Below are 56,784 nucleotides of genomic sequence, written 5' to 3' on the forward strand. Positions count from 1 at the left end.
ACGCTCTTCACGCTCTTCCCTTCAACTTCAGCGGCGGGACCTCCGGCGTCTCCATCCCGAAGATCAGCCCGTAGAAGGCCAGCTCGGCCTCCAGCACCGCGACGATAGTCTCCTCCCTGCGCCATCCGTGCTGCTCGCCGGGGAAGGTCAGCAGGGCCCACTCTTTGCCATGTTTGTCCAATTCCGCGGTGAACCGCTCGGCCTGCCCGACGTCCACGATCGCGTCCTCCAGGCCGTGCAGCATGAGGCACGGGCCCGACGCGCGGGCGGCGTTGAGCAGCGGCGAGCGCTCAGTGTAGCGCTGCCGCGTCTCGGGCAGCGGTCCCACCAGGCCGTCCAGGTAGCGGGACTCGAAGTCGTGCGTCTCGGCCGCCCAGCTCTCCGGATCGGTGATCGCGTAGTGCGCGACCCCGCCCGCGAACACGTCGCTGTGCACGAGCGCCGCCACCGTCGTCCAGCCGCCCGCGCTGCCGCCGCGGACGGCGAGCTTCGCGGCGTCGGCGCGGCCGAGCTCCACCAGGCCGCGGGCCACCTTGGCGCAGTCCTGCACGTCCACCACGCCCCACTGGTGGCGCAGCCGCTCCCGGTAGGCGCGGCCGTAGCCGGTGGAGCCGCCGTAGTTGACCACGGCCACGCCGATGCCGCGGCTGGTGAAGTAGGCGATCTCCAGGTCCAGCACGATCGGGAGGTGGCCGGTGGGGCCGCCGTGCACGAAGATCACGTACGGTCCGGGTCCCTGGACGCCGGACGGCGGGTAGAGGTGCGCGTGCACCCCCTCGATCGTCACGGGCTCGGGGGTGGGCAGCAGGGCGCGGTCCGGCAGCGGCTTACGTGCCGACACGACCTCCTGCGCGCCGTCGCCGAGGTCGACGAGCGTGACCTCCAGAGGTGTGTACGGCGTCGCGCGCACCGCCGCAGCCTTGCCGCCCGCCACGGACACGGTCGAGGACCAGTGGGTGGCCGTGCCACCGATCTCCCGCAACTCTCCGGTCTCCGGGGTGAGCACGCCGAGCCGGCGCCGGTCGGCGGTCCCGTAGACGGCGACCAGGCTCCCGTCCTCGGCGACGGCGAAGCAGGTCATGCCCGGCTTCCACGCGGCGGCGCCGAACTCCAGCTCCACGGGCGTGAGGTTGCGGCCAGGAGAGCCGTCCGCGGGGACGAGGTGGATGTTCCACCAGCCGGTGGGATCGGTCACCGCGTACAGGCTCGCGTCATCGCGCCATTCCGCCTGCGCCACCGACTCCTGGGGGCCGCCCGCGACCACCCGGTGACCGCCCGCCGTGCCGTCCTCCAGCAGGGGGGCCACGCAGAGCTCGGTGCCGTCCCAGGGCATGTTCGGGTGGTCCCAGCCGATCCAGGAGATATATCGGCCGCCGGGGGAGATGCGGGGATTCATCAGGAAATGCTGGGCTCTGACGATCGCCCTGAGCGGGCCGCCGCCGAGCGGCACCGCCACCAGGTCCCGCACGTCGCCGATCTCCCTGACCGCCCACACCTCGTCACGACCGGGCGGCAGGTAGAGGTCCGCGTAGCGGGCGGGACCCTCCGGGGTGATCGGCACAGGGTCCCCGTCCTGGACGCGGTAGAGGCGCTGGTCGGCCCAGTTCGTGAACACCAGCCCGCCGCCCGGCAGCGGCCGCCAGGAGCGGCCGCCGTACTCGACCACCCGGTTGCGCGCGTTCCACCCCGGAGGCGACACGTCGGTACGGGAGCCGTCCGGCAGCCTGCGCACCACGCACCTGCGGCCGCCCTCGTGCGGGCGCGGCTCGTCCCACCAGACCTCGACACCGGAGGGCGTGGTCACCGCCTCCACCCACTGGGGGCCGCCGTCGGTACGGGCCACGTCGATCGGTCGAATGCTCATCAACTCACCAATTGCCGTCGGTACAAGGAGGGAGGGGGTGCTCGGGCGGGTGCAGGACGTACACGATGCCGCCGCTGCCGGTGCTCCTGAGCCACACGTTCTCGAACGCTGCCCGCGGATAGACCCGGCGAACCTCGTCGTCGCACGGCGCGGCCGGATCGTTCACGACGACGTCGCCCCCGGCCGTGAAGCCCACCACGACGAGGATGTGCCCGGCGGTCGAATAGCAGGAACCGGGAAGCTCGTGCGTCTTGAACGACTGCGACGTGATCACCGGGATCCCGGCGCGGACGAACCGCTCCAGCTCCGCCGCCGACCGCAGCCGCGTCACGAACCCGGCCAGCCCGTACCGGCCCGCGTACGCCACGTTGAACGGCCAGTTTCCGGTGCCCTGGTAACTGGTGTCGTAGGTGCCCATCGCCGCGTGGTCCACGGCCGGCGCGGGATCGCCCGCGCCCACCCAGTCCAGCTCCGCCGGGCCCGGGCCGCGGCCCCAGAAGCCGAGGACCATGGCCACCGAGGCCGGGCCGCACCAGTTCGCGCCGCCGCCGTCGAAGCGCGGATGGTGCCCGGCGTGCGCGTGCTGCGAGTGCCGCGGCACCGCCAGCTCCACCGGCGCCGCCGCGACGGGCGCGCTGGGCACGACCGGGCGCCGCGGCACGGCCGAGGCCATCACGCCCAGGCCGCCGACGCGAGCGGGGCCGTGCCGGGCGACGCGCACCTGGTACGCCACCACCGGCCGCCGCGCCACGAACGTGTCCACCGCCACGTCCCCGTCCTCGTCGCCCTGCCCGGGAACGGACGTGCGCGGATCGCCGTGCTCGGACCAGCGCCCCATCACGTACCACTTGGTACGGGCCCCTGATGCGGCCCTGGCCCGAAGCTTGACCTCGATCCACGCGCCCGGCGGAGTGCGCGCCGTCCATGAGGGCACGAGCTGGGTGGCGGGAAAGCCGATCTCGTGTTCCTCGCTGGTCCACACCTCTTCGGCCGTCAGGGGCACGGCGAAGCGGGTGAAGGCGACACGGGCCAGATCGACGATGAGCACCAGACACATTGTCGTTTCGCACCGCATGTCGCACATCGGATGGTTTACGTACCGCCCCCGAATCTTCGCGGCCCCGCCGACGGCTCCTCCACGGCCGGCGCGTGGGAACTGGAGCTGCCCTGGCCGACCTGGCCGCCGCGCCCGCGCGTCAGAAAGCCGTCACAGAAGCTTGTCCAGGGTGATGGGGAGGTCGCGGATGCGCTTGCCCGTGGCATTGTGCACGGCGTTCGCCACGGCCGCCGCCGCTCCGACGATGCCGAGTTCGCCGATGCCGCGGGCGCCGAGGTCGCTCAGTAACGTGTCGGGATAATTGAGGAACTCCACATCTATGGGAGGAATGTCGGCGCTGACGGGGACCAGGTAGTCGGCCATCGTGGCGTTGCCGAACCGGCCCGTCTCCGGCTCGATCCGCAGGTCCTCCAGCAGCGCCTGGCCGATCCCCATGACGACGCCACCGACGATCTGGCTGCGGGCCGCCTTGGCGTTGACGATCGTGCCCGCGTCCACGACGCACAGCCACCGCGTGACGCGCGGCTCCCCGGTCCACCGGTTGACCCGCACCTCGCAGAAGTGCGCCCCGAAGGACCTGAACGCGTGATCCCGCACGGGGTTCCGCGGCGAGGTCGCCGTGGCCTCGACGGCGGGCACGTCCAGCAGCGTCAGCAGCTCGCCGAACGGCATCGCACGCCCGGCGGCCCGCAGTTCCCCGCCCTCGAACGCGACTTCCCGGCCGTGGAACGGCGATTTCTCGTGCTCGGCCGCCAGCTTCACGATCGCGTCCTTCGCGGCGCCGGCGGCCAGCCGGACCGCGGGGCCGTTGGTGGACGTCGACCCGGAGCCGCCCGCGTTGGCCGCCGGAGGCGTGGCCGAGTCGCCGAGCTCGGGCACCACCCGGCCGACCGGGATGCCGAGGCTGCCGGCGGCGAGGACGGCGAAGACGGTGGACTGCCCGGTGCCGAGGTCAGCCGCGGTGCCCGACACGACCGCCCGGCCGTCGTCGCACAACCGCACCTTGATCGAGGCCTGGCCTCGGCCCGCGCCGTAGGTCGCCGTGGCCATGCCCAGGCCGACCAGCCAGTCACCGTCGGTGACCGTGCCGGGCCGGGGGTTCCGCTCCGCCCAGCCGAACCGCTCGGCGCCCAGCGTGTAGCACTCCTCCAGATGTTTGCTCGACCAGGGCAGCCCGGTGACCGGGTGGATCGGCGTGTCGTTCTTCCTGCGCAGGTCGAGCGGGTCCATGCCGAGCTCGCCGGCCAGCTCGTCCAGGGCGCTCTCCAACGCGAAGGAGCCGTTGGACTCCCCGGGCGCGCGCATGATGGTCGTGACCGGGACGTCCAGCGTGACGACCTTCCTGCTCACGTGCAGGTTGGCCGAGCCGTACAGGGCCAGGGAGAGGTTGGCCACCTGCTCGTGGAAGTCGTTGGAGGCCGACTTGCCGGAGACGCCGTCGTTCTTGACGGCCAGGAGCGTGCCGTCCGCGGCGGCGCCGAGCGAGATGGTCTGGGCGGTGGGCGGCCGGTGCCCGGCCACGGTGAACACCTGCTCGCGGGGGAGGACGGTCTTGACCGGGCGATCGAGGGCGCGGGCCGCCGCCGCGGTCAGCGGGGTGTGTGCCCACATGCCCCACTTGTTGCCGAAGCCGCCCCCGACGTACGGGTTGATGACGCGGATGCGCGCCGGATCGATGGCGAGCGTCTCCGACAGCCGGTCCACGACCAGCCGTACACCCTGGGTCGCGGTGTAGACGGTGAGCCGGTCCGCGGCCCAGAACGCCACGGTGGCGTGCGGTTCCATCGCGACGTGGGTCTCGGCCGGGGTGGTGTACGTGGCGGTGACGGTGACGTCGCCGGCCGCCAGCGCCTCGTCGATGGAGGAGACGCCGGGGGCCAGCACGTCCACGACGGGAGTGCCGCTGGGCGGCGGGGCGGCGCTGGACAGGCCGTCGGCGAAGGAACCTCGTGGGCGCTCGGCGCTGTAGTGCGTGTCCACCAGCGCCGCCGCGTCCCTGGCCTGCTCGAACGTCTCAGCCACGACCAGCCCGATCGCCTGGCCGTAGTAGCGGACGCCGGTGCTCTGCAGCGGCGAGGTGAGCTCGGCGTTCTCCTCCTTGGCGTACGGGTGGAGCTCGAGCGGATTGAACGGCGTGTAGACCGCGATGACGCCAGGGGCCTTCTCCGCCAGGGCGGTGTCCATGCCGAGGATGGCCCCCCGCGCGATCGTGCTGGTCAGCAGATAGCCGTGGGCGAGTCCGTCCGGATGGTGGTCGGCCGCGTAGACCGCCGCGCCGGTGGCCTTGACAGGGCCGTCCTCCCTGTCCACCGACGTCATCGCGGGCCTGCCAGTTCCGTCAGAGCGCGCATGATCACGCGTTGCGCCAGTGTCACTTTGAAGGCGTTTCCGGCCAGCGGGCGCGCCCCCTCCACAGCGAGCGCAGCCGCCGCCTCAAAGCTCTGACCGGCGCGCAGCGCCGCCTCGACGGCGGACAGCCGCCAGGGCACGGTCCCCACGCCGCCGACCGCCACCCGGGCGTCATGAACGGCGCCGCCCCGGAGGTCGACCGCGACGGCGGCCGAGGCCAGCGCGAACTCGTACGACTGACGGTCACGGACCTTGACGTAGACGGAGTGCCTGGCCCATGGCAGCGCCGGCACGATCACCTCCGTGATGAGCTCGCCGGGCCGCAACACGTTCTCCACGTGTGGCGTGTCGCCGGGCCGCAGATAGAAGTCCGCCAGCGGCACGGTCCGCTCGCCGCCGGCGCCGCGCAGGCGCACCGACGCGTCCAGCGCGACCAGCGCCACGGCGACGTCGCTGGCATGGGTGGCGGCGCAGGAGGCGCTCGTGCCCAGGATGGCGCCGCCCCTGTTGTCGCCGCTCTGCGCCGGGCAGCCGCTGCCGGGCGCGCGCTTGTTGCACGGCGTCGCCACATCGCGGAAGTAGCCGCACCGGGTCCGCTGCAGGAGGTTGCCGCCGATGCTGGCCATGTTGCGCAGCTGCGGTGAGGCGCTGAGGAGCAGCGCCTGCGAGACGAGCGGGTAGTGGGCGGCGACGGCGTCGTGGCGGGCGATGTCCGCCATCCGCTCCAGGGCGCCGATACGCAGGCCGTCCGGCCCGAGCCGGATCCCGCGCAGCGGAAGGTGGTTGATGTCGATGACCTGCCCGGGGGCGAGCACGTCCAGCTTCATCAGGTCGATCAGCGTGGTACCGCCGGCGAGGAAGGCCACGCTGGTGGAGGAGGCGTCCCCGGCCAGATGGAGGGCGCCGGCGATGTCGCCGGGGGCGGCGAAGTCGAACGCGCGCATCAGGATCTCGCCTGCTTCACGGCTTCGACGATGTTCGGGTAGGCGCCGCAGCGGCACACATTGCCCGACATGGCCTCGCGGATCTCCGCGTCGGTGCCGGCGGACCCCTCGCGTAACACGGCCACCGCCGACATGATCTGCCCCGGCGTGCAGAATCCGCACTGGAGCCCGTCGCATTCGATGAACGCCCGCTGCACGGGGTGCAGCCGGCCGCCCGTGGCCAGACCCTCGACGGTGGTGACCTCCCGGCCGTCCACTGCGGCCAGGATGGTCAGGCAGGACAGCACCCGCCTGCCGTCCACGTGCACGGTGCAGGCCCCGCACTGTCCGCGGTCGCAGCCCTTCTTCGTGCCGGTCAGCTCCAGCCGCTCCCGTAAGGCGTCGAGGAGCGTCGTCCGCGGGTCCACACGGAGCCGCTCGGCCGTTCCGTTCACCGTGAAGGCCACCTCGACCCGGCCGTCCGCGGACTGTCGGGGCCCTCGCCGCCGGGAGGGATCAGCGTGCTCCATACGGCCGAACGTTAAGGTCTCTCGGCGTGCCGGTCAAGAGAGACATCGGATGACTCTCGGCGGAATTTCGCCCAAGTCAGGGGAGAACCCCTGACGAGTCTGGCGATTTCCTCCGATGACTACGGTCCCTACGCCGCCGATCCCCGTACCTGGCGGAGCGGGTGGGTCAGAGGTACAGGCCCGTGGAGTCGTCGCCTCCGGCGGGGGTGAACTCGCGGCCGGCGCGGATGGCGTACAGCTCCGCGAGGGTGGCCCCCGACGGGCCCACGCCCTCGGACCTGCCGAGCCACGCGACGGCCTCGTCCCTGCCGAGCGGGCCGACCTCGAGCTGCGCCAGGCAGCGGCCCGGGCGCACGACGGCGGGGTGGAGCCGGGTCAGGTCCTCGTTCGTGGTGATCGCCACCAGCACGTCGCGGCCCTGCCCGAGCAGGCCGTCGGTCAGGTTGAGCAGGCGGGACAGGCCCTGACCCGCCTGCGCCTTCGCGCCCGAGCTGATCAGCTCGTCGCAGTCCTCCAGGACGAGCAGCCGCCACCGTTGCGCGTCCTCGTCGCTGTCGTAGCCGACCGCCACCTCCATGAGGTAGCCGGGCTCGTTGAACAGGCGCTCCGGGTCGAGCACGCAGTCCACCTGGCACCACTCGTGCCACTGCTTGGCCAGCGTGCGCAGCAGCGTGGTCTTGCCGGTGCCGGGACGGCCGTGCATGAGGATGAGGCGGCCCGTCACGTCCGCGGGCGTGATCGACATCAGCCGGTCGAGCGCCGGGCGGATCTTGCCGGAGTAGTTCGGGCTGATCTCGGGCCACGGCTGGGCCGTGATCGGCTTCTCCGAGCGTTGCCCGCCGTGCGTGCCGCGCCACCAGAACCCCATCTCGACGTGGTCGGTCTCGGGCACGGCCTCCTCGGCGCCGTCGATGCTCTCCCGGAGAACGCTCTTGGCCAGCTCCTCGTTCACCGCCGTGACGCTGACGGTGGCGGTGCGGTTGCGGTGCCGTACGACCCGCAGGGTCCAGCCGTCGCCGCAGATGAGCCGCGACTCCGTGCCGTCCTCGACCCGCGCCGTACGCAGCAGGCGGCCACCGGACGGGCTGAGCGGGGCGTCCGGGCGTACGCGCTCCAGATTGGCCAGGCGGGACCACGGCTGCGCGCCCGTCGCGAAGGGCGACAGCGCCAGCGCGTCGATCACGTCGATGGCGGAGTCGGCGTCGTCGAGCCAGATGTTCATCGGCAGCTCGGCGGAGTCGGGGCTGGGGAAGGGGACCTCCTTCATCACAGACATAGCGTCAATGATCTAGTCCGTCGGGCCCGATGTCGAAGGGTTTAGGCAAGGAATCTGGGTTACTTCTTGCTGAGCTTACCGGTCTGCGTGACGATGCCCGGGCCGGGAACGTCCCGCCATGTGTAGGTGAGGGTGTCGCCCTCCAGCGCCAGCCAGATGGTGCCGGCGATGCAGTTGCCCTCGTTCTGGCCCAGGGAGAAGGTCAGCCGGGTCTTCTCCACCTGGGTGAGGGTGATGGTGCCCTTGCACCCGTCGTCGGCGTCCGTCTCGGTCCAGGACGCGGTGGATTCGCCCTTCCTCAGCTGCACCGTGTTCGTGGCGCCGTCGGGGTCCATGAAGTTGGTGCTGGTGGTGTGGCCCGACCAGTCGCCCTCGAAGGCGGCCGGGATCTTCAGATTCCCGGCCGGCTGGGTCTGCGGGGGGTCCGATGAGTACTCGCCGGACGGGGCTTCGTCCGGCGACGACGAGGTGGCGGACGGGGCGGCCGACGCTGATCGTTCGCCTTCCGTGGCTCCCGGGGTGCCGTTCAGCATGAGCACCGCGGCGGCGGCCGCGCCCAGGAGGGTCACCGCCGCGACCGCGCCCACGAGCACACCGCGCGACCGGGACCGCCGGCCGGGCGCCGTGGTGCTCACCGGGTGCTGCGGGCCGGTGGGCGGCCCGCCGTACGCCTGGGGACCGGGTCCGGCTCCTGGGGCGCCGTAGGGGCCGTCGCGCCGGTCGCCGGGTGCCGGCGCGGGCGGCGCGGTGGGGTTGACCAGGGTGACCATCAGGTGCCGGGCCGTCGGGCGCCGTGACGGATCCTTGGCCAGACAGGAGGCGATCACGCCGCGCAGGCGGCCGGGCAGCGGCGCCAGGTCCGGCTCGGCGTGCAGGACCCGGTGCAGCACGGCGGGCACGGTGTCCGCCCCGAACGGGCTCGCCCCCGTGGCCGCGTACACCATCGACGCCGCCCACGCGAACACGTCCGACGCCGGCGACGCGGGCGTGCCGCCGATCTGCTCGGGCGCCAGGTACGCGGGCGTCCCGATCAGCCCGGAGGTCATCGTCGCGGCCCCCTCCGCCCGCGCGATGCCGAAGTCCACCACCCGCGGCCCGTCGGGCCCGAGCAGCACGTTGGCCGGCTTGAAGTCGCGGTGCACGACCCCGGCCGCGTGGATGGCCGCCAGCGCGGTGGCGGTGCCGACGACCAGCCGTTCGAGCTCGCCTCCGCGCAGCGGCCCGCGTTCGCGCACCCGGTCGGCGAGGGAGGGCCCGTCGACGTACTCGCTCACCACGTACGGCCGCGGCCCGGCGGTGGAGGCGTCGAGGACGCGGGCCGTGCAGAAGGAGGCGATGCTCTCCAGCGCCTCCAGCTCGCGCGCCAGCCGCGCCCGCGTCACCTCATCGCCCGTGCTCAAAAGCTTGATCGCGACCGGTTCGCCGTCGGCCGCATGGGCGAGGTAGACCACGCCCTGTCCGCCTTCGCCGAGCCGGCCGGCCAGGCGGAAGCCGCCCAGCGTCGCCGGATCGTCCGGCGTGAGGGGGCTCACCATGGCGGCTACGTTACCGGTCGCGCTGCGGAAATGAAGATCGCCCGGTACCTTGGTGCGTTGGGTTAAATCACTCCTTACGCGGAGGTATCGGGGAAGTGTCGAAGATCTCGTTCCGCGAACGGGCGCGGTACTGGTTCGACAACACGATGTCCAGGGGGACCGCGTCGCTGATCGGCTGGCTGGCGCTCGTGTCGGTGGGGCTCATCGTGGTGGTGACCGGGCTCACGCTCTGGCTCGCGCCGGGCGAGCCCGAGGGCGTGGACCATCCCGGGGAACTGGTCTGGATCGCTCTCATGCACGCCCTGACGCCGGGCAAAGTGGCCAGCGACAAGGGCTCGATCGCCTATATAGCCGTGATGTTCATCTGCTCGCTCGGCGGCCTGTTCATCGTCAGCATGCTCGTCGGCCTGCTGTCGAACGGGCTCAAGCAGAAAGTGGACCGCCTGCGCAGGGGGCGCTCGCGGATCGTGGAGTCCGGTCACACGGTGGTGCTCGGCTGGTCGGACCAGATGTTCACGATCGTCGGGGAACTGGTCAAGGCCCACGCCAGCCAGAAACGATCGGTCATCGCGGTCCTGGCGGAACGTGACAAGCTCGAGATGGAGGAGGCCATCCGCGAGCACGTCGGCGACCTGGGCAGGACCCGCCTGGTGTGCCGCACGGGGCGGCCCACCGAGCCGCGCGACCTCGCGCTGATGAACCTGGCCACGGCCAACTCCGTCGTCGTGCTCTCGCCCGAGGGCGAGGACCCGGACGCGCACGTCATCAAGATCCTGCTCGCGCTGGCCAAGCGTGACGGCACCCACCCCCCGGTGGTCGCCGCCCTCACCTCCAGCCGCAACATCGCCGCCGCCCGCCTGGCCGGCGGCAAGGACGTGCACCTGGTCGACTCCGACGACACCGCCTCCCGGCTCATCGTGCAGTCCTCCCGCCAGTCCGGCATGTCCGTGGTCTGCATGGACCTGCTGAACTTCGACGGCGGCGAGATCTACATGCGCACCCCGAAGAAGCTCGTCGGCGTCACGTACGGGGAGGCGCTGCACGCGTACCAGACCGCCTCCGTCATCGGGTTACGCAGGCCGTCCGGCGTCGTGCTGAACCCGCCGTCCGACACCATGATCAACGCCGACGACCAGGTCATCGTCATCGCGCACGACGACTCCCACGTGCGCCTGGCCGCCGGCAAGCCGTCCCTGGACGAGGCCGCCATCGTCGCGGCCGAGCGCCAGGCCCCCGAGCCGGAGCGCACCCTCCTGCTCAACTGGAACGGCCGGGCCGAGCAGATCGTCCGCTACCTCGACGCCTACGTCGCGCCCGGCTCCGTCATGGAGATCGCCGCCGACCACCCCAAGGCCGGATCCAACCTGGCGGGCCTGCGCAACCTCACCGTGAACGTCAAAGACTGCGACACCACCGACAGGTTCGCGCTGGAGTCGCTCGGCGTCGGCCTCTTCCAGCACGTCATCGTGCTGTCCGACGACCGCTTCGACGCCCACCATTCCGACACGCGCACGCTCATGACGCTGCTGCAGCTGCGCGACATGCAGAGCACGCTCGGCGAGCACTACTCGATCGTCAGCGAGATGCACGACGAGAACAACCGCGCCCTGGCCGAGGTCACCGAGGCCGACGACATCGTGATCAGCGACACGGTCATCGGCCTGCTCCTGGCCCAGCTCGCCGAGAACAGGCACCTGGCGGACGTGTTCGGCTACCTGTTCGACTCGCGCGGCTCGGAGATCTACCCCCGCTCCGCCGCCTCGTACGTCAAGCCCGGGACGAAGGTGACGTTCTCCACAGTCGTCGAGGCCGCGCGGCGCAGGGGCGAGACCGCCATCGGCTACCGCAGCGCCGCGGCCCGCAACCACCCGCCGCACTACGGCATCGTGCTCAACCCCGGCAAGTCGGAGCCCATCGTCCTGGACGAGCGGGACTCGGTGATCGTCCTCGCCGAACGATGAGGCGTTCACGGACGTGAGCTAGCGTTTGCCTCGTGAGGACCATTGACTGGGTGGACGGCGCGGTCGAGCTCGTGGACCAGACGCTGCTGCCCGACAAGTGCGTGATGCTCCGCATCCACACCGTCGACGAGCTCGTCGACGCGATCCAGCGGCTGGCCGTGCGCGGCGCGCCCGCGCTCGGCGTGGCCGGCGCGCTCGGCGTCGTGCTGGCCGACGGCGACGCCGCCCAGATCGCCCGGCTCCGCGCCGCCCGCCCGACCGCCGTCAACCTCGCCTGGGGCGTCGACCGGGCGGTCGCGCACCTGCCCGAGGGCCGCGAGGGGGTGCTGGCCGCCGCGCTGCGGGTGCGCGACGACGACATCGCCGCCTGCAAGGCCATGGGGGAACGCGGCGCCGACCTGCTCGAAGGCGACCGGCTGCGGATCATGACCGTGTGCAACACCGGCGGGCTCGCCGCCGTCGAACGCGGCACCGCGCTCGGCGTCGTGCAGACGCTGCACGAGCGCGGGCGGCTGGCCGAGGTGCTCGCGCTGGAGACCCGGCCCCTGCTGCAGGGCGCCAGGCTCACCACCTGGGAGCTGGCCAGGATGGGCGCGCCGCACCGGCTCATCGCCGACTCGGCGGGGCCGTACCTGCTGGCCCAGGGGGAGGTGGACGCGGTGCTCATCGGCGCCGACCGCATCGCCGTCAACGGCGACACCGCCAACAAGATCGGCTCGTACGCGCTCGCGCTCGGCGCCGAACGCGCGGGCGTGCCGTTCTTCGTGGTCGCGCCCGAGTCCACGATCGACCCGAGCACCCCGTCGGGCGAGCACATCGCGATCGAGGATCGGGGCGCCGAGGAGATCGTGTCCTTCAGAGGCGTACGGGTGGCGCCGGAGGGAACCATGGCGCTGAACCCGGCGTTCGACGTGACCCCGCACGACCTGATCACCGCGATCGTCACGGACAAGCGCGTGATCAGGCCTTAGCCGGATCCGTCCAGCCGGGCGCGGTAGATCCCCCGGGCCTGCTCCAGCAGGGAGACGTGGTCGCCGAACTGGTACGGGCTCGCCAGGCGGCCGTGCTGCTTGATCAGGTCCTCGAGCAGGTCCAGCCACTCCAGGCACCACCGCACGTCCTCGGCCCTGGCCACCTGCCTGCCGTCGACGTCCACGTAGACGGGACTGGTCAGGGCGTACCCGGTGGTGGTCATGGTGCGCGGGTGCGGGTCGCACAGGACCTCCGCCACGATGTACGTCGGCTCGTCCACCCGGAACGCGGCCGTCACGGTGAGGGGCTCGACCTCGCCGGGGAGCCGCTCCGCGCCGGCTCGCACCCCGTCGGCCGTGCGGATGCGCACCGCCGCGACCTCGGGCCCGATGGCACTGGCGGTGACACTCACGCGGTGGCCCCCGCGCGCGTGGATGACGTGGCCGGGGCCGTGGCCGTCCACCGACAGCTCCAGCCACGGTCCGGTGGTGGCGAACGTCCGGCCCGCGCGCACGGCGGCCGCGAACGACCGGGCGGTCAGCTCACCGTCGACGCGGGCGTAGACACGGGCCCAGCCGGGCGGGTTCGACTGGTTGTCGGAGCGGGTGAAGGAGATCATCGCGTCCGTGCCCGCCGTCACCGCCAGCCGGTTGCCCGCGCCGATCAGCCGCCGGTACACCGCCGCCGTGGACGGGATCGAGGCGTGGGTGAGCACGTCGAGGCTGTCCACGAGCCCGAGCGCGGCGTCGGCGACCAGCTCGCGGGCGGCGCAGTTGCGCGGCACCGGAGAGACCACGCCCCGGGGCGGGCCGCCGTCGGAGATCGGCGTGCGGAAGGGGTGGCTGTAGCCGACCAGCGCCCCGAGCCCGCGCAGCTCCCGCAGCCCGTCGGCGTTGGGCGGCCAGTCGGCGTCGCCGTCGAACCCGGTGTGGAAGCGACGCGGCGCGGCGCGCGGCGCGAAGGCGTAGACGTGGCCGAGCAGATCGTTGCGGTACTCGACGCCCATCCTGGCCAGGTGCGTGGCGTCCGACCACGGCAGGTCCTCGCCGGTCCAGTGCTCCAGGGCCTCGCGGTCGTAGACGCGCCTGCCCGACACGTTGCCGGCCAGCAGGTTGAGCACATGCAGGTCCTCGCCGTGCTGGGCGGCGGCCGCGTCGGCGGGCACGCCCACGAGGTCGCCGGCCCAGTTGAGGTGGACGTGCATGTCGCCGCCGTACCAGCCGCGGGCCGGCGCGTCGTAGAGGCGCTCGGGGGTCAGCCTGACGAGGTTCTCGCCGCCCGGCCGCGGGGTGAGCTCCCGGCTCGCCTCGCCGTACTCCATGCCGCGGGCGACGGTGACCGTCAGCGGCTGCGCGGGGACCTCGACGATGATGTCGTCGCCGTGGAAGTACGGGCGGCCGTGGTAGTCGTAGCGGTTGGGCGTGCCGGGCGGGAACCAGCCGGTGCCGTCGGCGCCCATGACGCTCCACCGGCACGGCATCCCGGCCACGAGCCGGAGCCTGGCCGCGCGGATGGGCCTCAGGAGCGTGTCCAGGCGCACGCGGGCGCCGTCGACGATGATCGTGCTGTCGTGGTCCACCTCGACCAGCCAGGCGCCGCGCGGGCCGAGCAGGCGCGCGCTCTCGTCGATGCTGATGGGGCAGGGCTCGTCGCGGCTGGAGTCGATGAGCAACGAGATCCGCTCCTCGCCCCGGCCGGGCAGCGGCAGCCCTTCGCCGGCGGCCCGGAACCGAGCGGGGCGGACCAGGCGGACGCGTGGCGAGGGGAGCAGGACCGTCCGCGAAGCCCCTTCGAGCGTGTGCCCGTCCCGGCCGATCCGCAGCGCGACCAGGTGCCCCGGCAGTTCGCCGTCGAGCGTGTCGCGCAGCACCTCGTCGTAGTCGGCCTCGTCCAGCCGGGCCGCGATCTGGTCGGCCGCCTCGCCGGGGTGGCGCCCGGCGACCGCCTGATGGACCAGCCGCCAGAACCGGTCGAACAGCGCGGGCGGCAGCACCCTGCGCCTGGAGAAGAACTTCACGTAGTGGATCTCCGGTTCTCCCCAGGTGATGCCGTGATCATCCAGCAGCCGGCCGTACTCCGCCAGCGCCCCCGCCACCTTTTCGGGCAGCATCGGTTCCGCACACATCCGGGCCCCTCCCACGTCGGTTGCGCGACATCGTGACATGGATCACGAGGCCCGCCAGTCGGCGGCGAAGCGACGGTGACGGTTATCCCACACCCGGGAGAAGTATCTTCACCCGGGGAGTGACCCCGGTCCGCACGCAGGCCGAACGGGTCACGGGCGCTTGAATGCGGACAAGAGGCGATCGGCGGCCAGGGACGGGGTGAGCCCGCCCGCCAGGACCTCGCGCTCGACCTCGTCCTTGATGGCGGCCACCTCGGGGTCGTTGCGCAGCTCGGACAGCAGACGCTCGCGTACCAGGGTCCAGGTCCAGCCCACCTGCTGGGCGCGGCGTTTGGCGGCCAGGTCGAGCGACTCCTGGTGGGCGAGGACGTGCCGCCAGAGCTCCTCCAGGCCCTCGCCGGTGAGGCCGCTGCAGGTGAGCACGGGCGGCGGGGTGGAGTCGGAGCGGAGCATGCGCAGCGCGCCGGCCAGCTCGCGCGCGGCCTTCGTGGCCGGCAGCCGGTGGTCGCCGTCGGCCTTGTTGACCGCGATCACGTCGGCCAGCTCCAGCACGCCCTTCTTGATCCCCTGCAGCTGGTCGCCGGTACGGGCGAGCGTGAGCAGCAGGAACGTGTCCACCATGTCGGCCACGGCGGTCTCCGACTGCCCGACGCCGACGGTCTCGACCAGGACGACGCCGAAGCCCGCCGCCTCGACCACGACCATGGCCTCCCTGGTCGCCTTGGTGACGCCGCCCAGGGTGCCGGAGGTCGGCGACGGGCGGATGAAGGCGGCCGGATCGGTCGCCAGGCGGGCCATGCGGGTCTTGTCGCCGAGGATGCTGCCGCCCGTCCTGGTGGAGGAGGGGTCCACGGCCAGGACGGCGACCTTGTGCCCCTGCCCGGTCAGGAACGTGCCGAGGGAGTCGATGAACGTCGACTTGCCCACACCGGGCACTCCGGAGACGCCGACCCGGCGCGCGTGGCCGGTGAGCGGGGTGAGCTCGACGAGCAGGCGCTGGGCGAGGGCCATGTGGTCGGGCCTGGTCGACTCGACCAGGGTGATCGCGCGGGCGATCCAGGTACGCGAACCCGCGCGTACCCCCTCGGCGTAGTCCTCCAGCGAGCGCACCCGACCTGCCCCTTTCTTCTGTTTGATCAGCCTAACTTCTGACAAGTGTTGACTTTTGCCATAGGGTGCCTGAAGTTCTTTTCTCAGCCGTCACAGGAGTCACTCCCCTCATGCCCAACGTCGAATCCCTCCGCGAGGGCGACCCGGCAGCGGTGGGACCCTACCGGCTGGTCGGGCGCCTCGGCGCGGGCGGCCACGGTGTCGTCTACCTCGGGCAGGCTCGCAACGGGACGCCCGTCGCCGTCAAGGTGCTGCACGAGGGGCTGACCGGGGGCGAGCGCCTGGTCAAGGAGATCGCCGCCGCGCGCCGGGTCGAGCCGTTCTGCCTCGCGCGGGTGCTCGGGGCGTCGACCAGCGGCAGGCCGTACATCGTCGCCGAGTACGTGGACGGGCCCTCGCTGCGGGAGTCGGGCCGGCTCGGCACGGCGGAGCTGCAGCGGCTCGCCGTGGCGACCGCGACCGCGCTGGACGCCCTGCACCAGGCGAGTGTCCTGCACCTGAACTTCAAACCGGCGAACGTGCTGCTCGGACCCGACGGGGCGCGGGTCGTCGACTTCGGCATCTCCGGGGCGGTCGGGACCGGGGTGAGCGCGACCGGCACCATCGCCGGGACGCCTGCCTACATGGCGCCGGAGCAGCTCGCGGGGAAGGCTGCGGGGGCGCCGGCGGACGTGTTCGCGTGGGCTTCGACGATCGTGTTCGCGGCCACGGGGGTGCCGCCGTTCGGGGACGACTCGCTGCCGGCGGTCATCAACCGGATCCTGCGCGAGGAGCCGCGGATCGATGACCTGCCGCGGCCGCTGCGCGAGGTCGTGGCGGCCTGCCTGGCCAAGGACCCCGCCGCCCGCCCGGCGATGCGGGACGTGCTGCTGCGGCTGATCGGCGGCGGCTACCGGCCGCCGCAGGCCCAGCCTTCGCGCCTGGGGCCGGCCCGCCTTCCCGGCGACGACTACGCGACGCCGGCCGCCCCCTCCCGCGACCCCGCGCCGGCGTCGGGTCCGCACGAGCGCGGCGGCTCCCCGGCCCTGGGCCCGCACGACCACGGCACCGTGCCGATCTCGGCCGTGCCGGAGGGCGGCGGTACACCCGCCCCGGCGGCCCGCTCCGGCGGCACCACGTCCTCCCCGGCCACGCGCCACGACGCGGGGCACTCCGATCCCGCGTCGCAGTCCGGGACGGCGCCCGCATCCGACGCGCACTCGGCCTGGGCCGCACACCACGGTGCGGGGGCGCGCCGGCCGTCCGCTTCGCATCCGAACCCGGCCTCCTTCCGGCTGGCGGCTCCGGTGGATCTGTCCTCGGCCGCCGTCGAGTACCCGGCGGCCGAGCGCTCCGCCGCCACGGAGCGGCCGGGGCCCGGTGAGGCGGCGGCCCTCAGCACGTCGCCGATGCAACATTCGGCGCTCGTCGACATCCTGGTCGCGGGCCGGCCGGGCACCGGCGGCAAGGCGGTGGCGAAGCGCCCGGGCCGCGGGCGGGTGAAGACCCTGATGATCGTCGGCGTCTCCGGAGTGTCCGTCCTGGCGCTGGCCGCCGCCATCGTCTGGCTCACCCCCACGACCCCCACCTCCAAGGCCGAGAACGTGGGAGGCGGCACCGTCGCGCCCACCTCCGAGGCGGCCCGCACGCCGACCAGGACGCCGAGCCCCCGGCGGACCCGTACCGTCAGACCCACCCCGCAGGCCGAGGGCACGCCCAGCGCCGTGGCGACCGACGGCACCACGCCGTCCGCCGCGACGGCCCCGCTCAGGGTCTCCCTGCGGCCCAGGGGGACGCGGAACGGCGACTGCTGGACGGGCGGCGAGGTGACGCCGCGGGCGCTGGTGGCGCGCACGGGCGGCGCGCTGACGTTCAGGTACACCTGGCTCATCGACGGCGCGCCCGTGGGCCGCTCCTCGGCGCTCATCTCCGAGAACGGCCGGCTCTACCTCACCTCGCCGGCCACCCTCACCGGCGCGGCGGGCACCACCCACCGCGTCACGTTGCGGATCACCTCTCCCGTTCCCGTGCAGCGGTCCATGGACGTCACGCTGTGTGACGACCTCTGAGCTGGCCGAGAAGATCGAGGGCGGCGTCGGCGATCACGGTGCCCGGGGGGAAGATCGCGGCGGCGCCCGCGGCCCGCAGCTCGTCGTGGTCGCCGGGCGGGATGACCCCGCCGACGACGATCATGACGTCGGCGGCGTCGAGGTCGGCCAGCGCCTCGCGGAGCGCGGGCACCAGCGTGAGGTGACCGGCGGCCAGCGACGACACGCCGACGATGTGCACGTCGGCCTCGACCGCCTGCCTGGCGACCTCCTCGGGCGTCTGGAACAGCGGCCCGACGTCCACGTCGAAGCCGAGGTCGGCGAAGGCCGTGGCGATCACCTTCTGGCCGCGGTCGTGGCCGTCCTGGCCCATCTTGGCCACGAGGATGCGCGGGCGGCGGCCCTCGGCCTTCTCGAAGTCGGCGCAGGCCTGGCGGGCGCGTTCGATGCCGGCGGCGGGGCCGGACTCGTCGCGGTACACCCCTGAGATGGTACGGACCTGCTCGGCGTGCCGGCCGAACACCCGCTCCAGCGCATCGGAGATCTCGCCCACCGTGGCCTTGGCGCGGGCGGCGTCCACGGACAACTTGAGCAGGTTGCCGTCCAGACCGGGCGCGGGATCGGCGGCGGCCTTGGCGAGCGCGTCGAGGGTGTGGCGGACGGCCTCCTCGTCGCGTTCGGCCCGCAGGCGTGCCAGCTTGTCGAGCTGCTGGGCGCGTACGGCGCTGTTGTCGACCTTGAGCACCTCGATGGCCTCGTCGCTCTCGGCGCGGTACTTGTTCACGCCGATCACCGGCTGCCGCCCCGAGTCGATGCGGGCCTGGGTGCGGGCGGCCGCCTCCTCGATGCGGAGCTTGGGCAGCCCGGCCTCGATGGCCTTGGCCATGCCGCCGGCCGCCTCGACCTCCCGGATGTGGGCCCAGGCGCGCTCGGCGAGGTCATGGGTGAGGCGTTCGACGTAGTAGGAGCCACCCCAGGGATCGATGGGGCGGGTGGTGCCGGACTCCTGCTGGAGGAGGAGCTGGGTGTTGCGGGCGATCCGGGCGGAGAAGTCCGTGGGCAGGGCCAGCGCCTCGTCCAGGGCGTTGGTGTGCAGCGACTGGGTGTGGCCCTGGGTGGCGGCCATGGCCTCGACGCAGGTGCGCACGACGTTGTTGAACACGTCCTGCGCGGTCAGCGACCAGCCGGAGGTCTGGCTGTGCGTACGCAGGCTCAGCGACTTCGGGTTCTTCGCCCCGAACCCGGAAACCAGCTTGGCCCACAGCAGCCGGGCGGCGCGCAGCTTGGCGACCTCCATGAAGAAGTTCATGCCGATGCACCAGAAGAACGACAGCCGCGGCGCGAACCGGTCGACGTCCATCCCGGCGGCGACCCCGGCGCGCAGGTATTCGACGCCGTCGGCCAGCGTGTACGCCAGCTCCAGGTCGCACGTCGCCCCGGCCTCCTGGATGTGGTAGCCGGAGATGCTGATCGAGTTGAACTTCGGCATCTTCTCGCTGGCGTAGGCGAAGATGTCCGAGATGATCCGCATCGAGGGTGCCGGCGGGTAGATGTAGGTGTTGCGGACCATGAACTCCTTGAGGATGTCGTTCTGAATGGTCCCGGCGAGCTGCTCCGGCGCGACGCCCTGCTCCTCGGCGGCCACGATGTACAGCGCCAGCACCGGCAGCACGGCGCCGTTCATGGTCATCGACACCGACATCTTGTCCAGGGGGATCCCGTCGAACAGCTGCCGCATGTCGTAGATCGAGTCGATCGCCACCCCGGCCATGCCCACGTCGCCCGCCACGCGCGGGTGGTCGGAGTCGTAGCCGCGGTGCGTGGCCAGGTCGAACGCCACCGACAGGCCCTTCTGGCCGGCGGCCAGGTTGCGGCGGTAGAAGGCGTTGGAGTCCTCGGCCGTGGAGAAGCCGGCGTACTGGCGGATGGTCCAGGGCTGGTTGACGTACATGGTGGGGTACGGGCCGCGCAGGTACGGGGCCGCGCCCGGGTACGTCCGCAGGAAGTCGAGCCCTCCGAGGTCCTGGGCGGTGTAGAGCGGCTTGACGCCGATGCCCTCGGGCGTCTCCCAGATCCCGCCCTCGCCCTCGTACGCGTGCGCCTCCTCCGCCTCCTTCGGCAGGCCGTTGAGCGGGATGCCGGAGAAGTCCGGGATCATCGGGTCACCTCCAGGTCGTCGAAGGTCGTGCGGAGCACGTGGAGCGCGTCGCAGCCCGCGTACAGGGTGGCGTCCACGCCGTCGTAGTCTCCCTTCCCCGCCAGCCACACCCTTCTCGCCCCGGCTCTGCGGAGCGCGGCGGCCACGGCGGCGGCGTGCTGGGCGTACAGCTTGTCGCTGGAGCACAGGCAGGCGACCGTAGAGCCGCTGACGGCGAAGGCGGTGGCGATCTGCTCGGGGTCCGTGCCGGGGCCCGCGGTCTCGGTGGCCAGGCCGCCCGCCTGGAACAGGTTCGCGGCGAACGCCGTCCGGGCGGTGTGAGCGGCGAGGGGGCCGATGGTGGCCAGGAACACCTTGGGCCGCTCTGGCCGGGCGTCGGCGAGATCCCGCAAGGCCTCGAACTCCGCCGCATAGCGGATCTTCGGCAACCCGCCCGCGGCCGGCGACGCGTCCGCGGTGGCAGGTGGCTGGGCAGGGCGGCGGAGGGGTTTTTCGCCGGCGTCCGGGAACTCGCTGACGCCGGTGATCGGCAAGCGGCGGTGGGCGATGTCCGTGGCACGACGGTCGCGGGTGGCGGCGATGCGCTCGGCGATCAGCCCGGCGGCCGCGTCCACGCCGCCGGCGGCCTCGATCTCCTGGAACCACGCCCACGCCCGCTCGGCCAGGTCGGCGGTGCGGCGTTCGACGTACCAGGAGCCGCCCGCCGGATCGATCACCCGGCCCACCCCCGACTCCTCCAGCAGCAACGCCTGCGTGTTGCGGGCGATGCGGCGCGAGAACGCGTCCGGCAGCCCCAGGCAGGCGTCGAACGGCTGCACGGTGACCGCCTCCGCCCCGCCCACCCCGGCGGCGAAGCAGGCGAGGGTGGTGCGCAGCATGTTCACCCAGGGGTCGCGGGCGGTCATCATGGCCGAACTCGTCACGGCGTGCTGCCGCTGGCCGCCGTGCGCGGGCGCGCCGCAGACCTCGGCGACCCTCGCCCACAGCCGCCGGGCGGCCCGCAGCTTGGAGATGGTGGCGAACTGGTCGGCGGTGGCGGCGTACCGGAAATCGATCTGCCCTAGCGCTTGCTCGACTGAGAGCCCGGCGCCGGTGAGCGCCCGCAGCTCCGCGACGCCCCGCGCGAGAGAGCAGCCCAGCTCCTCTGCGTCTGCGCCGCCCGCGTCGTGAAAGAGCGTGGCGTCCACGGTGACGGCCCGCAGCCCGGGGAACTCGGCGGCGCACCGCACCGCCAGCTCGGCCCCGGCCGCACCGGAGGCCCCCAGATTGCCGCTCACCGCTGTCTCGCGCGCGGCGGCCAGCCCGAACAGCGCCTCGGCGGCCTCCCGCGCCAGCCCGCCGGCCTCGAGCACGACGGGCGCCAGGTCGAGGTAGACGTCCTTCAGCACCGCCTCCAGCGCTCCGACCGGGATCGCGCCGTCCCCGACGACCAGCCAGAGCGACGTGACGCCGTTCTCCAGGTCGGCCAGCACCGCTTCCGGGTCGGGCACGGCGTGCCGCTGCCGCACGTCCCAGCCGGAGACGGCTCGCGACCCGCGCACGTACGGCGGCGTCCCGGGCAGCCCCGGCGCACCGGGCACGTCATCCATGTCGTAGAGGGGCGCGACCGTCAGCCCGTCATAGGTGGCGCTCGCCAGCGCCTCCTCGGGCGAGCCCGCCTCGATGCCCGACTTGCGCAGAACCTCCGCCGCCAGCGCCCGCCAGTCGTCCCGGGTCGTGGGTGCGAACCCCGCTGCCAGTTCCATGGTTCGGATAGTAGGTGGAGCACCGGGAGCCCAGTAACCCCGGGGCCACCCCAGAACGGATCAACTTGGCGGGGCCTCCCAGGCCAGCCGCCACGTGACCGGCCCCACGATCCCGTCGTCCTCGACGCCCTGCCGGCGCTGGAACCCGCGGCACACCTCGCGCGACTCGCTGCCGTACGCGCCGTCCACGTCAAGCTCCCAGCCCCGCGCCCGCATCTGCCGCTGCCACGTGCGCACGTCCTCGCCGCGCGTCACCGGCGGGTACTTCAGCAGCCGCCCGGGGAAGGGCGGCGCCACCGGGTCCGGCGGTGCGCTCTCTCCCGGCCGGGGCGCGCCCCGCCGCATCCAGGCGTAGAGCGGGTCGCCGGGGCAGTCGGTCGCGTATCCGTCGCGGTGTCCCTTGATCTCCGGGCCGGCGCGGCCGCGGTCGCGTACGTACTGGACCGCGTCGAGGATCCCGTGCAGCACCCCGTCGGGCGGCTGGACGAGCCCCGAGTTGCCGACCAGTGCGAGCACGGCGTAGTGGCCGGCGTTGAGCCCCGGGCCGTTCGCGGCCGGCAGGTGGTGCAGCCCCCGCCCCTCGAACACCTTCCGGTGCGGGCAGGCCACGTAGGAGTTGCCGGTGAAATAGACGCTGCCCGCCCGCCGGGCCAGCCAACTCTGGTTCGCGGTCCGGGGGCACCAGATCTCCCCGTGATAGGTCTCCCGGCTGATCGTGGCGTCGCCGGGCGAGAAGTGCTGCTGCCGCGTCATGTCCACCTGCCATCTCAGCGCCGGAGGCTGGGGACGCAGCGTGGCCGGCGCCCCGGTCAGCAGGACCGCGAACATGAACGCCTCGGCGGCCGCCCGGTCCTTCCACGCCGGCGTGTCACCGCCGGCCGCGAGCGAGGTCTCGATGAACAGCGACAGCTGCGCCCGTGTGAGAGAAAGCAGGAAAACGAAGTCAGGCGCCTTCCGGGGAGCGACCTCGGCCAGCCGCCGGCCCGCTTCGGCGGACAGCTGGAATTCGACGAATCGCCCGCTGACGATCTCACGCCACCGGGCCGCCCCACCGGCCTCGGAAAGGGAAGGGCCGAAGACGGAGGTGAGCGCGGCGCGAATCCGGGCGGCATAGAGCGGATTGCTCGGCGCCTGGCGAAGGGTGGCGCACATCGTGCGCCCGACGGATCCGACGCGGCCCGCCGCCGAGAACCAGGCCACGAGTTCGACGAAGGCATCGGACCATTTCGCCTCGCCGGGCAGATCCGCGCACGGGGCCGCGAGCGGAATCCGATCCCGATGTCCCATCGTCTCCGTGGTCACCCATAAACGATCGAAACCCGTGACGACCCGCTGAGACGTTCCGCCGCCGGCTCTCTTCCGCCACCGCATTCTCGTGCGCCGGCGTTCGACCGGCCAGCGATGTTGCGGTGTGGTGAGCGAGGAGTGTCCGGCCCCCTCCATCCGCACCATTTCCCGGGGGCGGGCCGGAAAGACGCACACCTCCAGCACCGGCTGCCATTCCGACAGACCGGTTTCGTGATTGAGGGTCAGCGCCTGGTCTCCGGTACGCAGCGCGCGATACGACTTCCAGCCCTGCCGGGTCAGGATCTCCGTGTTCTCGTCCACGCAGTAGCCGATGTCGATCCAGCCGTTGCCGTCCATGTGATAGCCCTGGATGGACCGGACCAGCGCGACGCACTGATCGTGGTCGTCCACGATCCCCGGGGCGACCCTGCCGCCCGTGTAATGCACCTTCACTCCCCTGGTGGAGTCAAGCTGCGTGTACGTGCCGCGTGGCTCGCGCGCCAGCCACTCCCGCCGTAATACCAGATCAATGGCCACGGTGCTCTCCGGGGGTCGAGAACGGGACGACTGAGCGTAACGCCGCCCATGCGATCAGGTCGGAAGAATTCAAGATTTCCGGTCTCAGCGGCGTATTAGGCTGGCGGCGATGGACGTCAAGACGCTTCTGCGTGCCCATCCGGCCTGGCTCGCGCACCTCGAATCCCTCGGCGGCTTCGACCTCGCCTTCCCCGGCGACCTGCCGTCAGAGCTGCTGCGGCTGGCCGTGCCGCACGAGGACGTCAACGCGGTCATCGCCGGTCGTCCCGAGCCGGGCAGCCCGCAGTGGTGGCTCGCCGAGCGCTGCGTGCACTCGCTGGTGTCCACGATGGGCAGCCTGGACGACCCGCCGCCGTTCCGGTCGCTGCCCGAGCTGGGGCCGTACTTCTACGTACACGTCTTCCTCGCCGCGCTCCCGCACACCCGGCGTTACCACCGCGAGCTGGGCGTCCCGGAGGAGGTGTCGTGGGCGACGTTCACCGACCTGGGGCGGAACATGGCGGTGCACCGTAAGCGCCACGGCACCGGCGGCCTGCACTCGCCCCACTGGTTCATGCTGCACGCCAGGGGTGTCCTCTACGAGTTGGGGCGGCTCCAGTTCAACCGGTCCCGGCTGGGCCGCAGGACGGGGGAGGCGGTCCGCGCGGCGGGGTTGCCGTCCGGGCCCGGCGACCCGGCGCTCGGCGTGCACATCCCCGACTTCCACGGCCCGCTGACGCCCGAGGCGTGCGACGCGTCGTTCGAGCGGGCCAGGGCCTTCTTCCCGCGGCACTTCCCCGACGAGCGCCCGCACGTCATGACATGCGGGTCGTGGCTGCTCGACGATCAACTGGCCCGCTACCTGCCCGCCGACTCCAACATCATGGCCTTCCAGCGGCGCTTCCACCTCCTCCACCGGCTCGACGACTCCGGCATGGTGGAGTTCGTGTTCGGCCGGGACGCCGCCGGCCCGGACCCGCTGCCCCGCCGCACGCGGCTGGAACGGGCGATCGCCGACCACCTGGCGGCCGGCGGCACCTGGCACGGCCGGACCGGCTGGCTCCCCTTCTGACGCTCTCGCGCCGCACGCGGTCCAGACGCGCGTGCTGGAACGCCCGGCCGCCACGGTGGATCCGCGGTCAGCCCGTGTAGAAGGAGTCCAGCGTTTCGCCGTAGCGCCCCTCGATCGCCTTGCGCTTGATCTTGAGGCTGGCCGTCAGCTCGCCAGTCTCCACGGCGAAGTCGTCGGCCAGGATCGCGAACTTCTTGACCGTCGCGTAGCTGGCCTCGCCGACGTTGACCTGGTCGATCGCCTTCTGGACCTCCTCGCGCACGCGCGGGTGCTCGCACAGCTCCTGCGGGTCCTCCGGCAGCGACTCGGCCTGCGCCCACGGCTTGACGACGTCCATGTCGAGCGTGACCAGCGCCGTGACGAAGTTGCGCCGGTCTCCGTGCACGAACACGTGCGACACGTACGGGCAGGCCGCCTTGATGCGGCCCTCCAGGTACGTCGGCGCGACGTACTTGCCGCCCGAGGTCTTGATCAGCTCCTTCTTGCGGTCGGTGATGCGCAGCCGCCCCTCCTCGTCCAGCTCGCCGATGTCGCCCGTGTGCAGCCAGCCGTCCTCCAGCGCCGCGGCGGTCTCCTCCGGCAGGCCGTGGTAGCCGCGCATGATGCCGCGCCCGCCGATGAGGATCTCGCCGTCGTCGGCGATGCGGACCTCGGTGCCGGGCAGCGGCTGTCCGACGGTGCCGAACTTCGCCGAGTCCGGCCGGTTGAGGAAGCTGCCCGCGGACGACTCGGTCAGGCCGTACCCCTCGAGGATGGTCAGGCCGGCCGCGTCGAAGAACTCGGCGATCTCCTGGTTCAGCGGGGCGGCGCCGGAGATGAAGTAGCGGATCCGGCCGCCGAACCGGTCGCGGAGCTTGGCGAAGACCAGGCGGTCGGCCAGGGCGTACTCGACGCGGGTGGTGAGCGGGATGGCCGCGTCGCGCTGGCGGGCCCGGCTGACCCTCACGCCGGTCCCGCGCGCCCAGTTGAAGATCTTCAGCTTGACGCCGCCCTCGCGCTGCACGGTGGCGGCCACCGTGTTGTGGATCTTCTCGAAGATGCGCGGCGCGGCCGCCATGACCGTCGGCCTGACCACGCCGAGGTTTTCGGCGATCTTGTCGAGGCGGCCGTCGATCGCGGTCGGCACGCCGATGTCGATCATCACGACCTGGAGCAGCTTGCCGAACGAGTGCGACAGCGGCAGCCACAGGAAGTGCAGGTCGGCCGGGGAGATCAGGCCGATCTGGCGGACCGCGCCGGCGGCGTAGAGCCAGTTGTCGTGGGTGAGCTCCACGCCCTTGGGCCGGCCGGTGGTCCCCGAGGTGTAGATGAGCGTGGCCAGGTCGTCCTGGGCGATGGCGTCGACCATCGCGTCGTAGGCGCCGCTCTCGCCGGCAGGGTCCGAGCGTACGGAGTCGAGCGTCACCACCCAGCCGTCGTCGCTCGGCGAGCCGTCGATGACCACCACGTTGGTGACGTCGGGCAGTTCCTTCTGCACGGACCTGATCTTGGCGACCTGGTCGTCGTTCTCGGCGATGACGATCGTGCTGCCGGAGTCGGTGATGACGAACGCGGACTCGGCGGCCGTGTTGGACGGGTAGATCGTGGTCGTGGCGGCGCCGGTCGCCAGCACGGCCAGGTCGGTGAGGATCCACTCGAGCCGGGTCGAGCACAGGATGGACACCCGTCTGCCCGGCCCCGAGCCGAGTTCGGCCAGCCCCAGAGCCAGCCCGCGCACCCGCTCGCCCACCTCCCGCCACGAGATCGATTTCCAGTCGCCGTCCGAGGGAACTCGGTACGCCTCGGCGTCTGGGGTGGCCGCGATGCGGTCGCGTAGCAGGGCGGGAATGCTGGACATGCCTGGCCTCCTGGAGGTGTTGACCAGACTTTAGGACGTCGGGGCCGGGTCAGTCGATGGTCCTGATCGGCGGGGAGACGGCGGCGACCGCGCGGGCGGTGCGCACCTCCCACGCGCCGCAGGCGCAGTGCAGATAGGAGACCAGGCCCTCGGAGGTGCGGTGCGAGGAGACGACGGTCAGGGCGAACGGGTCGTGCGGCTGTCTGGTATGCATGCTCTCACCCTGATGTAATGAGCTTATGCACTTCAATGCTTACGGCGGTAACGGGGCGGCGCTCGCGGCCGAGCTGGTCAACGCGACCGACTTCAGCCCGGCGGCGGCCGAGGCGATGCTGACCGAGCACCGGCTCCTGCGCGCCGCCGTCACGGCCGAGCAGGCAGAGGAGCTGCGGGCGTGGGCGCGGCGGCTCGACCCGGTGTTCGGCGAGCCCGACCAGGACGCGCAGATCAAGCTGATCAACGATCTGCTGGACATCACCGCCTCGAAGCCGTACGTCAGCGCGCACGACGGCCGCGAGCCGCACCTGCACTTCTACTCCCCGGACGCCGACGTCGTCTCGAGGGCCAAGGACACCACCGCCGGCGGCCTGGCCATGTGCATGTCGTTCGCCGGCGGCGGCCGGTTGGGGCGGTGCGGCCGGGAGGGGTGCGAGATCGTCTACGTCGACACCTCGCGCAACGGCCGGCGCCGGTTCTGCTCGCTGGCCTGCGCGAACAGGGTCAACGTCGCGGCCCACCGGGCCCGCCGGGTTGCCAGGTGATCGAGACGTCGCATAGGCTGGCGGGCGTCTTATCCCCGACCCGTGAGGGCAGTTGATTTGAGGATCTGAGGTCGCGGGCACCGCGCCGTTCGCCCTGTCATGGGCCTTGCGCGCACACCTGGACCTCTGGCGACCATCCTCGCCCTCTGTCGCGGACTCCGCTGCCGAGTTCCTCGTGCGTCGCGCGCATTTGCGGTGATTTCCCGCCAAGTCACGAAATTTCGATTTTTGTGATGGGAGCCGCCTTATGTCTATTTCTATCGTCGTCGACCATGTCTCCTTCGGCTGGCCGGACGGCCGCAAGGTGCTCGACGGGCTCGATGCCGCCTTCCCCGCCGGCCGTACCGGGCTCATCGGGGTCAACGGGTCGGGCAAGTCCACCCTGTTGAAGATCATCGCCCGTGAGCTCGTCCCGCGGTCCGGGTCGGTCTCCGTCTCCGGGGAGGTCGGATACCTGCCGCAGAACGTACCGCTCGCCGCCGCCCGTACCGTTTCCGACCTGCTGGAGATCAGCGGGAAGCGGGCCGCGCTGCACGCCATCGAGAGCGGCGACGTGGCCGAGGAGCACTTCGCCGTGATCGGGGACGACTGGGACGTCGAGGAGCGGGCGCGGGCCGAGCTCGACCGGCTCGGCCTGACCCACATCGGCCTGGACCGCACGGTCGGCACGCTGTCCGGCGGCGAGACCATCATGGTCGCGCTCGTCGCCCAGCTGCTGAAGCGGCCCGACGTGCTGCTGCTCGACGAGCCCACCAACAACCTCGACCTCGACGCCCGCGAGCGGCTCTACGCCGCCGTGTCGGCCTGGCAGGGGGTGCTCGTGGTGGTCAGCCACGACCGCACGCTGCTGGAGCTCGTCGACCAGGTCGCCGAGCTGCGCGAGGGCGCGGTGCGCATGTACGGCGGCAACCTCTCCGCCTACGAGGAGCAGATCGCGGCCGAGCAGGAGGCCGCCGAGCGCATGGTGCGCACCGCCGAAGGCGATGTGAGACGGCAGCAGCGCGAGCTGATCGAGGCCAGGACCAGGATCGACCGGAACATCCGGGCCGGCAAGAAGGCGGCCGCGAACAACAAGGCGCCGAAGATCGTCGCGAACGGTCTCAAGCGGAAGGCTCAGGTGACCGCCGGCAAACAGCGCACCCTGCACCAGGAGAAGCTGGAGGAGGCCCGCGAGCGGCTCACCGAGGCCGAGCAGGCCGTACGCGACGACGCGGAGATCCGCATCCAGCTTCCGGGCACCGAGGTCCCGGCCGGCCGCACGGTCCTCGTCCTCCCGCTCGACCCGCCGCCGCCCACCGGCGCGGCCGAGTCCCAGCTGGAGGCGAGGGTGCTGGAGACGCTCGTCATCCGCGGGCCCGAGCGGATCGCGCTGCTCGGCCCGAACGGATCCGGCAAGACGACCCTCCTCAAGCGGATCCTCGAGCACGGTGCCCAGGTGCCGGTCCGCTACCTGCCGCAGCGGCTCGACCTGCTGGACGATGCGCTGAGCGTGGTGGACAACGTGCGGACCGTGGCGCCCTCCGCCTCGGTCAACGACGTGCGGGCCCGGCTGGCGCGCTTCCTGTTCCGGGGCGAGCGGGTCAACCAGGCCGTCGGCACGCTGTCGGGCGGCGAGCGCTTCCGCGCCACGCTGGCCGCGCTGCTGTCGGCGGAGCCGCCGCCGCAGCTGCTCCTGCTCGACGAGCCGACCAACAACCTGGACATGCCCAGCGTCCGCCAGCTCGCGCAGGCGCTGTCCGCGTACCGGGGCGCACTCGTCGTGGCCAGCCACGACCTGCCGTTCCTGGAGACCATCGGCATCACCCGCCGGCTGCGGCAGGACCGCGAGGAGGGGCTGACGGAACCTTGATCAACGAGTCTCCAGATTGACGTACGGGGAGCAACCGGGCGATAGTGTGGCAGGTGGCTGCACCCCGGTTGATCTCGTGTGTTCTCGCGTTAGCGACACTCACGCTCAGCGCATGTTCCTCCGCCGTGCCCACGCCGGAAGGCGGTGAGTCGCGGGTCACCGGCGTTGCCGGCGGCCAGGCCGCCGCCCCCACGGACAGCGGCGGGACGGTATCCGTCAGCCCGAGCCTGAGTGCGCTGACGCCCGAGGGCTACAAGACCGAGCTCGGCAGCAGGCACAAGGCCATGGCCGGCGCGATCAGCGCCATGGCGAGCGCGCGCGGGGTCAAGGCGCTGAATCAGCGGGTGACCAGGGCCGCGGAGGCGCTGAACGGGGCCGCCGACGGGCTGTCCGCGCTCACCCCGCCCGACGCCGTACGCACTCAGCACGAGGCGTACGTCACCAGCCTGCGGGACTTCTCCACGGCGCTGAGCACCGCGGAGGGCAAGGTCGGCGCGCGTGACCTGTGCACGTCGTCGGCCGTGCTCACCGACCTCGACGACAAGCTGGCCGCACTCGACCAGGCGGGCGAGACCCTGGAGAGCGCCGGCGACTACCCGGCCGACGTCGTGGACGTGAAGGCGGGGCGGAAGCAGACGAGGCGGCTGAGCAACGGCTCGTTCATCCGCAAGGGCACGCTCAACGGGCGCAGCTCGCTGGAGATCGACAACGGGGCCTCGCGTGACGCCGTCGTGACGGTGCTGCGGGGTGGCAGCAAGGCGTTCACCGTGTACGTGCGCAAGAAGGCGAAGTTCAAGATCCGGGGGGTGCGTGACGGCAATTACAAGATCTACTTCACGCACGGGGTGGACTGGGACGGCAGGAGCAAGGCGTTCACCCGGGAGTGCAGCTTCGAGCGGTTCCAGAAGACCGTGAAGTTCAAGACGACCTTCACGGCGACCCAGATCCGGTGGCACGACTGGCGGATCACGCTGCACGCCATCTCCGGCGGCAACGCCCCCACGGCCCAGGTGGACCCGGACGACTTCCCCGGCTGATCCGGCTCGCGGTCAGCGGGTGCGCCGGCGGACGCTGGTGCGGCAGGGCCGCGCACCCCTCCTCGGCGCGCGGCCCCGGCGCATCAGGTCGAGAACAGCATGCCCACCCAGCTGCGCTGCCGGTGGTGGCCGTAGTGGTGGCCGCCGCCGTGCGGCGCACCCCAGGCGGGGCCGGGGCCGGGGGCGGGGGGCGGGGGAGCCGCGTGGTACTGCGTCTCCATCCTGGTCAGCGTCTCGAGCTCGCCGTAGTCGAGGAAGATCCCACGGCAGTTGTCGCACTGCTCGATGTGGACGCCGTTGCGCTCATAGGTCCGCATGTTCCCGCGGCACTTAGGGCACTGCATCTAAGTCGCTCTCCTTGGCTTCAGGGTCTCCAGGATGAAACCTACCGCGCGCGACCCTGTCACGCTCGGACGATTCTGTTGCACGACTCGACCAACGAATGTTCGACCTCGTCCAGTTCCCGGCCGTCGCGCTCGGCGTTGAACACCGCCACCGCGGCCAGCTGAACGGTGAGCGCCCGGGCCGGCACGTCCAGTTGCCGCCACGGATCATCGCCCCGTCCGAGCGCGGGTCCGCCGGAGGCCAGATAAGCGCCCAGGAACCGCTCCCACACGGCCGGATCCAGCAGGCCGGCGGCATACCAGGCGGCCGGTCTGGCCAGGTCCCACGCCGGGTCGCCGACGCCCAGGTCGTCGACGTCGATGAGCAGCCACCGGTCGCGGTGGACGAGCTGGCCGAGGTGCCAGTCGCCGTGTGTGAGCAGCCCCGGCGCGGGGGCGGACTCGGGCAGCTCCTTGAACGCCCGCCTGATGAGCTGCTCGACGGGCCCGTCGCCGGACATGCGCCCCACCGCGCGGGCGGCCCGCGCCGGGCCCCCGGCGGGGGGCAGCGGCGGCAGCAGCGTGAGGGGGATGGCGTGCAGCGTGCCCAGCAGCCTCGCCCCTTCCTCCCAGGGCGCCGCGCCGGGGTCGTCCTGGGAGACGGGGCGGCCGGCGGGCCAGACCGTGACCGCGCGGCCGGAGGCCGTCAGCACCTCGGGATGGAGCGGGGCCAGCATGACGCCGCTGACGGCGGCCGAGGCGGCGGCCCGCAGCCGGACGCGCAGCGACTCGGCGTCGTCGCGGGCGGAATGGGCCTTGACCACGACCTCGCCCCTGCGTAACACGACGACGTCCGTGCGCGTCGGATGAAGCACGGGCGCACCCGATCCGCCGTACGCGGCGGCTATCCCCGCCAGCTCCTCCTTCAGACCCACTCGTACAGACTAGGGGGCATGAGAATCGGTTTCGCCGTACCGCAGTCAGGGCCCTGGGCCACGCCCGAGAACATGCGCCGCATCGCCACGCGGGCCGAGGAGCTCGGCTATCACGAGCTGTGGACGTTCCAGCGGGTGCTGTACCCGGTGGGGCATCCGATGGGGCCGACGTACCGCAGCGTGCACGACCCGGTCGTCACGCTGGCCCACCTGTCGGGCATGACCGGCCGGATCGGGCTCGCCGTGGCGGTGATCAACGCATACGTGCAGCCGGTGGTGCTGGCCAAGCAGCTGGCCACGCTGCAGACGCTCGCCGGCGGCCGGCTCACGGCGGGGATCGGGCTGGGCTGGCTGCCCGAGGAGTTCGAGGCGGCGGGCACGGACTTCGAGCGGCGTGGGCGCAGGGGCGAGGAGTTCGTCGAGGTGCTGCGCAAGGCGTGGACCGACGACGTGGTGGAGCACGCCGGCGCCTTCTACCGGGTGCCGCCGTCCCACATCGACCCCAAGCCGGCGCCGGGGCCGCCGCCGATCCTGCTGGGCGGCACCGCCGAGGTCGCGCTGCGCCGCGCGGCGCGGCTGGCCGACGGCTGGGTGAGTTCCAGCAGGGAGGACCTGTCGGCCGTCGCCGGGCGGGTGGAGCTGATCAAGGCGGTGCTGGCGGAGTCGGGGCGGGACGCGGGCGCCTTCCGGTTCGTGTGCCGCGGCGTCACCCAGGTCAGGGCCGCCGGCGAGCGCCCGCTCACGGGCCCGTACGACAAGATCAGGCGCGACGTGGACGACCTGGCCGTCCAGGGCGTGACGGACGTCTTCCACGACCTCAACTTCGACCACGAGATCGTCACCGCCGACCCCAAGGAGGCCATGCGCCGGGCCGAGGAGGCGCTGGAGGCCCTGGCGCCCTAGCCCCATCCGCCGTACGGCACCGTGATGATCTCCAGGCTGTGGCCGTTCGGGTCCGACCAGTAGAGGCCGCGGCCCCCGTCGTTGGTGTTGATCCGCCCCGGCTGCCGGTGGGACGGGTCCGCCCAGAAGGTGAGGCCGCGGTCCTTGATCCGCCCCCAGATCCGGTCGAACTCCTCCTCACCGACCAGGAACGCGTAGTGCTGCGCGGGCACCGGCCCGTCGACCTGCATCACGTCCAGCGACACGCCGTTGGCCAGCGAGACCACGCGGAACGGCCCGTAGATCGGCGCCGGCTCGAGGCCGAGCACGTCGGCGAGGAAGGCGGCGGTCTCGTCCCTGTCCGCGGCCGGCACGATGGTGTGGTTGAGATGGACAGCCATGCCCACCACGCTACCGACAATCTGCCGCCCCGCCATCGGGCCTGGTCAAGACCGCAGCGGCAGTCCGTTCAGCAGGTTTGTCACCGGGCCAGGCGCAGCGCCTCGGCGGCGACGGCGTGGCGCAGCCCGCGGATGCCGTCGCGGCCCCGTACGGGATGGACGGCGTTGGTCAGCAGCACGACGGTGAGCCGGCGCGCAGGGTCGATCAGCAGCGAGGTGCCGGTGAACCCCGAATGGCCGTACGCGCCCGCCAGCGGCCCGGCGATGGCCGGATCGCCGATGCGCACGCCCAGCCCGTGACGGAAGGGGGCACCCTCGGCGCCCTGGTCGCGCGTCATCTCGGCCACGCTCTCCGGCCGCAACATCGGCCCCCCGCCCAGGCGCAGCGCCTCCCCGAAGGCCAGCAGGTCGTCCGCCGTGGCGAACAGCCCGGCGTGCCCCGCCACGCCGCCCAGCGCGTAGGCGGTCTCGTCGTGCACCTCGCCGCGCACGCAGCCGGGTCCCGGGCGCTCCGGCTTCCACTCGGTGGCGGCGATCCGCGACAGCACCGCCGGCTGGGCCGCCGACTGGGCCGGCGGCCGGTAGCCGGTGCCGGTCAGGCCGAGCACGGCGGTGACGCGGGAGCGTACGAGGGCGTCGAGCGGCGCGCCGCCGGCCAGCTCGGCGAGCCGGCCCGCCAGCACCATGCCGACGTCGCTGTAGAGGTAGGGCCCGCCGACCGGATGGGTGATCGGCGTCGCCGGCATCGCGGCCATGCGCTCGGCCGCGTCCGCCTCGGGCAGCTCCAGGTCGATGCGGCGGGTCGGGGCCAGTCCCGCCGTGTGGGTGAGCAGGCGGCGGAGAGTGATCCGCCGGTCCAGCCCCGGGATCCAGGAGGCGGCCGGCTCGTCGAGGGCGACGCGGCCCTCCTCGGCCAGGGAGAGCAGTACGGCCGTGGTGAACAACTTGCTGATCGAGGCCAGGTCGAAGATCGAGTCGCGGTGCGCGGGCGGGCGTTCCGCGGCCAGGGTTCCCCCCGCGTCGGCGTAACGTACGAGCTCGCCGGTCGCGGCCGCGGCCACCACGGCGCCGTCCACGGCGATCAGCGCGACCGCCGCCGCGCAGACCCGCGGCACCGCTCCCGCGAGAATCGCCTCCAGCCGATCCGGCCTGCCCGCGTCCCCTTCCGGCCCCGCCGGGCGATCCAGCCGATCGGACATCCCCGTAACCTTCCCCCGGACACCCCGATACCGACACCCCGATACCGACACCCCGATACCGACACCCCGATACCCCGTGACGTGCCCCTCAGCCGCTCAGCGCGTCGCTGAGCCGCTCGCCGTGCGAGGCCAGCAGCGCGCGGGCCGCGTCCGCGTCGATGCCGTGCTGGATCATCAGCACCGCGATCTTCGTCTGCCCGTCCGCCGCGTCCAGCGCCGCCTCGGCCGTCTCCTCGTCGGCGCCGGTGATGTCCCTGACCATGCGCAGCGCCCGCCCGGCCAGCTTGTTGTTCATCGCCGACATCTCGACCATCTGGTTCCCGTACGTGCGGCCGAGCTTGACCATGCAGATGGTGGAGATCATGTTCAACACGAGCTTCTGGGCCGTGCCCGCCTTCAGCCGGGTCGAGCCGGTCACCACCTCAGGACCCACGACCACTTCGATCGCGTGCTCGGAGGCGGCCGACAGCGGCGCGCCCTCGTTGCACGACAGGCCCACCGTGAGCGCGCCGCGGCCGGCCGCCTCCGCCAGCGCGCCCAGCACGAAAGGGGCCCGCCCGCTGGCGGACACGCCCATCACGGAGTCCAGTGGCCCGGCCGCCAGGTCCTTCATCGCCGCCGCGCCCGCCTCGGCGTCGTCCTCCGCACCCTCGACGGAGCGGGTGAGCGCGTCGGGCCCGCCGGCGATGACGCCCTGCACCAGCGAGGGGTCGGTGCCGAAGGTGGGCGGGCACTCGCTGGCGTCGAGCACGGCCAGCCGCCCGGAGGTGCCGGCGCCGACGTACAGGAGCCGGCCGCCCTGGGCCATCCTGGCGGAGATCGCCTCGATGGCCCCCGTGATGGCCGGGATCGCCACCGCGACGGCCGCGGGCACGGCGGCGTCGGCCTGGTTCATCAGCCGGGCGATCTGCTCCGTCGGCAGCCGGTCGATCTGGCTGTAGCGGGGATCGCTCTGCTCGGTGGACAGCTCGGGTAGCGGATCAATCATGACGCTAATTTCCACCTTTTTCTTCCCTCTTGTAAATATCTTTCAGCATCATGGTCCTATGACGCTGCTGAGAACCGGTGCTGAGCGCCTGGGCCGCGGATCCCGCGCTCGCGGGAGGTACCCACGTCTGAGTGATGACGAACCCGACCGGCGTCCTGACCGATCTGACTCCCGCACAGGGCGCGCCATCACGCCAGGTCGCGCCGGTAGAGCCAGAAGACGCGCTCCGCCCGCGCGCCCACGGCCCGGGAGTAGAACCGCAACGGCCCCACCCACGCGATCTGGGCGCCGGTCTGCCCCGCGGCCCGCTGCTCGGCCAGGCACCTGCGCAGCAGCACCCGGCCGAGGCCGAGCCCGCGGGCGGCCGGCGCGGTGCCCATGGGCCCGAACCAGTACGGCCGCGTCCCCCAGGCGGCGAAGGCCAGGATGGCTCCGTCACGCTCGGCGTAGTGCAGCCCGGCCGCGTTGGCCGCCTCCCACGCCCACCGCTCGTTCCAGTGCTCGGCGACGAAGGCCGCCACCCGCTCCCGGTCCGCGCCCGCCGCGCGCACGGCGACCCCGGCCTGCTCCAGCCGCGGCAGGTCGTCCTCGACGGACAGGTCGCCGCTCAGGTCGGCCGTCATGTTCCAGGCCACGTGGTAGCGCTCGTAACCGAGGCTCTCGGCCAGGCAGGCGGCGGCGGTGTAGCGTACGTCGATCCCCGGCCAGGCGTAGCACGGCGGGTTCCCGGCCCAGCGGGCCTCCCGCGCGCCGTGGCCGCGCAGCCACTCCTCGGCCGCCAGCACCAGCTCCCGGCCGCGTCCCCGCCCCTGAGCGGAAGGACGCACGGCCAGCAGGTCGAGGTGCCCGGCGGCGGGGTCCTTCGACGACAACGACGCCATCACGATCCCGCCGTCCGCGACCAGCGCCGTCCACCGGCGATCGGCGGGCGGCCGCGACAGCCGCGCCACCAGGGCGGCGCCCTCTCCGGCGTCCAGCGTCAGCGCGGCCTCGGCGATCCGCGCGCCCTCGGTGAGCTCCGCGGGCGTCATCACACCTCGCTCATGGAGCTGGGCTCATGCGGGCGGGCGATCACGCCGCGGCGCTCGGGGTAGAAGCACGCGTGCTCCTGCGGTACGCCCTCCGTCAGCTGCAGCAGCGGCCGCTCGGTCGTGCACCGCTCACCGCGGAACGGGCAGCGGCGGGCGAACAGGCAGCCCTCGTCGGCCTGGCTCTCGTCCAGCGACTCCAGCGGCACCACCGGCTGCTCGCCCGGCTGCTCCAGGCCGTGCAGCACCGGGATGGCCGACAGCAGCGCCTGCGTGTACGGGTGCACGGGGTCGGCGATGACCGTGTCCACGGGCCCGCGCTCGACGACCTGGCCGCGGTAGATGACGTACAGCTCGCCGTCGTCGCCGATGTAGCGGGCGGTGGCCACGTCGTGCGTGATGAACAGCACGCTCACGCCGAGCCGCTCGCGCAGGTCCTTCAGCAGCGCCAGGATGCCCAGCCGGAGCGACACGTCGATCATCGACACGGCCTCGTCCGCGACCAGCATCTCCGGGTCCACGGTCAGCGCGCGGGCGATGACGACCCGCTGCCGCATGCCGCCCGACAACTGGTGCGGGTAGCGCGACAGCACCGTGCCCGGGTCCAGCCCCACCAGGGCCAGAACCTCGGCCGCCCGCTCCTCGATCCACGACCCGGGCCGCCCGGTCTGCCTGGCGCGCAGGGCGAGCGGCGCGTGCAGGGTCTGGTGGATGGTCCTGGTCGGGTTCAGCGCCGAGTACGGGTCCTGGTGGATCAGCTGGATCTTGCGGAAGTGCGGCTGCCGCTGCTTGGGCTTCAGCGCCGACATGGCGACGTCGTCGATGAGGAGCTCGCCCTCGTCGTACGTCTCCAGCCCGGCGATGATCCGCCCCAGCGTGGTCTTGCCGCACCCGGACTCGCCGATGAACGAGGCCGCCCCGCCCTTCGGGATCGCGAAGTCCACGCCCCGCAGCGCCCGCACCTCGCGCCCGGCGAGCACGCTCCCGCGCTGCTTGAACGTCTTGACGATGCCAGTCCCGGTGATCACACGTGCTCCTTCACGGTCACGGCATGGCAGGCCACCGTCCGCGGCCCGTCGGCGTGCGCCTCGGGGTCCACGGTGTCGCACACGTCCATGCGCAGCGGGCAGCGCTCCCTGAACACGCAGCCCTCCTTCGGCACGGTCGCCAGCGTCGGCGGCCGCCCCGGCAGCGCCTGCGCCTCGTCGATGTCGCCGGTCAGCCGCGGGATGGCCCTGATCAGACCGCGGGTGTACGGGTGCCGCGGCGCGCCCAGCACCTGCCGGGTGGGGCCCTGCTCGACCAGGCGGCCGCCGTACATGACGGCCAGCCGGTCGGCGACCTCCGCCACCACGCCGATGTCGTGCGTGATGACCAGCGTCGTCAGCCCGCGCTCGGCGTGCACCTCGCGCACGATCTTCAGGATGTTCGCCTGCGTGATCATGTCGAGCGCGGTCGTCGGCTCGTCCAGCACCACGAGGTGGGCGTTGAGCACCAGCGCCAGCATGATGCCGACGCGCTGGCGCATGCCGCCCGACAGCTCGTGCTGGTGCGAGTCGAGCACCCTGGCGCCGTCCAGCCCCATCCGGCCGAGCAGCTCCTTGGCCTCGCGCACCAGGCCGCGCAGGTCGTCCACGCCGTGCGAGCGGCCCAGGTCGAGCAGTTGCTTGCCGACCGTCTTGAGCGGGTTGAGCGAGTTCTGGGCGGCCTGGAAGACGTACCCGATGTGCTTGCCGCGGGCCTTGCGCAGCTCCTCGCCGCGCAGCCTCGCCACGTCGCCGAGACCGTCGATCTCCACGCTGCCCGCCGCGATCCTGCCGGGCGACTGCACCGCGTTGAGCAGCGACAGGGCCAGCGTGGACTTGCCCGAGCCGGACTCGCCCACGATGCCGGTGATCGAGCCAGGTTCCAGCGTCAGATTGACGTTCCTGACCGCGGGCAGCTCGCCCGCGGGGGTCTTGTAGACGACCGTGAGGCCGTCGATGCGCACTCCCGGCGCTTGCTTTGTCACCCTTTACTCCTCGCGCAGCCGGGGGTTGAAGATCTCGTCCATGGCGTCGACCACGAGCACGATGGCCAGTGTCAGCAGCAGGATCGCCAGCAGCGGCCCCATGAGGAAGCCGAGCGCGCTCGGCACGGTCAGCGCGCCCGAGCGGAACACGGCCGTGTTGAGCATCTGACCCCAGTTGTTCGCCTCGTACGGCAGCACGCCCAGGAAGAACAGGCCGACCTGCGCGTAGACGCCGCCCGTGATCGCGATGAGCATGTTCATCGCGATGTACGGCGCCATGCTCGGCAGCAGTTCCTTGCCGATGATGTGCGTGGTGGGCAACCCGAGCCCGCGCGCCGCCTCGATGAAGCCGCGCTCGCGCAGCGACAGCGTCTGCGACCGCACCGCCCGCGCCACGCCGCCCCAGCTGAGCAGCCCCAGCACCAGGCCCATCTGCACGGCGCTGCCGAACTTCCACACCGTGGAGAGCACCAGCAGCAGCGGCAGGCCGGGGATGGTCAGCTTCATGTCGGTCACCCGCATGAGGACGGTGTCCCAGCGGCCCCGCTTGAAGCCGGAGAACAGCCCGATCCCGGTGCCCACGACCACCGTGATGACGGCGGTCACGAGCGCGGCCAGCAGCACGTACCGCGACCCGGTGACCACCAGGGCGATCACGTCCCTGCCCTGGTCGTCGGTGCCGAGCCAGTGCTCCCAGCTCGGCGGCCGGGTGAGCAGGTTCGAGTCGCGGGGGAGCGGGTCCGGATAGAACATCGGCCCGAACACGCCCATGAACACGAACCCGGCCATGAGCACCGCGCCCACCAGGCGGCTGGGCTTGCGCTTCATGACCCGCCACACGCCCCGCCAGAAGTCGCGGCGCATGGCCGCGCTCGTCGACGAGCTCTCCAGCAGAACACTCATGCCGACACCTCCTCACCGCTGCGCACCCGCGGGTCGATCACGCTGTAGAACAGGTCGGCGACGATGTTCGCCACGATGATCGCGACCGTGATCAGCAGGAACGCCCCGCCCATCAGCGCGTAGTCGCGCATCGTGATGCTGTCGAGCAGCAGCTTCCCGAGCCCCGGATAGTTGAAGATCCGTTCGATGAACACCGCGCCGCCCAGCAGCAGACCCAGCGACAGCGCCAGGATCGTGAACAGCGGCAGGATCGCGTTGCGCATGATGTACCTGAAGATGATCGACCGCTTCATCCCGCGCAGCTCCGCGGCGAGGATGAAGTCGTCGCCGAGCACCGTGACGACGCTCGACTTCATCGCCAGGATCCACCCGCCGTACGCGGCCAGCGCGTACGTCGCCACCGGCAGCACCGCGTGCGAGACCAGCGAGCCGACGTAGCCGGCGTTGAACCCCGGCTCGTACAGGATGTCCACGGGCCCGTCGGCCGGCAGGATCGGGATGAGCGTGCCGAAGATCGCGCTCAGCAGCAGCCCCAGCACGTACTGCGGCACGCCGTGCAGCAGCGATCCGGAGACCGCCAGCACGTCGCCGAGCTTGCCGGAGCGCTTGATGGCCGCGTAGACGCCCATGACGATGCCGACGAAGAAGCTCAGCAGCGTCCCGGCCAGCACCGGCAGAACGGTCCACCTGGCCGCCTCGGCCAGGACGTCGGTGACCGGCGCGCCGGCGTGCGTGACCGACTGGCCCAGGTCGAAGGTGAGCAGGCCGGTCATGTAGTCGGTGTACTGCTCCCAGAGCGAGCCCCTCGGCTGGAAGCCGTAGAGCACGCGCGTCGCCTGCTCGGCCGCCTCGGGGGATATGCCCTGCTCGATCAGTTTCTGTACGTTCGCCGCGACCGGGTCGCCCGGAATGCTCCGGACGATGAAGAAACTGATCGTGGCGACAACAAGGATCATGACGACCCCGCGGGCCAGGTGGCCCGCGAGCCGCCGTGTGATGAGAACCATGTATTACTGCTTCTTCTTGACCAGGCCGAGTTGCATCCACACTCCCGCGTTCAGGCGCAGCACGTCGCTGTCCTGCTCCGGCCAGCCGGTGAAGCGGGTCGTGTTGGTGAACTGGGCGTTGACGTAGTCCCAGAGCTGGATCGCGGGCAGGTCCTGGTTGGCCGTCTTGGCGAGCTGCGCCATGATCGGCTTGGCCTCCTCGGCCGTCACCGCGTTCAGCTTGGCGGTCAGCTCACCGGGGTTGACCTTGCCGACGCCCTGCACGTCGATCTCCTCGGCGCTGCCCATCCAGTTGCCGCCCTTGCCGGCGGCACTGTGCGTGACCTTGCCGGCCACGTTGGTCCAGCCGTTGGAGACGCCGTAGAGGCGCTGGAAGATGTCGTACGGCGCGGGGCCGAGCGCCATCAGCCAGAAGCCGGCGTCGTACTTGCCTGCCGCGATCTCCTCCAGGTAGACGGGGTAGTCCGCGACGGTCACGACCTCGGCGTCCACCCCGTTCTCGACGAGCTGGCTCTTGATGTTCTCCTGCGCGGAGATCCAGTCGGAGAACGGCGCGGGCGCGTGCATGGTGACCTTCCACGGCTTGCCGTCGGCCAGCGTCCACTTGCCGTCCTTCTTCTGCAGGCCGGCCTCCTTGAACTCGGCCTCCGCCTTGGCCACGTCGTGCTTGTACGGCTCAAGGGCGGCCAGCTCGGGGCCGATCCACTCCTGCGCGGGCTTCTGATGGATGCCGGACGTCGTCACCGCAGGGGTGCCGCCCTCGGGCGAGGCCACCTTGGTCACCTCGTCGCGATCGATCAGATACGCCAGGCCGCGGCGCACGTGCACGTTGTCGTACGGCTTCTTCGACTGGTTGAACGCCATGCCGACGGCCACCGGCGAGAAGCCCTTGACGACGTTGGAGCCGGGCGCCTGCTTGATCCGGTTCATCACGTCGGTGGGCATGGCCGTGAAGCCCGCGTGGTCGAGCTTGCCGGCGCTCAGGTAGTTCCAGATCTGCTCGTTGCCGCTGTAGTTGAGGAGCTTCACCTGGTCCGGGGCGACGTTCGCGGCGTTGTAGAAGTTCTTGTTCTTCAGCAGCAGCGCCTCGCCCGGGTTGACCCGCTCCAGCACGAACGGGCCGGCCGAGACGTCCTTCTGGGGGGCGAAGGCCAGCACCTTCTGGCCCATCGCGAGGATCTCCTCGCGGGCCTTGTCGGCCGCGGCGCCGGTGCCGCGCGAGGTCTTCAGCTTGTCCCAGAAGTCGGCGGGCATCAGGCTGCCCCACACGTGGGCCGGTACGACCCAGCTGTCCATGACGCCCCGCGCGAACTTGGCGCTGGGGTTCGACATGTCCTGGGTGATCTTGACCGTCTTGTCGTCCACGACCTGGATGTCGGCCGCGGCGCCCGCGGCGCCCGGCGTGACCGCGAAGGCGGTGCTGCCGGTGGTGTAGGCCAGCCCGAGGGACAACTTCACGTCCTCGGCCGTCACCGGCTTGCCGTCGGACCATTTGCCGTTCGGCTGGAGCTTCAGGGTGATCGAGGAGTTGTCGGGCGCGATCTCCCAGCTGGCCGCGATGCCCGGATAGAACTGGTTGGGGTCGGTCAGGTGGTTCTTGACCCAGCCGAGCTTCATCGCGTTGTAGCCCAGGAAAGAGTTGCCTTTGGGGGCCCACGGGTTGGCGGGGCCGCTCGCGTCGAGGCCCGGCTTGAGGACGTCGACCGTAGTAAAGAGGCCACCGCCGCCGCTGCCGCCGCCGGACCTGTTGGTGGTGCCGCCGCTGCACGCCGCTGTCGCGGTGGCAAGGCCCAGCACCGCCACTACCGCTGCAAGTCGCTTCATCTGCCGCTCCGGGGGATGTCTCGAGGGATTGACCGGGACACTACGATCGCGCCACATCAGCGTCAATAATCTCCACAGGTTGTGAAGCTAATGTAACTTTCCTTCATGAGTGTGCGGAGTGAAACCGAGCGCCGTCAAGTAAAACTTCAGCTCATGATCAATACAGCGGCCCCGTTGACCTGGTCATTCGCCAGATCAACAAGCGCACGACCGCCTTCCGCAAAGGGATACGGGGCGATCGTCACGTGGGGCGGATGCGCGAGCGCCAGCTCCAAATAGGCGCGCCCGTCAGCTCGGGTGTTGGCGGTCACGCTGCGCAGCGTCCGCTCCTGGAACAGGTGCCGGTCGTAGTTGAGGACCGGCACGTCGGTGAGGTGGATCCCGGCGATGGCGAGCGTGCCGCCGCGGTCGAGCGCCTCCAGCGCCGGCGGCACCAGGTCGCCCACCGGCGCGAACAGGATGGCCGCGTCCAGCGGCTCCGGCGGCCGGTCGCCGGCCGAGGCGGCGCCCAGCTCCAGCGCCAGCCGCCGCGACGCCGCCGATCTGGTCACCGCGTGCACGGTGGCGCCCTGCGCGATGGCCGCCTGCGCGGTCAGATGCGCCGAGGCCCCGAAACCGTAGATCCCCAGCCTGCCGCCCGGCGGCAGGTCGCAGCGGGCCAGCGCCCGGTAGCCGATGATCCCCGCGCACAACAACGGCGCCAGCCGCTCGGCCGGCACGTCATCCGGGAGGGCATAGATGTAGCCGGCGGGCGCCACGAGGTATTCGGCGAACCCTCCGTCGGCGTCCCATCCCGTGTAGGCGGAGGACGGGCAGAGGTTCTCCATGCCCCTCTGGCAGTAGCGGCACCTCCCGCAGGTGGAGCGGAGCCAGGCCACGCCCACGCGCTGCCCGGTGCCCTCCACCCGGCCCACCGCCTGGTGCCCCGGAGCGGTGAGCGGCCGCCGCGGAGGCAGGTCGCCCTCCGCCAGATGCAGGTCGGTACGGCACACGCCACACGCCTCCACCCGCACGAGCACCTCGCCCGGGCCGGGCTCGGGGACCTCGCGCTCGACCAGCGCCAGCGGCCCGGACGCCATCGGCCCGGGATCCGTCACCACCCACGTCTTCATGAACCCAGGCGCGAATGAGCCAGTGAGGCGTAGAGTGCGGCGCCGTCAGGCAGGACCGCGTCGTCGAACACGGCCTCGGGGGAGTGGTTGTAGGGCGCGGTGGCCGGGTCCCGGTCCGGCGGGCACGCCCCCAGGAAGACGAACGCCCCCGGGACCTCCTCCAGCACGTACGAGAAGTCCTCCGACCCCATGACCGGCTGCGGCGCCACGAAATAGCGGCCCGGCCCGAACAACTCGTCGGCCGTCCTGCCCACGAAGTCCGTCTCGCTCTGGTCGTTCACCGTCACGGGGTACCCCATCCCGAACGACGCCTCCGCCTCCAGCCCGTGCGCCGCCGCGATCCCCTGCACCACCTCCACCAGCCTGCGCTTGACCAGCGTCCGGTTCTCCTTGCTGAAGGTGCGCACCGTGGCCTCGAACCTGGCCTCGTCCGGGATCACGTTGTCCGCCGACCCGCCGTGGAAGCTGCCCACCGTCACCACCACGGGGTCGAACACGTCGAACGTCCTGGTCACCATCGTCTGCAGCGCCGCCACCATCTCGCATCCGGCCTGGATCGGGTCCAGCGCCCGGTGCGGGCTCGACCCGTGCCCACCGCGCCCCTTCACCGTCACGCAGAACGTGTCCGCCGCCGCCATGATCGGCCCGGGCCGGGACGCGAACAGGCCGTTCGGCAGCATCGACGACACCACGTGCATGCCGTACGACGCCACCGGCCGGGCGCCCGCGGCCTCCAGCACCCCCTCGCCGATCATGTGCTTGGCGCCCTCGTGCCCCTCCTCGCCCGGCTGGAACATGAAGACGACGTCGCCCGCCAGCTCCTCGCGCCGCGCGCTCAGCAGGTGCGCGGCCCCCGCCAGCATCGCGGTGTGCAGGTCGTGCCCGCACGCGTGCATCTGCCCGGGCAGCTGGGAGACGTACGGCAGGTCGTTCTTCTCCGTCACGGGCAGCGCGTCCATGTCGCCCCGCAGCAGCACGGCCGGTCCCGGCCTGCCGCCCCGCAGCACGGCCGTCACCGAGCTCAGCGCCGTGCCGGTCCTGATCTCCAGCGGCAGCCCGTCCAGCGCGGCGAGGACCTTCTCCTGCGTGCGGGGAAGGTGGAGGCCGAGCTCGGGCGTGGTGTGCAGCGAGTGCCTGAGCTGAACGATTTCGTCCCGCATGTCCTGGGCGGATTCAGTGAACGACATGAAGAACATTGTTCACGTAGCTGCACGGATGTCGATAAGGCGCGCTCGGTACGATGTGCGGGTGACTCAGCGTAAGCGGATCGACTCCTGGTTGTCCGACATGGACGGCGTTCTCGTCCACGAGGGACGGCCCATTCCCGGTGCGGACGAATTCATCAAACGGCTCAGCGAATCCGGCAAGAAATTCAGGGTCCTGACGAACAACTCGATCTATACGCAGCGCGACCTTTCGGTACGCCTGGCCGGGGCGGGCCTCGACGTGCCCGCCGAGTCCATCTGGACCTCCGCCCTGGCCACCGCGCAGTTCCTCGACGACCAGCGGCCGGGCGGGTCCGCGTACGTCATCGGCGAGGCCGGGCTCACCACGGCCCTGCACGAGGCCGGCTACATCCTCACCGATCTCGACCCCGACTACGTCGTGCTCGGCGAGACCCGCACCTACAGCTTCACCCAGATCACCCGCGCCATCCGCCTCATCGAGGGCGGCGCCCGCTTCATCGCCACCAACCCCGACCCCATCGGCCCCTCCACCGAGGGCTCCCTGCCGGCCTGCGGCGCCGTGGCCGCGCTCATCACCAAGGCCACCGGCGTCGCCCCCTACTTCGTCGGCAAGCCGAATCCCCGCATGATGCGCAGCGCGCTCAACGACATCGAGGCCCACAGCGAGACCACCGCGATGATCGGCGACCGCATGGACACCGACATCGTGTCCGGCATGGAGGCCGGCCTCTACACGATCCTCGTCCTCACCGGCGTCACCACGCGCGACCAGGTCGACCGCTTCCCCTACCGGCCCTCGCTCGTCGTCGACTCGGTCGCCGACCTCATCGACCTCATCTGAGGGTATGAACAGTCGCCGGCACTCGCTGTGCGAGCCGGTGACGACCAGCAGGACCGCTGACTGATCTCTCCCGCTCGCCGGGTGGCGGCGAACGGTGATCGAAGGGCGGCTTTCTGCCGTGGCCGGGTCTCTGACCGGCGCCCGGTCCCGCCTCCATCGGTGTCACGCCCATGGGGCGGCGTCCGGCGGGGGCGGTGGCTCTCCAATCGCCGCCCAGCCTCGGTCGGCGTGCGGTGCGGTACCTGACGGCCGTTGACAGGTATACGTGCGAGGCTGTGTTGGCATGACCCGCCTGTACCTGGAGACCGGTCCCAAGAAGGTGTTCGCCTGCTCGCTCGACTGGCCCGGCTGGTGCCGGATCGCCAAGGGCGAGGAGGCGGCCATCGACCGCCTCGTGGAATACGTGCCCCGCTACCGGATCATCGCCGAGCGGGCGGGGCTGGAGTTCGCGCCCGGGGAGCCCGTGGTGGTGACCCGCGTGCCGGGCAGCTCGACCACCGACTTCGGAGTTCCCTATGCCGTGCCGGACCTGGACCTGGAGCCGCTGCCCGCGGAGGAGGCCGAACGCGGGGTCGCCCTGCTGCGGGCCGCCTGGGACCTGTTCGACGAGGTCGCCGCGGCCTCCCCGGAGGAACTGCGCAAGGGGCCGCGCGGGGGCGGGCGGGACCGTGACAAGATCGTGGCCCACGTGGTGGAGGCCGAGCGCGGCTACGCCAGAATGCTCGACGTCCGCCACAAGCCCTTCACGTCGCAGGCCGGCCGCGACGCCATGCGAGCCGAACTCGCCGAGGTTCTCTCCCGCCCCTGGGCGCCGCCCGCGACCACCAAGTGGCCTCCCCGGTACGCCCTGAGGCGCATCGCCTGGCACGTCATCGACCATGTGTGGGAGATCGAAGACCGGGTGGGATAAAACCCATCCCGGCCCTTTGTCCCGCGGCCGACGCACCCGCGCACTGTCTGCGATCATCTGCTGACAGAAAGTGGGACCCGGCTAGAGTTGGTAGCCAGGTCCCTCCCGACGACCCTAGGGGAGGGACGCGTGAACGTACAGGCCGAGATCGAAGACTTGAAGGAGCGAGTAGGTTTCTTGGAAGGTATGGCGGGCGCGAAGCGCCGGAGGGGTGTGTTGTCGGATCATTCGGAAATGCTGGATTGGCACTCGGACCGGATCCACGAGATCGCCGAGCGCACGAAGATCATCGACGACCGGACGACGCGCATGGAGCTGGACCTCGCCCAGATCAAGCACGAGGTCAAGGCGGTAAAGGGCGACGTCGCGAGCCTCGATGCCAAGGTCACCAGCCTTGAGGTCAAGGTCACCAGCCTTGAGGTCAAGGTCACCAGCATTGAGGTCAAGGTCGAGACCCTCGACGTCAAGGTCGAGACCCTCGACGCCAAGCTGGACCGCGTCCTGGAGAAGATCGGGGCGTAGACCTCACGGAGCCCCCGGCCGCGTGCCGGGGGCTCCGTCGTGTCGTGTGGCGAACCGCACCCCGACCGCGCCGGACAGTGGTTACCATCGCTACTGAGTGCTACCGCTTGGTGACGGATGCGGGAAGAAAGTGAGCCAGTGTGGACGTGCAGGCGGAGATTCGCGACGTGAAGCTCCGTGGCGGGGACCCTGAGGCGGGCATGCCGGCCTGGCAGATGGATCTGCTGCGGGAGATCGACGAGCGGACCAGGCGCCTCCGGTCCGACGTCGCCGCCCTCCGGCGTGAGCTCGCCGCCGCCCGGATCGAGCTGGGCGAGGACGTCGCCGCCGTGCAGACCGAGGTCGGCGGTGTGCGGCGGGAGGTGAGCGCGCGGCCGGGCGGTGCCGACGACGCGGACCTCCGGCTCGACATGGTGGAGGGGTTCGCGGCCGTGCGGGCCGAGGTCGCCCGCGAGTTCGGCTCCGTCCGCTCTGAGATGCTCGACCTGGGCATCAAGCTGGATCGGCTCCTGAAACGTGATGGATGTCGCTAATCGCCCCGTATGTCCTTCGGGTAGCCTAACCTACGGTACCGTAACCTGAAGGAGAAGATCATTTATGGCGATGACTCAGACGGAGCTGCTGCACGAGCTCGAGCCCGTGGTCGCCGGAGAGCTGGACCGCCACGAGAAGGTGGCCAAGGAGTGGTTCCCGCACGAGTACATCCCGTGGAGCGAGGGCCGCGACTTCGACGGCATCTACGGGGGCGAGGCGTGGCAGGAGAGCGACTCCAAGATCCCCGAGGCCGCCCGCGTCTCGCTCATCGTGAACCTCCTGACGGAGGACAACCTCCCCAGCTACCACCACGAGATCGCCACCACGTTCGGCCGTGACGGCGCGTGGGGCACGTGGGTGCACCGGTGGACGGCCGAGGAGGGACGGCACGGCACGGCCATCCGCGACTACCTGACCGTGACCCGCGCCGTGGACCCCGTCGCGCTGGAGCGGGCCCGCATGCACCATATGGAGAGCGGTTTCATCACCGAGTACGGCACCATGCTCCAGCAGCTCGCGTACGTCTCCTTCCAGGAGCTGGCCACCCGCATCGCGCACCGCAACACCGGCAGGGCCTCGGGCGACGAGGGCTGCGAGCGGCTCCTCGCCAGGATCGCCGCCGACGAGAACCTTCACATGCTCTTCTACCGCAACCTGCTCAAGGCGGCCTTCGAGCTCGACCCGAGCCAGACGATGCGCGCCGTGACCGACGTGGTGACCACCTTCCAGATGCCCGGCCAGGGCATGGAGGGCTTCACCCGCAAGGCCCTGATCATCGCCAACGAGGGCATCTACGACCTGCGCCTCCACCTCGACGACGTGCTCATGCCGGTGCTGCGGCAGTGGTCGGTGTTCGACAAGAACGACCTGGGACCCGAGGGCGAGAAGGCGCGCGATGAGCTGGCCGCGTTCCTGGCCAGGACCGAGGCGACGGCCGCCAGGTTCGTCGAGCGCCGGGAGGAGCGCCGCGCCCGCGCCGCCGCGATGAAGTGATCGGGACACCGGCGTGCGATGATCCCGCCTTGACGCCTCGGTGCGCTGTGCGCTGAGCGGTTCCTGCTCATGAACCCGGCAGGACCCGCTCGGCGCCACAGGCGCGCCCGCCGTCACGCCTGCCCCAAGGGCTCCGACGATCCCCAGTAGCCGCATATGCGCACAAACCACTCTTGACCCGTAGATGGTCTTGGACATCCACGGCATCGGGCAGGTTTCCCGGTAACACCGGAACCCCTGGGGAGCAGAGGGTGAAAATCATCGGGATCGCCGCCGGCCTCCACGCGGGGTCTTTCATCAACAGGTTGCTGGAAGCGGCGGGCGGCGAACTGCCCGAGGGTGTCGGATTCGAGGTGTGGCCGGGACTGTGCGAGATGCCGCCGTACGAGGCCGGGCCGGTCCCGGCATCCGTACGCGGCCTGCTCGGGGTGGTCGCGGCGGCCGATGCTGTGCTCGTCACCGCCCCCGAGCACAGCCTGCTGCCCGCCGAGCTGATCCACAGCCTGGACTGGATGGAGGCGCGCGGCGCGCTGGCCGGCAAGCACGTGGCGGTGATGAGCGCGAGCGCGCGGGCCTGCGGCGCCATGTGGGCCCAGGCGGAGCTGTACAAGCGGCTCCAGGGCGCCGGGGCCGTCGTGATGGGCGCCGAGCTGGTGATCTCGCCCGCCTGCCCGCACTTCGACGAGGACGGTCATCTCACGGATCCCGTCCTGCGCGGCGAGGTTCGCGCCGTGATCGCCCAGCTGTGCCCGTCCGAGGTGATGGAGCCCGCGCTGTCCCTCTGATCGCCTGATCGCCGCCCAGGACGCGGCCCGGCGGGTCTAGGGGTTGCGGCGGAGGCGCTTGACGTCGGAGCGCTGCTTCTTGGCGGAGATACGGCGCTCGACGGCGCCCCGGCTGGGCTTGGTCGGGCGGCGGCGCTTCGGCGGCGGGGCGATGGCCTCGCGCAGCCGCTGCGCCAGGCGGTGCGTGGCGGCCTCGCGGTTCCTGAGCTGGGAGCGGTACTCCGAGGCGGCGATCGTGATCGTGCCGGCGCCCAGCCGGTCGAGCGCCCGGGCCTTCAGCGCGGGCGGCAGCGCCGTGCTCGCGGCGACGTCGAAGGTCAGCTCCACGCGGCTGTCGGTGGTGTTGACGCCCTGGCCGCCGGGGCCCGACGAGCGTGAGAAACGCCAGACGAGCTCGGCGTCGGGGATGACGACCGAGTCGTTGACGATCAGCGGGCCGGGCATGCGTGGGGCTCCTGTTCAGAAATGCGCCTTATGGAGGTGAGTGTCACCGTATCTCGGTGTCATATGCCGTACGCAACGGCATTTTCAATCACCGCCGCCGCTGCGACTATGAAGGGAACATCCCGCACGAGAGGCGAAATTCCGTGGAGCCTGTCCTGCAGGCGGCGCTCACCGTGGTGCTGGCCCTCGTCTCCGCCGTCGCGTTCCTGCTGTTGCGGTGCCAGGGCAAGGGGCGGCCGTTCGGACCCACGGCGCGGTGGCTGACCATCGCCATCGCCATGCTGACCGGGCTGGTCTCCGCCGGGGTCGCGCTGCTGACCGGGTGGCTGCTGGACGACCTGCTGGCCAAGGCCCTGGGCGTGCAGGATCTTCTCGCCACCGCGCTCGGCGCGGCGGCGCCCAGCGGGCTGTGGCTGAGCCAGATGCGCGGCAAGGAGGACGAGCGGCGGTCGGTGGGGCGGGAGGCGGCGACGTTCTGGCTGGTGTCGCTGCTGGCCAGGCTCGATCAGGCGATGGCGGAGGACCAGCGGCTCTGGTGCGAGCGGCGGGTCGACGACTCCTGGAGCATTTATGAGCTCAGCCTGGCCGCCAACCGTTACCACGAGCGGATCGGCGAGCGGCTCGCGCCCGAGGAGCGCCGGCGGGAGCGCATCCACGCCAGACTCGACGCCATCGAGCGGCGGCTGGACGTGGCGGCGCTGATCGAGGACGGGGCGACGCGGTCGAAAGTGGTCACGGCGCTCAACGGGTCGCGGCACACCCGGCTGGCGCGGTACGAGCGCTATCTCAACGACCTGAGGCGGCTGCACGGCGTGCTCAAGCACGACGCGGAGAGCGATCTGCTGCGGCTGCTGGCCTCGGCCTACCGGGCGGGCTACCGGTCGCTGCCGGAGTTCGTGCCGCCGTCGCGGGCCCGCGACCCCGAGACCGCCAGACGCGCATGATGAACTCGGCGCCCTATGAGTCCGTGAGCGCGGCCGGCGAGCCCTCGGCGTCGCCGAGCGTGAACTCCAGGCGCGCGCCGAGCGCGTCGACGACGGCTCCCAGCGTGCGAAGCGTGAGATTCTCGTCGCCGGACAGGATCTGGCTCACCCTCCCGGCCGACACGCCCATCGCCGCGGCCAGGTCGGCACGGGAGATCTTGTGCTCCCGCATGTACCACGTGATCTCGTCGACGGCTTCCTGGGCGAGACCGCCCATCTCGTCGCGGCTGCCATGGCGTAGGGCCATCACGGTCTCGCTCTCGACGCTCAACTCCAGATGCCTCCACTTTAGCTCTACCTAAACCTTTAGGCAAGCCTAAAGTTGGGCGGCCTCTTGACGGCCGGATGCAAGCGGCGTATGCCAGCATCGCGCGAGAGGATCATGCGTGAGGAGGCGAAGTGACCGTCATCGTCGGCGTGCACGGGATCGGCAAGTACAACTACTACCTGGAGGCGGGCCGGTCCGCGGCCGGGGCGGCGGAGGCCATGCGGCTCAAGTGGGACCGCTACCTGCACCTGGCGCTCGGGGGAGCGGCCAGGCCGTACTTCAGTGAGATCGCGTACTTCTCCCACCACCTGCACGACGGCAAGGCCGCCAAGCGCTCGGTCGCCGCGATGGAGCCGCCCGCCCAGAAGGTCCTCGTCGAGTGGGCGAAGAACCGGGGCCTGGGCGAGCATCTCACGGGCGCGCTCAAGTCGTTCACCGGCTGGCTGCTCACCAGGCTCGACGACAAGTCCGCGGCGTTCGCCGAGCTGTTCGCGCCGGAGGTGGCGGCGTACCTCACCGACCAGGCCAAGCGGGAGAAGTGCCGGCAGGTCGTGGCCGAGACGATCCAGAGGAACCGGGCGAACGTGGTCATCGCCCATTCGCTCGGCAGCGTCGTCGCGTACGAGACCCTGTGGGCCAACCCGGATCTGCCGATCGACCTCCTGATCACGCTCGGCAGCCCGCTCGGCATGCGCAACGTCGTCTTCGAGCGCCTGCTGCCCGCCCCCGTCAACGGCCGTGGCCGGCGCCCGCCCGGTGTCCGGCGCTGGGTGAACATCGCCGACAAGGACGACATCGCCGCCATCCCGCCCGACCTGGGCGGCTGCTTCGCGGGCGTGGACGTCGAGGAGCTGGTCAACCTGGACTGGATCGACTTCCACACCGCGGAAAAATATCTGGGCTGCCCGGTGCTGGACCCGCATCTGCGACCATTCCTGGCTTGACTTCCCCCTCCACGGGGGAGGGTCTTCCGCGCAACCGGTCGCGTACTCCGAACTGGACGACGAGGACGGTTCCGAAAGAGCCGGTCCTCTTCTGGAGGATCTTCGCGAGGAGGACGACTGGTGCTGTTCATCCGCGCTTGACTCCACTGTCACGGGGCAGTCAGCGCAGCCGGAGATACCTGTAAACGTGGACCGCAGAGCCTTCCTGACAGCGGCGACAGCCGGCCTCCTCTCCTCCCAGACCCTCATCTCCCCGGCCTCGGCCAGAACCCTCAAATCGGACCCGTTCACGCTCGGCGTGGCCTCCGGCGACCCCTCGTCCGACGGCTTCGTCCTGTGGACGAGGCTGGCCGTCGACCCCCTGGGCGGTGACGGCCGGGGCGGCATGCCGGCCCGGGACGTGGAGGTGGACTGGCAGGTCGCGGCCGACGAGCGCTTCTCCACGATCGTCGAGTCCGGTACGGCCACCGCCCGGGCCCGCGACGCCCACAGCGTTCACGTGGAGCTGAAGGGCCTGGAGCCGGGGCGCGACTACTTCTACCGGTTCAGGAGCGAGGGCAGGATCTCGCCCGCCGGCCGGACGAGGACGACGCCCACGGGCGAGACGACCCCGCTCACGTTCGCCGTGGCCGCGTGCGCGCACTACGAGCACGGCTTCTACACCGCCTACCGCCGCCTCGCCGAGCAGGAGCCCGACCTGGTGGTGTTCCTCGGCGACTACATGTACGAGTACGGCCCCAGCGGCTACACCGCACTGGCCGGCCGCGTACGCACCCACACGCCCGGCAAGTGCCAGACCCTCGCCGACTACCGGCTCCGGCACGCCCAGTACAAGAGCGACCGCGACCTGCAGGCCGCGCACGCGGTGGCGCCGTGGCTGGTGGCGTTCGACGACCATGAGATCGAGAACAACTGGGCCGGTCCCGTCTCCAGCACGGGCGCGCCCGGATTCGCCAGGCGGCGGGCGGAGGCGTTCCGCGCCTACTACGAGAACATGCCGCTGCGCCGCGCCAGCCTCCAGGGGGCGGTGCTCAAGGTGAACCGGCGCATCTCCTGGGGCACGCTGGCCCGCTTCCACCTGCTCGACACCCGGCAGTTCCGCGACGACCAGGCGTGCCTGGACGGCGTGCGGGCCGGGTGCGACGACCGGCTCGCGGACGAGCGTACGCTGCTCGGAGCCGGCCAGTGGCGCTGGCTGGAGGAGGGACTGCGCGGCTCCACCACCCGCTGGAACCTGCTCGGGCAGCAGATCATGATGGCCCACCGCGACTACAAGGTCGGGCCCGGACGCGAGGTGAACCTGGACTCGTGGGACGGGTACGCGGCCGAGCGGACCCGCCTGCTGGGGTCGCTGGCCCGCACGTCCAACCCCGTCGTCCTGACCGGCGACGCGCACATGCACCACCTGGCCGACCTCAAGACCGACTTCGACGACCCCGACTCGCCGGTGGTGGCCAGGGAACTGGTGGCCTCGTCGATCGCGAGCGACGGCGACGGGTACCGGGACCGGACCTGGATCGCGGAGGCCCTCCAGGAGAACCCCCACATCTCCTACATCGACCAGCGGCGTGGCTACCTGGTGGCCCGTCTCACCCGCGACGACCTGTCCGTCGACTTCCGGACCCTGGACTACATCTCCCGGCGCGGCGCCAAGGCCAAGACCGCCCACCGTCTCACCATCCCGGCCCTCACCGGTGCCGCGGCGGCCGGCCAGGCGGGGGCTCCCCGGATTGGCTGAACGTTGGCTGGAAACCCGCTGAAGATCCGCTCAACCCGCCCGGCCGCGCATCGGGCGGGTCATGCGCCCGGCCAGGTGCCGTCCGGGAACTCGCCTGACGTGGCGCCGGACATGACCACCTGGTCGTTCTCGCCCAGCCCCGAGGTGACCTCGACGTACTGGTCGCCGCGCACCCCCGTCCGCACCACCTTCGCCAGATCGCGGCCGCCCGAGCGCACGGTGACGACCTGGGTCCCGTCCGGCCTGCTGCGTACCGCCGCCGCGGGCACGTAGATCGTGTCCTCGGCCGCGTCGGTGGTGACCGTCACCGAGGCCGTCTGGCCCAGCATGAGCCCGGCCGGAGGCTCGTCGAAGGCGAGGGTGACCGAGTAGCGGACCAGCCGGCCGTCGACCGTCGCGGTCGGGGCGATGGCCGTCACCGCGCCCTCGTAGGGTTCGCCGGTGCGGGCGGCAAGCGCGATCCGGGCCTTCTGACCGAGCTTGAGCCGGTTGACATCGGATTCGGTGACCATCGCCTGGACCTGCAGCTCGTCCAGGTCTCCGAGGCTGACGAAGGTGCTCGTGCCCGCGGTGTCGCCGACGCCGCCGGCCACCGACAACACCGTTCCCGCCGCCGGGGCCACGATGCGGGTGGCCCGTACGGCGTCGGCCGCCTGCTCCAGGGCGGCTTCGGCGCGGTCCACGTTCGCGGCGGCCTGGTCTTCGCCGCTCCCGCCCCTGGACCCGGCCGGGCTCGGGTCGCAGGAGCCCGTGCCCTGGCTCGGGCGTGCCCGGCCGGTCGCGCCGGTGCTCGGCCTCGCCGAAGGCTTGCCGGTCGGCTTTCCGCTGGTGGACGGCTTGCCGGTGGCGGAGGCCGTGGGGGACGGGCTGCCGCCGGTCGCGGGCGGTTCGCCTCCGGGCTGCCGGTCCCCGCCGTCTCCGGTTCCGCCGTCCGCGGTGCCTCCCTTGGCGGTGACGGTCGCGGTCACCGTGGCCGTCACAGTGGCCGTCACCGTGGCCGTCTCAGTGACCGTCACCGTGGGCCGCGGCTCGTGTCCGGGGCCGGTGGGGACGGCGGTCGGAGTCATCGTCGGGCGCGGGGTGGCCGGGGGAGACGTCGGGCTCGGGTTCACGACGGTGCTCGTGGAGGGAGACCCCGACGGCCCGAGGGCACCCCCGCCCGCCGTGCCGCCCGCCGTGCCGCCCGCCGTGCCGCCCGCCGTGCCGCCCGCCGTGCCGCCGTCCGGGGCGCAGGTCGTGCCCGCACCGCCCGGCGTGCCGGCGGCCGGTGCCGTCCCTGTCGAGGACGGCACCGGCTCCTGGGCCGACTCCAGGGCCTCCTCGGCGGCCGCCAGGTCGGCCTCGGCCGCCGCGTACGCCTCCCGCGCCGCACGGCCATCGATCCTGGCCAGGACCTGGCCTTTCCTGACCTTGGTCCCGGCCTTGACGTACACCTTGGTCAGCGTTCCCGGGGACCCGAAGGCCAGGTCGCGGCGGGAGCCGTCCACGGTGCTGCCCGCGGCGCTCACCACGGCCGTGACCTGCCCGCGCTCGGCGGCGGCGAGCCGTACCTGGACGTCCGGCTCCCGCCCGGCGTCGTCGCGGAACGCGAGCGCCAGGCCGGACCCGGCGGCGAGCACGACCAGGGCGAGCCCGCCCAGCGCGATAGTCCGTCTCATGGCGGATCATCCTGGCGAAGCAGGTTCGCGCCACGCTGCGAGGAACCTAAGAGTTCCCTGTGCGCCGGCGCGGGCGCGGGCCTTGTCAGCGAACGTTCAGCTTGCTCGCGGCTGCGGCGCAGGCTGGTGTGCAAGGGTCACCGCCTGTGAAGGTGTCGAAAAGGCGCGGAACGCGTGTGAGCGGCAGAGCGCTGATGACCAACGGGGCCCTGACGGTGCTCCTGCTGGGCGGTGCCGCGCTCGCCTATGCCCAGCTCGGCACGGGACAGGCCGCGGGTGAGACGGCCGTGCGGACGGTGACCGCGAGCCGCGGCTCCGTGGTGGCCGCCGTGTCCGCCTCGGGCGCGGTCGAGAGCGCCAAGTCCCGCGCGCTGTCGTTCGGTACGTCCGGGACGGTCGAGAAGATCTACGTCAAGGCCGGCGACAAGGTCGGCAAGGGCGACATCCTGGCCAGGCTGGACGACGACGCCGCGCAGGAGAGCCTGTCGGCGGCCAAGGCCACCTACGACAGCGCCCTGGACGACGGGACGGGCACCGCCCAGCTCTACGCCGCCTACGTCAAGGCCCGCAACGCCTACCGGCAGGCACAGCGGACGGTCGCGGCCACCGTGCTGAAGGCCCCGTTCGCCGGCACCGTCACGGCGGTGAACGGCTCGGTCGGAGGCAGCGGCAGCGGCTCAGGACAAGAGCCCAGGCAGAGCTCGGGCCAGAGCAGCGGGCAGACCCAGGCCCAGAGCGGCAGCGGGTTCGCAGAGATCGCCGACACCGGCAGGCTGCAGCTCGTCGGCGCCTTCACCGAGTCCGACGCCGGCAAGCTCAAGCAGGGCCAGACCGCCACGGTCACGTTCGACGCGCTGCCGGGCGTGAGCGCCACCGGCAAGGTCACCCAGATCCAGCCGGTCGCCTCCACCAGCGACAACGTCGTGCAGTACCCGGTCACGATCACCTTCACCGAGGTGCCGGGCCAGGTGCGGCTGGGCCAGACCGCCACCGTCGAGGTCGTGGTCGGCCGCGCGGACAACGTGATCACCGTCCCGTCCACCGCGGTGTCCACCAGCGGCGGCCAGACCACGGTCACCCTGCTCCGGAACGGCACGCAGACCAGGACCCCGGTTGAGGTCGGCGTGCGGGGCACGACGCTGACCGAGATCACGTCGGGCGTGTCCGAGGGCGACCAGATCGTGCCGCCGGCGACCACGACCACCACGACCGGCGGCAACCAGCGGCAGTTCGGCGGCGGAGGCTTCCCCGGCGGCGGCGGGGTGCCCGGCGGGGGCGGCATGCCGGGAGGCGGGCGATGACGGCCCCCGGCCCGCGCGTGCCCGTCCTGCGGGTCAAGGACCTCGTCAAGGAGTACGGCGAGGGCGACGCCAAGGTCCGCGCCCTGCGCGGCATCACCCTGGACGTCGAGCGCGGCGACTACGTCGCCATCATGGGCGCCTCCGGCTCCGGCAAGTCCACGCTCATGAACATCCTCGGCTGCCTGGACGTGCCGACGAGCGGCTCGTACCTGATCGACGGCGCCGACGTGGGCCGCCTGGACGAGCACCAGCTCGCCGTCCTGCGCAACCGCCGGGTGGGATTCGTCTTCCAGTCGTTCAACCTGATCCCGCGCATGAGCGCGCTGGCCAACGTCGAGCTGCCCCTCGTGTACGGCGGCATCGGCCAGGCCGAGCGGCGCGCGCGGGCGCTGGCCGCGCTGGAGCAGGTCGGGCTGAGCGACCGCGTGCGCCACGAGCCGAACCAGCTCTCCGGAGGCCAGCAGCAGCGCGTCGCCGTCGCCAGGGCGCTGGTCACCGCGCCCGCGCTGCTGCTGGCCGACGAGCCGACCGGCAACCTCGACACCGCCTCCACCAGGGACGTGCTGCAGATCCTCGACCGGCTCAGCGAGTCCGGCCGCACGATCGTGGTCATCACGCACGAGGACGACGTGGCGGCGCATGCCAAACGGGTGATCAGGCTGGTGGACGGCGAGGTCGTGGAGGACCGCCGGCAGGCCCCCGTCGAAGGCGTTCCCCCGAGGATGGCGGCCCTGTGAACCAGCTCGAGATCCTCCGCTTCGCACTGCGCGGCCTGCTGGCCAACAAGATGCGCAGCTCGCTGACCACCCTCGGCATCCTCATCGGCGTGGCCGCGGTGATCATGCTGGTGGCGGTCGGCGAGGGCTCCTCGCGCAGCATCCAGCAGAACATCCAGCGCCTCGGCGCGAACACGCTGACGATCTCCCCGTCGTTCTCCGGCGCGGGAACGCGGGACGCGCCCGCGAGCGGGCCGCGCACGCAGGCCAGGCAGCTCAGCCTGGCCGACGCCAAGGCGCTGACCGACAGGACCCTCGCCCCCTCGGTCAAGACCGTCTCGCCGGTGATGAACGCC

The 56,784-nt window shown here is 71.8% G+C and carries 51 protein-coding genes (2 of these 51 only partly in view); 20 read left to right on the plus strand and 31 right to left on the minus strand.

All coding sequences use genetic code 11. The annotated features are described in order from the left end of the window. The 8 genes from ACIBX3_RS11845 to ACIBX3_RS11880 all read right to left on the minus strand — a co-directional run. Nucleotides 1-11, minus strand: partial view of a M20/M25/M40 family metallo-hydrolase gene (locus tag ACIBX3_RS11845; protein WP_397115830.1) — the start only. It extends 1,261 nt beyond the left edge of the window; the window shows 11 of its 1,272 coding nt (coding positions 1-11); the start codon lies at nt 9-11; its stop codon lies off the left edge, out of view. Next, nucleotides 8-1,864 carry a prolyl oligopeptidase family serine peptidase gene (locus tag ACIBX3_RS11850; protein WP_397115832.1) on the minus strand — a complete coding sequence of 619 codons (1,857 nt, stop codon included), beginning with the start codon at nt 1,862-1,864 and terminating at the stop codon, nt 8-10. The genes ACIBX3_RS11845 and ACIBX3_RS11850 overlap by 4 nt, the downstream gene beginning before the upstream one ends. A gap of 4 nt (nt 1,865-1,868) precedes the next feature. Further along, the gene (locus tag ACIBX3_RS11855; RefSeq protein ID WP_397115834.1) at nt 1,869-2,921 is read right to left on the minus strand and encodes a C39 family peptidase; all 1,053 of its coding nucleotides are present in this window, start codon (nt 2,919-2,921) and stop codon (nt 1,869-1,871) included. A gap of 150 nt (nt 2,922-3,071) precedes the next feature. Next, nucleotides 3,072-5,240: a xanthine dehydrogenase family protein molybdopterin-binding subunit gene (locus ACIBX3_RS11860; protein WP_397115836.1), complete on the minus strand. Its 2,169-nt coding sequence runs from the start codon at nt 5,238-5,240 to the stop codon at nt 3,072-3,074. Beyond that, nucleotides 5,237-6,214: an FAD binding domain-containing protein gene (locus ACIBX3_RS11865; protein WP_397115837.1), complete on the minus strand. Its 978-nt coding sequence runs from the start codon at nt 6,212-6,214 to the stop codon at nt 5,237-5,239. The genes ACIBX3_RS11860 and ACIBX3_RS11865 overlap by 4 nt, the downstream gene beginning before the upstream one ends. Beyond that, nucleotides 6,214-6,723 carry a (2Fe-2S)-binding protein gene (locus ACIBX3_RS11870; RefSeq protein ID WP_397115839.1) on the minus strand — a complete coding sequence of 170 codons (510 nt, stop codon included), beginning with the start codon at nt 6,721-6,723 and terminating at the stop codon, nt 6,214-6,216. Before ACIBX3_RS11870 ends, ACIBX3_RS11865 begins: the two co-directional genes overlap by 1 nt. Nucleotides 6,724-6,889: 166 nt before the next feature. Continuing rightward, on the minus strand, nt 6,890-7,999 hold the full coding sequence (locus ACIBX3_RS11875) for a DUF5925 domain-containing protein (RefSeq protein WP_397115841.1): 1,110 nt from the start codon (nt 7,997-7,999) through the stop codon (nt 6,890-6,892). Between the two features lie 59 nt (nt 8,000-8,058). Then, nucleotides 8,059-9,534, minus strand: coding sequence for a serine/threonine-protein kinase (locus ACIBX3_RS11880; protein WP_397115843.1), 1,476 nt, complete (start codon nt 9,532-9,534; stop codon nt 8,059-8,061). Nucleotides 9,535-9,629: 95 nt separating this feature from the next. On the opposite strand from ACIBX3_RS11880, the gene ACIBX3_RS11885 reads away from it, so the two are divergent. Together ACIBX3_RS11885 and mtnA are read left to right on the plus strand one after the other, a co-directional pair. Next, on the plus strand, nt 9,630-11,495 hold the full coding sequence (locus tag ACIBX3_RS11885) for a potassium transporter TrkA (RefSeq protein ID WP_397115845.1): 1,866 nt from the start codon (nt 9,630-9,632) through the stop codon (nt 11,493-11,495). A 32-nt stretch (nt 11,496-11,527) separates the two neighbouring features. Then, nucleotides 11,528-12,466 (plus strand): S-methyl-5-thioribose-1-phosphate isomerase, encoded by a 939-nt coding sequence (gene mtnA / locus ACIBX3_RS11890; RefSeq protein ID WP_397115847.1) that lies wholly within the window; start codon nt 11,528-11,530, stop codon nt 12,464-12,466. On the opposite strand, the gene ACIBX3_RS11895 is transcribed toward mtnA, so the two are convergent. Together ACIBX3_RS11895 and meaB are read right to left on the minus strand one after the other, a co-directional pair. Further along, nucleotides 12,463-14,592, minus strand: a complete 2,130-nt coding sequence (locus tag ACIBX3_RS11895) for a CehA/McbA family metallohydrolase (protein ID WP_397115849.1) — start codon at nt 14,590-14,592, stop codon at nt 12,463-12,465. The two genes, mtnA and ACIBX3_RS11895, sit on opposite strands and share 4 nt — an antisense overlap. A 150-nt stretch (nt 14,593-14,742) precedes the next feature. Next, nucleotides 14,743-15,702: a methylmalonyl Co-A mutase-associated GTPase MeaB gene (gene meaB, locus ACIBX3_RS11900; RefSeq protein ID WP_397115851.1), complete on the minus strand. Its 960-nt coding sequence runs from the start codon at nt 15,700-15,702 to the stop codon at nt 14,743-14,745. Between the two features lie 110 nt (nt 15,703-15,812). On the opposite strand from meaB, the gene ACIBX3_RS11905 reads away from it, so the two are divergent. After that, entirely contained in the window at nt 15,813-17,750 is a 1,938-nt protein-coding gene (locus ACIBX3_RS11905; protein WP_397115853.1) for a protein kinase, read from the plus strand. Here the strand turns inward: ACIBX3_RS11905 and scpA are convergent. From scpA to ACIBX3_RS11920, 3 genes are read right to left on the minus strand one after another with little or no spacing between them, the layout of a single operon-like run. Beyond that, nucleotides 17,728-19,887 (minus strand): methylmalonyl-CoA mutase, encoded by a 2,160-nt coding sequence (gene scpA / locus ACIBX3_RS11910; protein ID WP_397115855.1) that lies wholly within the window; start codon nt 19,885-19,887, stop codon nt 17,728-17,730. The two genes, ACIBX3_RS11905 and scpA, sit on opposite strands and share 23 nt — an antisense overlap. Beyond that, entirely contained in the window at nt 19,884-21,632 is a 1,749-nt protein-coding gene (locus ACIBX3_RS11915; RefSeq protein ID WP_397115857.1) for a methylmalonyl-CoA mutase family protein, read from the minus strand. Before ACIBX3_RS11915 ends, scpA begins: the two co-directional genes overlap by 4 nt. A gap of 60 nt (nt 21,633-21,692) precedes the next feature. Next, nucleotides 21,693-23,456, minus strand: a complete 1,764-nt coding sequence (locus ACIBX3_RS11920) for a peptidoglycan-binding protein (RefSeq protein ID WP_397115859.1) — start codon at nt 23,454-23,456, stop codon at nt 21,693-21,695. A 109-nt stretch (nt 23,457-23,565) separates the two neighbouring features. Here ACIBX3_RS11920 and ACIBX3_RS11925 point away from each other — a divergent pair, with 109 nt between their 5' ends. Then, a complete protein-coding gene (locus ACIBX3_RS11925) occupies nt 23,566-24,507 on the plus strand; it encodes an acyltransferase domain-containing protein (RefSeq protein ID WP_397115861.1) in 942 nt (313 codons plus the stop codon). Between the two features lie 67 nt (nt 24,508-24,574). Here ACIBX3_RS11925 and ACIBX3_RS11930 read toward each other — a convergent pair whose 3' ends face one another. Both ACIBX3_RS11930 and ACIBX3_RS11935 read right to left on the minus strand, forming a co-directional pair. Next, complete coding sequence (locus ACIBX3_RS11930) at nt 24,575-26,344, minus strand: AMP-dependent synthetase/ligase (protein WP_397115863.1); 1,770 nt, start codon at nt 26,342-26,344, stop codon at nt 24,575-24,577. Between the two features lie 49 nt (nt 26,345-26,393). Further along, complete coding sequence (locus tag ACIBX3_RS11935; protein ID WP_397115865.1) at nt 26,394-26,558, minus strand: hypothetical protein; 165 nt, start codon at nt 26,556-26,558, stop codon at nt 26,394-26,396. Between the two features lie 25 nt (nt 26,559-26,583). Here ACIBX3_RS11935 and ACIBX3_RS11940 point away from each other — a divergent pair, with 25 nt between their 5' ends. The 3 genes from ACIBX3_RS11940 to ACIBX3_RS11950 all read left to right on the plus strand — a co-directional run bounded on the left by ACIBX3_RS11940 (nt 26,584) and on the right by ACIBX3_RS11950 (nt 29,991). Further along, a complete protein-coding gene (locus ACIBX3_RS11940) occupies nt 26,584-27,105 on the plus strand; it encodes a CGNR zinc finger domain-containing protein (protein ID WP_397115867.1) in 522 nt (173 codons plus the stop codon). A 247-nt stretch (nt 27,106-27,352) separates the two neighbouring features. After that, on the plus strand, nt 27,353-28,954 hold the full coding sequence (locus ACIBX3_RS11945) for an ABC-F family ATP-binding cassette domain-containing protein (RefSeq protein ID WP_397115869.1): 1,602 nt from the start codon (nt 27,353-27,355) through the stop codon (nt 28,952-28,954). 125 nt (nt 28,955-29,079) lie between these two features. After that, the gene (locus ACIBX3_RS11950) at nt 29,080-29,991 is read left to right on the plus strand and encodes a hypothetical protein (RefSeq protein ID WP_397115871.1); all 912 of its coding nucleotides are present in this window, start codon (nt 29,080-29,082) and stop codon (nt 29,989-29,991) included. An 83-nt stretch (nt 29,992-30,074) separates the two neighbouring features. Here the strand turns inward: ACIBX3_RS11950 and ACIBX3_RS11955 are convergent, their stop codons facing one another. Beyond that, a complete protein-coding gene (locus tag ACIBX3_RS11955; protein ID WP_397115873.1) occupies nt 30,075-30,335 on the minus strand; it encodes a zf-TFIIB domain-containing protein in 261 nt (86 codons plus the stop codon). Between the two features lie 59 nt (nt 30,336-30,394). Continuing rightward, on the minus strand, nt 30,395-31,249 hold the full coding sequence (locus tag ACIBX3_RS11960; RefSeq protein ID WP_397115875.1) for a phosphotransferase family protein: 855 nt from the start codon (nt 31,247-31,249) through the stop codon (nt 30,395-30,397). Between the two features lie 18 nt (nt 31,250-31,267). Between ACIBX3_RS11960 and ACIBX3_RS11965 the strand changes: the two genes are divergently transcribed. Then, nucleotides 31,268-32,152: a TIGR03619 family F420-dependent LLM class oxidoreductase gene (locus ACIBX3_RS11965; RefSeq protein ID WP_397115877.1), complete on the plus strand. Its 885-nt coding sequence runs from the start codon at nt 31,268-31,270 to the stop codon at nt 32,150-32,152. Here the strand turns inward: ACIBX3_RS11965 and ACIBX3_RS11970 are convergent. The 11 genes from ACIBX3_RS11970 to ACIBX3_RS12020 form a co-directional block, all read right to left on the minus strand. Continuing rightward, nucleotides 32,149-32,532 (minus strand): VOC family protein, encoded by a 384-nt coding sequence (locus ACIBX3_RS11970; RefSeq protein ID WP_397115879.1) that lies wholly within the window; start codon nt 32,530-32,532, stop codon nt 32,149-32,151. The two genes, ACIBX3_RS11965 and ACIBX3_RS11970, sit on opposite strands and share 4 nt — an antisense overlap. 80 nt (nt 32,533-32,612) lie before the next feature. Beyond that, nucleotides 32,613-33,731, minus strand: a complete 1,119-nt coding sequence (locus ACIBX3_RS11975; protein ID WP_397115881.1) for a serine hydrolase domain-containing protein — start codon at nt 33,729-33,731, stop codon at nt 32,613-32,615. Between the two features lie 88 nt (nt 33,732-33,819). Then, a complete protein-coding gene (gene murQ, locus ACIBX3_RS11980) occupies nt 33,820-34,719 on the minus strand; it encodes an N-acetylmuramic acid 6-phosphate etherase (protein ID WP_397115883.1) in 900 nt (299 codons plus the stop codon). Nucleotides 34,720-34,907: 188 nt separating this feature from the next. Next, the gene (locus tag ACIBX3_RS11985; protein WP_397115885.1) at nt 34,908-35,750 is read right to left on the minus strand and encodes a GNAT family N-acetyltransferase; all 843 of its coding nucleotides are present in this window, start codon (nt 35,748-35,750) and stop codon (nt 34,908-34,910) included. Continuing rightward, nucleotides 35,750-36,775 (minus strand): ABC transporter ATP-binding protein, encoded by a 1,026-nt coding sequence (locus tag ACIBX3_RS11990; protein WP_397115887.1) that lies wholly within the window; start codon nt 36,773-36,775, stop codon nt 35,750-35,752. The genes ACIBX3_RS11985 and ACIBX3_RS11990 overlap by 1 nt, the downstream gene beginning before the upstream one ends. Continuing rightward, nucleotides 36,772-37,758 (minus strand): ABC transporter ATP-binding protein, encoded by a 987-nt coding sequence (locus tag ACIBX3_RS11995; RefSeq protein ID WP_397115889.1) that lies wholly within the window; start codon nt 37,756-37,758, stop codon nt 36,772-36,774. The genes ACIBX3_RS11990 and ACIBX3_RS11995 overlap by 4 nt, the downstream gene beginning before the upstream one ends. Nucleotides 37,759-37,761: 3 nt before the next feature. Next, a complete protein-coding gene (locus ACIBX3_RS12000; protein ID WP_397115891.1) occupies nt 37,762-38,661 on the minus strand; it encodes an ABC transporter permease in 900 nt (299 codons plus the stop codon). After that, entirely contained in the window at nt 38,658-39,668 is a 1,011-nt protein-coding gene (locus ACIBX3_RS12005; RefSeq protein WP_397115893.1) for an ABC transporter permease, read from the minus strand. The genes ACIBX3_RS12000 and ACIBX3_RS12005 overlap by 4 nt, the downstream gene beginning before the upstream one ends. 3 nt (nt 39,669-39,671) lie before the next feature. Then, entirely contained in the window at nt 39,672-41,492 is a 1,821-nt protein-coding gene (locus tag ACIBX3_RS12010; RefSeq protein WP_397115895.1) for an ABC transporter substrate-binding protein, read from the minus strand. A gap of 146 nt (nt 41,493-41,638) precedes the next feature. Next, entirely contained in the window at nt 41,639-42,604 is a 966-nt protein-coding gene (locus tag ACIBX3_RS12015; RefSeq protein ID WP_397115897.1) for a zinc-dependent alcohol dehydrogenase family protein, read from the minus strand. After that, a complete protein-coding gene (locus tag ACIBX3_RS12020) occupies nt 42,601-43,791 on the minus strand; it encodes a M20 family metallopeptidase (protein ID WP_397115899.1) in 1,191 nt (396 codons plus the stop codon). Before ACIBX3_RS12020 ends, ACIBX3_RS12015 begins: the two co-directional genes overlap by 4 nt. A 61-nt stretch (nt 43,792-43,852) precedes the next feature. Between ACIBX3_RS12020 and ACIBX3_RS12025 the strand changes: the two genes are divergently transcribed. From ACIBX3_RS12025 to ACIBX3_RS12050, 6 genes are all read left to right on the plus strand, one after another. After that, on the plus strand, nt 43,853-44,632 hold the full coding sequence (locus ACIBX3_RS12025; RefSeq protein ID WP_397115901.1) for an HAD-IIA family hydrolase: 780 nt from the start codon (nt 43,853-43,855) through the stop codon (nt 44,630-44,632). 283 nt (nt 44,633-44,915) lie between these two features. Continuing rightward, the gene (locus tag ACIBX3_RS12030) at nt 44,916-45,542 is read left to right on the plus strand and encodes a hypothetical protein (protein ID WP_397115903.1); all 627 of its coding nucleotides are present in this window, start codon (nt 44,916-44,918) and stop codon (nt 45,540-45,542) included. A gap of 129 nt (nt 45,543-45,671) precedes the next feature. Next, nucleotides 45,672-46,064, plus strand: a complete 393-nt coding sequence (locus tag ACIBX3_RS12035; RefSeq protein ID WP_397115905.1) for a hypothetical protein — start codon at nt 45,672-45,674, stop codon at nt 46,062-46,064. A gap of 140 nt (nt 46,065-46,204) precedes the next feature. Further along, nucleotides 46,205-46,597, plus strand: a complete 393-nt coding sequence (locus ACIBX3_RS12040) for a hypothetical protein (RefSeq protein WP_397115907.1) — start codon at nt 46,205-46,207, stop codon at nt 46,595-46,597. A gap of 64 nt (nt 46,598-46,661) precedes the next feature. Then, nucleotides 46,662-47,591 carry an acyl-ACP desaturase gene (locus tag ACIBX3_RS12045; protein WP_397115909.1) on the plus strand — a complete coding sequence of 310 codons (930 nt, stop codon included), beginning with the start codon at nt 46,662-46,664 and terminating at the stop codon, nt 47,589-47,591. A gap of 251 nt (nt 47,592-47,842) precedes the next feature. Further along, nucleotides 47,843-48,376 (plus strand): NADPH-dependent FMN reductase, encoded by a 534-nt coding sequence (locus ACIBX3_RS12050; RefSeq protein WP_397115911.1) that lies wholly within the window; start codon nt 47,843-47,845, stop codon nt 48,374-48,376. Nucleotides 48,377-48,412: 36 nt separating this feature from the next. Here the strand turns inward: ACIBX3_RS12050 and arfB are convergent, their stop codons facing one another. Further along, nucleotides 48,413-48,820, minus strand: a complete 408-nt coding sequence (gene arfB, locus ACIBX3_RS12055; RefSeq protein WP_397115913.1) for an alternative ribosome rescue aminoacyl-tRNA hydrolase ArfB — start codon at nt 48,818-48,820, stop codon at nt 48,413-48,415. Between the two features lie 143 nt (nt 48,821-48,963). Between arfB and ACIBX3_RS12060 the strand changes: the two genes are divergently transcribed. Beyond that, a complete protein-coding gene (locus tag ACIBX3_RS12060; RefSeq protein ID WP_397115915.1) occupies nt 48,964-49,764 on the plus strand; it encodes a hypothetical protein in 801 nt (266 codons plus the stop codon). 13 nt (nt 49,765-49,777) lie between these two features. Here ACIBX3_RS12060 and ACIBX3_RS12065 read toward each other — a convergent pair whose 3' ends face one another. Next, nucleotides 49,778-50,074 (minus strand): helix-turn-helix domain-containing protein, encoded by a 297-nt coding sequence (locus tag ACIBX3_RS12065; protein WP_397115917.1) that lies wholly within the window; start codon nt 50,072-50,074, stop codon nt 49,778-49,780. A gap of 128 nt (nt 50,075-50,202) precedes the next feature. Between ACIBX3_RS12065 and ACIBX3_RS12070 the strand changes: the two genes are divergently transcribed. Continuing rightward, a complete protein-coding gene (locus tag ACIBX3_RS12070) occupies nt 50,203-51,015 on the plus strand; it encodes a hypothetical protein (RefSeq protein WP_397115919.1) in 813 nt (270 codons plus the stop codon). A gap of 187 nt (nt 51,016-51,202) precedes the next feature. After that, on the plus strand, nt 51,203-52,753 hold the full coding sequence (locus ACIBX3_RS12075; protein WP_397115921.1) for an alkaline phosphatase D family protein: 1,551 nt from the start codon (nt 51,203-51,205) through the stop codon (nt 52,751-52,753). A 59-nt stretch (nt 52,754-52,812) separates the two neighbouring features. Here ACIBX3_RS12075 and ACIBX3_RS12080 read toward each other — a convergent pair whose 3' ends face one another. Continuing rightward, nucleotides 52,813-54,411 carry an efflux RND transporter periplasmic adaptor subunit gene (locus tag ACIBX3_RS12080; RefSeq protein ID WP_397115923.1) on the minus strand — a complete coding sequence of 533 codons (1,599 nt, stop codon included), beginning with the start codon at nt 54,409-54,411 and terminating at the stop codon, nt 52,813-52,815. 194 nt (nt 54,412-54,605) lie between these two features. Between ACIBX3_RS12080 and ACIBX3_RS12085 the strand changes: the two genes are divergently transcribed. The 3 genes in view from ACIBX3_RS12085 to ACIBX3_RS12095 are tightly spaced (each overlapping or abutting the next) and all read left to right on the plus strand, a layout consistent with a single transcriptional unit that may run on beyond the window. After that, complete coding sequence (locus ACIBX3_RS12085; protein WP_397115925.1) at nt 54,606-55,712, plus strand: efflux RND transporter periplasmic adaptor subunit; 1,107 nt, start codon at nt 54,606-54,608, stop codon at nt 55,710-55,712. Next, nucleotides 55,709-56,449: an ABC transporter ATP-binding protein gene (locus ACIBX3_RS12090; protein ID WP_397115927.1), complete on the plus strand. Its 741-nt coding sequence runs from the start codon at nt 55,709-55,711 to the stop codon at nt 56,447-56,449. The genes ACIBX3_RS12085 and ACIBX3_RS12090 overlap by 4 nt, the downstream gene beginning before the upstream one ends. Continuing rightward, nucleotides 56,446-56,784: the start of an ABC transporter permease gene (locus ACIBX3_RS12095; RefSeq protein ID WP_397115929.1), read on the plus strand. 891 nt of this gene lie beyond the right edge of the window; 339 of the gene's 1,230 nt are visible here — the first part of the coding sequence; it begins with the start codon at nt 56,446-56,448; its stop codon lies beyond the right edge, outside the window. The genes ACIBX3_RS12090 and ACIBX3_RS12095 overlap by 4 nt, the downstream gene beginning before the upstream one ends.

It is taken from the genome of Nonomuraea sp. NPDC049480 (genome assembly GCF_044465905.1).
Lineage (GTDB): Bacteria > Actinomycetota > Actinomycetes > Streptosporangiales > Streptosporangiaceae > Nonomuraea.

Coding starts and splice junctions, on each gene's coding strand:
- ACIBX3_RS11850 (WP_397115832.1), bottom strand. CDS start 1,864: ATGAGCATTCGACCGATCGACGTGGCCCGTACCGACGGCGGCCCCCAG.
- ACIBX3_RS11855 (WP_397115834.1), bottom strand. CDS start 2,921: ATGTGTCTGGTGCTCATCGTCGATCTGGCCCGTGTCGCCTTCACCCGC.
- ACIBX3_RS11860 (WP_397115836.1), bottom strand. CDS start 5,240: ATGACGTCGGTGGACAGGGAGGACGGCCCTGTCAAGGCCACCGGCGCG.
- ACIBX3_RS11865 (WP_397115837.1), bottom strand. CDS start 6,214: ATGCGCGCGTTCGACTTCGCCGCCCCCGGCGACATCGCCGGCGCCCTC.
- ACIBX3_RS11870 (WP_397115839.1), bottom strand. CDS start 6,723: ATGGAGCACGCTGATCCCTCCCGGCGGCGAGGGCCCCGACAGTCCGCG.
- ACIBX3_RS11875 (WP_397115841.1), bottom strand. CDS start 7,999: ATGTCTGTGATGAAGGAGGTCCCCTTCCCCAGCCCCGACTCCGCCGAG.
- ACIBX3_RS11880 (WP_397115843.1), bottom strand. CDS start 9,534: ATGGTGAGCCCCCTCACGCCGGACGATCCGGCGACGCTGGGCGGCTTC.
- ACIBX3_RS11895 (WP_397115849.1), bottom strand. CDS start 14,592: ATGTGTGCGGAACCGATGCTGCCCGAAAAGGTGGCGGGGGCGCTGGCG.
- ACIBX3_RS11905 (WP_397115853.1), top strand. CDS start 15,813: ATGCCCAACGTCGAATCCCTCCGCGAGGGCGACCCGGCAGCGGTGGGA.
- scpA (WP_397115855.1), bottom strand. CDS start 19,887: ATGATCCCGGACTTCTCCGGCATCCCGCTCAACGGCCTGCCGAAGGAG.
- ACIBX3_RS11915 (WP_397115857.1), bottom strand. CDS start 21,632: ATGGAACTGGCAGCGGGGTTCGCACCCACGACCCGGGACGACTGGCGG.
- ACIBX3_RS11925 (WP_397115861.1), top strand. CDS start 23,566: ATGGACGTCAAGACGCTTCTGCGTGCCCATCCGGCCTGGCTCGCGCAC.
- ACIBX3_RS11930 (WP_397115863.1), bottom strand. CDS start 26,344: ATGTCCAGCATTCCCGCCCTGCTACGCGACCGCATCGCGGCCACCCCA.
- ACIBX3_RS11935 (WP_397115865.1), bottom strand. CDS start 26,558: ATGCATACCAGACAGCCGCACGACCCGTTCGCCCTGACCGTCGTCTCC.
- ACIBX3_RS11940 (WP_397115867.1), top strand. CDS start 26,584: ATGCACTTCAATGCTTACGGCGGTAACGGGGCGGCGCTCGCGGCCGAG.
- ACIBX3_RS11945 (WP_397115869.1), top strand. CDS start 27,353: ATGTCTATTTCTATCGTCGTCGACCATGTCTCCTTCGGCTGGCCGGAC.
- ACIBX3_RS11955 (WP_397115873.1), bottom strand. CDS start 30,335: ATGCAGTGCCCTAAGTGCCGCGGGAACATGCGGACCTATGAGCGCAAC.
- ACIBX3_RS11965 (WP_397115877.1), top strand. CDS start 31,268: ATGAGAATCGGTTTCGCCGTACCGCAGTCAGGGCCCTGGGCCACGCCC.
- ACIBX3_RS11970 (WP_397115879.1), bottom strand. CDS start 32,532: ATGGCTGTCCATCTCAACCACACCATCGTGCCGGCCGCGGACAGGGAC.
- ACIBX3_RS11975 (WP_397115881.1), bottom strand. CDS start 33,731: ATGTCCGATCGGCTGGATCGCCCGGCGGGGCCGGAAGGGGACGCGGGC.
- murQ (WP_397115883.1), bottom strand. CDS start 34,719: ATGATTGATCCGCTACCCGAGCTGTCCACCGAGCAGAGCGATCCCCGC.
- ACIBX3_RS11985 (WP_397115885.1), bottom strand. CDS start 35,750: ATGACGCCCGCGGAGCTCACCGAGGGCGCGCGGATCGCCGAGGCCGCG.
- ACIBX3_RS12000 (WP_397115891.1), bottom strand. CDS start 38,661: ATGAGTGTTCTGCTGGAGAGCTCGTCGACGAGCGCGGCCATGCGCCGC.
- ACIBX3_RS12005 (WP_397115893.1), bottom strand. CDS start 39,668: ATGGTTCTCATCACACGGCGGCTCGCGGGCCACCTGGCCCGCGGGGTC.
- ACIBX3_RS12010 (WP_397115895.1), bottom strand. CDS start 41,492: ATGAAGCGACTTGCAGCGGTAGTGGCGGTGCTGGGCCTTGCCACCGCG.
- ACIBX3_RS12015 (WP_397115897.1), bottom strand. CDS start 42,604: ATGAAGACGTGGGTGGTGACGGATCCCGGGCCGATGGCGTCCGGGCCG.
- ACIBX3_RS12020 (WP_397115899.1), bottom strand. CDS start 43,791: ATGTCGTTCACTGAATCCGCCCAGGACATGCGGGACGAAATCGTTCAG.
- ACIBX3_RS12030 (WP_397115903.1), top strand. CDS start 44,916: ATGACCCGCCTGTACCTGGAGACCGGTCCCAAGAAGGTGTTCGCCTGC.
- ACIBX3_RS12045 (WP_397115909.1), top strand. CDS start 46,662: ATGGCGATGACTCAGACGGAGCTGCTGCACGAGCTCGAGCCCGTGGTC.
- arfB (WP_397115913.1), bottom strand. CDS start 48,820: ATGCCCGGCCCGCTGATCGTCAACGACTCGGTCGTCATCCCCGACGCC.
- ACIBX3_RS12080 (WP_397115923.1), bottom strand. CDS start 54,411: ATGAGACGGACTATCGCGCTGGGCGGGCTCGCCCTGGTCGTGCTCGCC.
- ACIBX3_RS12085 (WP_397115925.1), top strand. CDS start 54,606: ATGACCAACGGGGCCCTGACGGTGCTCCTGCTGGGCGGTGCCGCGCTC.
- ACIBX3_RS12090 (WP_397115927.1), top strand. CDS start 55,709: ATGACGGCCCCCGGCCCGCGCGTGCCCGTCCTGCGGGTCAAGGACCTC.